At 62.8% G+C, this 57,671-nt stretch carries 55 protein-coding genes and 1 tRNA gene (2 of these 56 cut by a window edge); 7 read left to right on the forward strand and 49 right to left on the reverse strand.

The genetic code is table 11. The features are described 5' to 3' along the window. The 5 genes from HGA39_03750 to HGA39_03770 form a co-directional block, all read right to left on the reverse strand. Positions 1-121 carry the 5' end (the start) of a molybdopterin-dependent oxidoreductase gene (locus HGA39_03750; GenBank protein ID NTW28461.1) on the reverse strand. The gene continues 2,159 nt to the left of window position 1, outside the view, so only the first 121 of its 2,280 coding nucleotides appear in the window; its start codon is at positions 119-121; its stop codon lies off the left edge, out of view. A 1,240-nt stretch (positions 122-1,361) separates the two neighbouring features. Next, positions 1,362-2,147, reverse strand: coding sequence for an MBL fold metallo-hydrolase (locus HGA39_03755; GenBank protein NTW28462.1), 786 nt, complete (start codon positions 2,145-2,147; stop codon positions 1,362-1,364). A gap of 9 nt (positions 2,148-2,156) precedes the next feature. Continuing rightward, on the reverse strand, positions 2,157-3,359 hold the full coding sequence (locus tag HGA39_03760; protein NTW28463.1) for an FprA family A-type flavoprotein: 1,203 nt from the start codon (positions 3,357-3,359) through the stop codon (positions 2,157-2,159). Positions 3,360-3,366: 7 nt separating this feature from the next. Then, positions 3,367-4,374, reverse strand: a complete 1,008-nt coding sequence (locus HGA39_03765) for a polyprenyl synthetase family protein (GenBank protein NTW28464.1) — start codon at positions 4,372-4,374, stop codon at positions 3,367-3,369. A 242-nt stretch (positions 4,375-4,616) separates the two neighbouring features. Next, positions 4,617-5,081 carry a hypothetical protein gene (locus HGA39_03770; GenBank protein NTW28465.1) on the reverse strand — a complete coding sequence of 155 codons (465 nt, stop codon included), beginning with the start codon at positions 5,079-5,081 and terminating at the stop codon, positions 4,617-4,619. A gap of 158 nt (positions 5,082-5,239) precedes the next feature. Here HGA39_03770 and HGA39_03775 point away from each other — a divergent pair, with 158 nt between their 5' ends. Further along, positions 5,240-6,547: a hypothetical protein gene (locus HGA39_03775; protein NTW28466.1), complete on the forward strand. Its 1,308-nt coding sequence runs from the start codon at positions 5,240-5,242 to the stop codon at positions 6,545-6,547. 30 nt (positions 6,548-6,577) lie between these two features. Here HGA39_03775 and HGA39_03780 read toward each other — a convergent pair. From HGA39_03780 to mfd, 9 genes are all read right to left on the reverse strand, one after another. Next, positions 6,578-6,664: transfer RNA gene (locus tag HGA39_03780), tRNA-Leu, on the reverse strand. 55 nt (positions 6,665-6,719) lie between these two features. Further along, positions 6,720-7,694 carry a Ppx/GppA family phosphatase gene (locus tag HGA39_03785; protein NTW28467.1) on the reverse strand — a complete coding sequence of 325 codons (975 nt, stop codon included), beginning with the start codon at positions 7,692-7,694 and terminating at the stop codon, positions 6,720-6,722. After that, entirely contained in the window at positions 7,675-8,187 is a 513-nt protein-coding gene (locus HGA39_03790; protein NTW28468.1) for a DUF501 domain-containing protein, read from the reverse strand. The genes HGA39_03785 and HGA39_03790 overlap by 20 nt, the downstream gene beginning before the upstream one ends. Next, entirely contained in the window at positions 8,184-8,615 is a 432-nt protein-coding gene (locus tag HGA39_03795; GenBank protein ID NTW28469.1) for a septum formation initiator family protein, read from the reverse strand. Before HGA39_03795 ends, HGA39_03790 begins: the two co-directional genes overlap by 4 nt. Positions 8,616-8,884: 269 nt before the next feature. Then, positions 8,885-10,297: a pyruvate kinase gene (pyk, locus tag HGA39_03800; protein NTW28470.1), complete on the reverse strand. Its 1,413-nt coding sequence runs from the start codon at positions 10,295-10,297 to the stop codon at positions 8,885-8,887. Positions 10,298-10,333: 36 nt separating this feature from the next. Next, positions 10,334-11,623: a phosphopyruvate hydratase gene (gene eno, locus HGA39_03805; GenBank protein ID NTW28471.1), complete on the reverse strand. Its 1,290-nt coding sequence runs from the start codon at positions 11,621-11,623 to the stop codon at positions 10,334-10,336. Between the two features lie 7 nt (positions 11,624-11,630). Then, on the reverse strand, positions 11,631-12,440 hold the full coding sequence (gene mazG / locus HGA39_03810; protein ID NTW28472.1) for a nucleoside triphosphate pyrophosphohydrolase: 810 nt from the start codon (positions 12,438-12,440) through the stop codon (positions 11,631-11,633). Beyond that, positions 12,437-13,435, reverse strand: a complete 999-nt coding sequence (locus HGA39_03815) for a hypothetical protein (protein NTW28473.1) — start codon at positions 13,433-13,435, stop codon at positions 12,437-12,439. The genes mazG and HGA39_03815 overlap by 4 nt, the downstream gene beginning before the upstream one ends. Before the next feature lie 31 nt (positions 13,436-13,466). Beyond that, entirely contained in the window at positions 13,467-16,883 is a 3,417-nt protein-coding gene (mfd, locus tag HGA39_03820; protein NTW28474.1) for a transcription-repair coupling factor, read from the reverse strand. 138 nt (positions 16,884-17,021) lie between these two features. On the opposite strand from mfd, the gene HGA39_03825 reads away from it, so the two are divergent. Both HGA39_03825 and nth read left to right on the forward strand, forming a co-directional pair. Beyond that, complete coding sequence (locus HGA39_03825; GenBank protein NTW28475.1) at positions 17,022-18,371, forward strand: MFS transporter; 1,350 nt, start codon at positions 17,022-17,024, stop codon at positions 18,369-18,371. A 27-nt stretch (positions 18,372-18,398) separates the two neighbouring features. Further along, on the forward strand, positions 18,399-19,145 hold the full coding sequence (gene nth, locus HGA39_03830) for an endonuclease III (protein ID NTW28476.1): 747 nt from the start codon (positions 18,399-18,401) through the stop codon (positions 19,143-19,145). Positions 19,146-19,162: 17 nt separating this feature from the next. Here the strand turns inward: nth and HGA39_03835 are convergent, their stop codons facing one another. From HGA39_03835 to HGA39_03865, 7 genes are all read right to left on the reverse strand, one after another. Next, the gene (locus HGA39_03835; GenBank protein NTW28477.1) at positions 19,163-19,903 is read right to left on the reverse strand and encodes a polymer-forming cytoskeletal protein; all 741 of its coding nucleotides are present in this window, start codon (positions 19,901-19,903) and stop codon (positions 19,163-19,165) included. 39 nt (positions 19,904-19,942) lie between these two features. Next, positions 19,943-20,569, reverse strand: coding sequence for a YhbD family protein (locus HGA39_03840; protein NTW28478.1), 627 nt, complete (start codon positions 20,567-20,569; stop codon positions 19,943-19,945). A gap of 43 nt (positions 20,570-20,612) precedes the next feature. Further along, on the reverse strand, positions 20,613-21,029 hold the full coding sequence (locus tag HGA39_03845; protein NTW28479.1) for a PspC domain-containing protein: 417 nt from the start codon (positions 21,027-21,029) through the stop codon (positions 20,613-20,615). A 110-nt stretch (positions 21,030-21,139) separates the two neighbouring features. Next, on the reverse strand, positions 21,140-22,276 hold the full coding sequence (locus HGA39_03850) for a hypothetical protein (protein ID NTW28480.1): 1,137 nt from the start codon (positions 22,274-22,276) through the stop codon (positions 21,140-21,142). 146 nt (positions 22,277-22,422) lie between these two features. Next, on the reverse strand, positions 22,423-23,010 hold the full coding sequence (locus tag HGA39_03855) for a hypothetical protein (GenBank protein NTW28481.1): 588 nt from the start codon (positions 23,008-23,010) through the stop codon (positions 22,423-22,425). Further along, positions 23,003-23,761, reverse strand: a complete 759-nt coding sequence (locus HGA39_03860) for a DUF554 domain-containing protein (GenBank protein ID NTW28482.1) — start codon at positions 23,759-23,761, stop codon at positions 23,003-23,005. The genes HGA39_03855 and HGA39_03860 overlap by 8 nt, the downstream gene beginning before the upstream one ends. Before the next feature lie 16 nt (positions 23,762-23,777). Then, the gene (locus tag HGA39_03865) at positions 23,778-24,272 is read right to left on the reverse strand and encodes an NYN domain-containing protein (GenBank protein NTW28483.1); all 495 of its coding nucleotides are present in this window, start codon (positions 24,270-24,272) and stop codon (positions 23,778-23,780) included. A 141-nt stretch (positions 24,273-24,413) separates the two neighbouring features. Between HGA39_03865 and HGA39_03870 the strand changes: the two genes are divergently transcribed. Beyond that, positions 24,414-25,004 carry a TetR/AcrR family transcriptional regulator gene (locus HGA39_03870; protein NTW28484.1) on the forward strand — a complete coding sequence of 197 codons (591 nt, stop codon included), beginning with the start codon at positions 24,414-24,416 and terminating at the stop codon, positions 25,002-25,004. Here the strand turns inward: HGA39_03870 and HGA39_03875 are convergent. After that, on the reverse strand, positions 24,998-25,207 hold the full coding sequence (locus HGA39_03875) for a hypothetical protein (GenBank protein ID NTW28485.1): 210 nt from the start codon (positions 25,205-25,207) through the stop codon (positions 24,998-25,000). The two genes, HGA39_03870 and HGA39_03875, sit on opposite strands and share 7 nt — an antisense overlap. A gap of 175 nt (positions 25,208-25,382) precedes the next feature. On the opposite strand from HGA39_03875, the gene HGA39_03880 reads away from it, so the two are divergent. Next, the gene (locus HGA39_03880) at positions 25,383-26,729 is read left to right on the forward strand and encodes a PQQ-dependent sugar dehydrogenase (protein ID NTW28486.1); all 1,347 of its coding nucleotides are present in this window, start codon (positions 25,383-25,385) and stop codon (positions 26,727-26,729) included. Here HGA39_03880 and HGA39_03885 read toward each other — a convergent pair. From HGA39_03885 to HGA39_03920, 8 genes are all read right to left on the reverse strand, one after another. Beyond that, on the reverse strand, positions 26,624-27,649 hold the full coding sequence (locus HGA39_03885; protein NTW28487.1) for a low specificity L-threonine aldolase: 1,026 nt from the start codon (positions 27,647-27,649) through the stop codon (positions 26,624-26,626). The genes HGA39_03880 and HGA39_03885 overlap by 106 nt on opposite strands. Then, the gene (locus HGA39_03890) at positions 27,646-28,797 is read right to left on the reverse strand and encodes a pyridoxal-phosphate dependent enzyme (protein ID NTW28488.1); all 1,152 of its coding nucleotides are present in this window, start codon (positions 28,795-28,797) and stop codon (positions 27,646-27,648) included. The genes HGA39_03885 and HGA39_03890 overlap by 4 nt, the downstream gene beginning before the upstream one ends. A 99-nt stretch (positions 28,798-28,896) precedes the next feature. After that, positions 28,897-31,296, reverse strand: coding sequence for an FtsX-like permease family protein (locus tag HGA39_03895; protein NTW28489.1), 2,400 nt, complete (start codon positions 31,294-31,296; stop codon positions 28,897-28,899). A 4-nt stretch (positions 31,297-31,300) separates the two neighbouring features. Continuing rightward, entirely contained in the window at positions 31,301-32,029 is a 729-nt protein-coding gene (locus HGA39_03900; protein ID NTW28490.1) for an ABC transporter ATP-binding protein, read from the reverse strand. An 84-nt stretch (positions 32,030-32,113) separates the two neighbouring features. Beyond that, positions 32,114-33,235, reverse strand: coding sequence for a ribosome small subunit-dependent GTPase A (gene rsgA / locus HGA39_03905; GenBank protein NTW28491.1), 1,122 nt, complete (start codon positions 33,233-33,235; stop codon positions 32,114-32,116). 42 nt (positions 33,236-33,277) lie between these two features. Further along, positions 33,278-33,940 (reverse strand): methionine biosynthesis protein MetW, encoded by a 663-nt coding sequence (metW, locus tag HGA39_03910; protein NTW28492.1) that lies wholly within the window; start codon positions 33,938-33,940, stop codon positions 33,278-33,280. Next, positions 33,895-35,076 (reverse strand): homoserine O-acetyltransferase, encoded by a 1,182-nt coding sequence (locus HGA39_03915; protein NTW28493.1) that lies wholly within the window; start codon positions 35,074-35,076, stop codon positions 33,895-33,897. The genes metW and HGA39_03915 overlap by 46 nt, the downstream gene beginning before the upstream one ends. Further along, the gene (locus HGA39_03920; GenBank protein ID NTW28494.1) at positions 35,073-36,374 is read right to left on the reverse strand and encodes an O-acetylhomoserine aminocarboxypropyltransferase/cysteine synthase; all 1,302 of its coding nucleotides are present in this window, start codon (positions 36,372-36,374) and stop codon (positions 35,073-35,075) included. The genes HGA39_03915 and HGA39_03920 overlap by 4 nt, the downstream gene beginning before the upstream one ends. 394 nt (positions 36,375-36,768) lie before the next feature. Here HGA39_03920 and HGA39_03925 point away from each other — a divergent pair, with 394 nt between their 5' ends. Continuing rightward, complete coding sequence (locus HGA39_03925) at positions 36,769-37,248, forward strand: GNAT family N-acetyltransferase (GenBank protein ID NTW28495.1); 480 nt, start codon at positions 36,769-36,771, stop codon at positions 37,246-37,248. Here the strand turns inward: HGA39_03925 and cydB are convergent. The 11 genes from cydB to dnaK all read right to left on the reverse strand — a co-directional run bounded on the left by cydB (position 37,245) and on the right by dnaK (position 52,087). Beyond that, on the reverse strand, positions 37,245-38,258 hold the full coding sequence (gene cydB, locus HGA39_03930; GenBank protein ID NTW28496.1) for a cytochrome d ubiquinol oxidase subunit II: 1,014 nt from the start codon (positions 38,256-38,258) through the stop codon (positions 37,245-37,247). The genes HGA39_03925 and cydB overlap by 4 nt on opposite strands. A gap of 15 nt (positions 38,259-38,273) precedes the next feature. Beyond that, entirely contained in the window at positions 38,274-39,620 is a 1,347-nt protein-coding gene (locus HGA39_03935) for a cytochrome ubiquinol oxidase subunit I (protein NTW28497.1), read from the reverse strand. Between the two features lie 24 nt (positions 39,621-39,644). After that, the gene (locus HGA39_03940) at positions 39,645-40,040 is read right to left on the reverse strand and encodes an Rrf2 family transcriptional regulator (GenBank protein ID NTW28498.1); all 396 of its coding nucleotides are present in this window, start codon (positions 40,038-40,040) and stop codon (positions 39,645-39,647) included. 156 nt (positions 40,041-40,196) lie between these two features. Next, positions 40,197-40,628 carry an AAA domain-containing protein gene (locus HGA39_03945; protein NTW28499.1) on the reverse strand — a complete coding sequence of 144 codons (432 nt, stop codon included), beginning with the start codon at positions 40,626-40,628 and terminating at the stop codon, positions 40,197-40,199. Between the two features lie 247 nt (positions 40,629-40,875). Then, positions 40,876-42,051: a helix-turn-helix transcriptional regulator gene (locus HGA39_03950; GenBank protein NTW28500.1), complete on the reverse strand. Its 1,176-nt coding sequence runs from the start codon at positions 42,049-42,051 to the stop codon at positions 40,876-40,878. A 563-nt stretch (positions 42,052-42,614) separates the two neighbouring features. Further along, positions 42,615-45,089, reverse strand: a complete 2,475-nt coding sequence (locus tag HGA39_03955; GenBank protein ID NTW28501.1) for an FAD-binding protein — start codon at positions 45,087-45,089, stop codon at positions 42,615-42,617. Positions 45,090-45,436: 347 nt separating this feature from the next. Further along, positions 45,437-48,016, reverse strand: coding sequence for an ATP-dependent chaperone ClpB (clpB, locus tag HGA39_03960; protein ID NTW28502.1), 2,580 nt, complete (start codon positions 48,014-48,016; stop codon positions 45,437-45,439). A 15-nt stretch (positions 48,017-48,031) separates the two neighbouring features. Further along, positions 48,032-48,439 carry a helix-turn-helix transcriptional regulator gene (locus tag HGA39_03965; protein ID NTW28503.1) on the reverse strand — a complete coding sequence of 136 codons (408 nt, stop codon included), beginning with the start codon at positions 48,437-48,439 and terminating at the stop codon, positions 48,032-48,034. 34 nt (positions 48,440-48,473) lie between these two features. After that, positions 48,474-49,595, reverse strand: coding sequence for a molecular chaperone DnaJ (gene dnaJ / locus HGA39_03970; protein ID NTW28504.1), 1,122 nt, complete (start codon positions 49,593-49,595; stop codon positions 48,474-48,476). A 3-nt stretch (positions 49,596-49,598) separates the two neighbouring features. Continuing rightward, the gene (grpE, locus tag HGA39_03975) at positions 49,599-50,180 is read right to left on the reverse strand and encodes a nucleotide exchange factor GrpE (GenBank protein NTW28505.1); all 582 of its coding nucleotides are present in this window, start codon (positions 50,178-50,180) and stop codon (positions 49,599-49,601) included. Between the two features lie 2 nt (positions 50,181-50,182). After that, complete coding sequence (gene dnaK / locus HGA39_03980; GenBank protein ID NTW28506.1) at positions 50,183-52,087, reverse strand: molecular chaperone DnaK; 1,905 nt, start codon at positions 52,085-52,087, stop codon at positions 50,183-50,185. A gap of 348 nt (positions 52,088-52,435) precedes the next feature. Between dnaK and HGA39_03985 the strand changes: the two genes are divergently transcribed. After that, the gene (locus HGA39_03985; GenBank protein NTW28507.1) at positions 52,436-52,624 is read left to right on the forward strand and encodes a 4Fe-4S binding protein; all 189 of its coding nucleotides are present in this window, start codon (positions 52,436-52,438) and stop codon (positions 52,622-52,624) included. A 145-nt stretch (positions 52,625-52,769) separates the two neighbouring features. Here HGA39_03985 and HGA39_03990 read toward each other — a convergent pair whose 3' ends face one another. From HGA39_03990 to HGA39_04025, 8 genes are all read right to left on the reverse strand, one after another. Continuing rightward, positions 52,770-54,131 carry an HD domain-containing protein gene (locus tag HGA39_03990; protein ID NTW28508.1) on the reverse strand — a complete coding sequence of 454 codons (1,362 nt, stop codon included), beginning with the start codon at positions 54,129-54,131 and terminating at the stop codon, positions 52,770-52,772. A gap of 95 nt (positions 54,132-54,226) precedes the next feature. Then, positions 54,227-54,862 (reverse strand): class D sortase, encoded by a 636-nt coding sequence (locus HGA39_03995; GenBank protein ID NTW28509.1) that lies wholly within the window; start codon positions 54,860-54,862, stop codon positions 54,227-54,229. Between the two features lie 25 nt (positions 54,863-54,887). Then, on the reverse strand, positions 54,888-55,760 hold the full coding sequence (locus HGA39_04000) for a DUF3494 domain-containing protein (protein ID NTW28510.1): 873 nt from the start codon (positions 55,758-55,760) through the stop codon (positions 54,888-54,890). 21 nt (positions 55,761-55,781) lie between these two features. After that, the gene (locus tag HGA39_04005; GenBank protein NTW28511.1) at positions 55,782-55,967 is read right to left on the reverse strand and encodes a CsbD family protein; all 186 of its coding nucleotides are present in this window, start codon (positions 55,965-55,967) and stop codon (positions 55,782-55,784) included. 327 nt (positions 55,968-56,294) lie between these two features. Beyond that, positions 56,295-56,501, reverse strand: a complete 207-nt coding sequence (locus HGA39_04010; GenBank protein ID NTW28512.1) for a CsbD family protein — start codon at positions 56,499-56,501, stop codon at positions 56,295-56,297. 110 nt (positions 56,502-56,611) lie between these two features. Beyond that, positions 56,612-56,749: a DUF1266 domain-containing protein gene (locus HGA39_04015; GenBank protein NTW28513.1), complete on the reverse strand. Its 138-nt coding sequence runs from the start codon at positions 56,747-56,749 to the stop codon at positions 56,612-56,614. 94 nt (positions 56,750-56,843) lie between these two features. Then, positions 56,844-57,443, reverse strand: coding sequence for a hypothetical protein (locus HGA39_04020; GenBank protein NTW28514.1), 600 nt, complete (start codon positions 57,441-57,443; stop codon positions 56,844-56,846). Between the two features lie 218 nt (positions 57,444-57,661). Continuing rightward, positions 57,662-57,671 carry the final stretch of an FAD-binding protein gene (locus tag HGA39_04025; protein NTW28515.1) on the reverse strand. Its footprint extends 1,664 nt past the window's final position, so only the last 10 of its 1,674 coding nucleotides appear in the window; its start codon lies beyond the right edge, outside the window; its stop codon occupies positions 57,662-57,664.

Below are 57,671 nucleotides of genomic sequence, written 5' to 3' on the forward strand. Positions count from 1 at the left end.
TCTGGTGACAAAAGTAACAACTCGACTTTTTCACCACGATCCCTGGGTCAGTGAGATCAATGTCTTCCAGCTTCACGTTTCCTCCTGTGTTCTTGCCAACCTGCAAGCTGTTGCACGCCATCGAAACATACCGAAGAATCACCGCCGCGCCATCGCATCGAGATGCTTATCTTGCGGCCCCGGCATCAGCCTCTGGGGCTGATACACGGTTCAGCCTACACATCGCCGAGAGACCCGTGAGGGATCCAAGAGCATCCTGTTCGGCAAGTATAGGGGCTGGTCCAGGGCAGAGAATCACCCTTGAGGGTTAGGGGGGTTATTCTCGGCAACCACGAGAATCGACCCTTCCGCCGGAAACCCTAGCGCCGAGCCGCGGCAAACGAACGACGGGGCTCGGCGCTAGGTCGATCTCAAGCCTGCGGCGGCGCCGGAGGCATCTTCGGGCCAGAGGGCGGTGCCTTTGGCGTGCCTGGGGGAGGAACCGCACCGGGCGCACTCATCCCGGGGGCGCCGGGGGCCTTCACGCCGGGAGGAGCAGCCAGCTTTGGGAGTGCCTCTCCGCAATTCGAGCACGTCTCAACGCCGTCGGGGTTGATGGTCTGACATTTCGTGCATTTGTTCCCTTTCTTAATTGCTGCTGGCCGGAAACACATGCTGCTACTCTCCTTTTTCGGGTAGTGCCGGACCGTACTCTGGACAGAAGCAACACGGAGATCAGCCTTAGAGACTTCCAAGAACCCTTACCAAGGCGAAAATTCTCTCCGTCGCCACTCCGACCCTAGTCCAACGTACAGCAACGCCGCGGTTGCCGAATCATATGAAGACGTCGATTCTTGCCACGAAGCGTGGCGACAGGCTAATCAACTTCGTGCTATCGGCGGCTATATGACCGCATTGACCTATACTGGCGCCATGCTGATGCAAGCCGCGCCATGGCGATCGACGACGTGTCGAGACAACCCGGAGCGATGTCAGGACATTTGAAGGAGGTGCCCTATGTGTTTGGCCTGTAACCCTCTGTGCGGCGGTTGTAAGCCACCCAGAATGACGACGGTCCTCTGCCTGCGGTGCAAAACATATGGCATCTTCGACATCGAGATCTCAGAAAACCCCACCAGAAAGTCCTGCCGGACATGTGGCTTCGATGTGACAGAACTCGCCGTGCCACCAATCGTCCACTGCGAGAGCAGTGGCATGCTGTGCGCCAACCCCTGCGGCTTTCGCTCGAAAGCTCCTGAAGACGGCGTGCCGGTTGAGTGCAAGAACATCACGCACCCGCTCGCGGATCGACCGTCAACTCCGCGTTGAGTCAGAACGCACAAACATCGGCCGGGCACGCCCGATCGGACCCAGATCCCAGCCTAGATGCTGATCCGAAGGCCGTCATGCGCGAGGTGGAGATGGTCTCCGCGGTCCTGCAGGTGGGCTTCCAGCTCTGGGCCGGTCATCGGCGAGTCGTAATGCATCGAGACATGCGTCAGGTACAGTTCCTTCACCCGAAGACCCAACGCAATCTCGATCGCCTCATCCACCGAGAGGTGATCCTCTGGCATCCAATTCTCGCCGAAGAACGTCGCGCCCAGAATCAGTGCGTCGACTCCCGCCACCGCTGCCGCCGTCTCGGCAGGCAAGGGGCCCGTATCGGGAAGATAGGCCGTCCGGCGACCCTCCGGCGTCTCCATCAGGAAGCCGAGTGTGCCTGCCCCATGCGTCACCTCGAGTGCCGTGTAGGTGACCCCGTCCAGTTCGATCGCATCGCCGACATCCAGAAGCCGGACGTCGAGACAATCCTCCATGTAGCCGAGGGCCGAATGGAGCCACTCTGCGCTCTCTCGGGTCATATACGCGGGTATGGTGGCTCTGCGCCGCAGCCGGACGTAGAACTCCAGTTCCGGCAGCCCACCGACGTGGTCGAAATGCGTGTGCGTCAGGATGAGGTTGTCGATGCGGTCGATCCCCTCGCGTAACAGCTGCCCACGCAAGTCAGGTGATGCGTCGACCAGCGTGTTCTGCTCCCCTTGCACCAGAATTCCGCACCGAGTGCGCCGAGAAGCCGGGTTGGTCTCGGCCTCCTTGCAAGCAACGCAGTCGCAGTAGAACGAAGGCACACCGTTAGCCGCACCCGTGCCGAGAAACCCCAGTCGCATGTCTTGTCCCTATCCCTCGCCGCGCGCCTTCGCGAGTTCGCCGAAGCGCTTCCCCCATGCCCTTGCAGACGCTAGGTCTTCCTCTGTCGGCCGGTATCGGCAGGCGAATGCCGCCTCCGGCATCTCAAAGCCGATCGCGGTCAGGCGCTCGGCCATCTGTTTGGTGCCCTCGCCCGACCAGCCGAAGGAGCCGAACACGCCGGCGAGCTTGCCTTGCGGGGCAAGCCCAGCCATGTACTGAAGATAGCCGGCGACACGGAACAGCATCCCGTGGTGCAACGTGGGCGAACCTAGGAGCAGCGCGCGAGAATCAAGCAATTGCCTAGTCACGGTCGATATCGGCGTTACCGCGAGGTCGAAGAGGTGGACGTCGACACCGGCCTCGGTTGCCCCATCGGCGATCTCGTGCGCAAGAACGTCGGTCGAACCCCACATCGTCGAATACGCCACGACCAGCTTGTCGTGGGTCTCGCCCGCTACGAGCCTCGCGTAGACGTCTTCGGCGGCCGCTACGTCGGCACCGCGCCAGATGACTCCGTGCGAAGGCGCGATCGTACCGCACTGCCAGCCCTTCTCCGCGAGCTTCGCGAGGGCCTTGGCAACCGGCTTGTAGACGGGCATCAGGATGTTCGCGTAGTAGATCGTCAGCTCCTCGATCGCCAGATCCAGCCCGACCTCATCGGCGAATCTCTCCGAGGACGCCAAGTGCTGGCCGAAGGCATCGTTGGGCATGAGCACGCACTCTTCGGCACAGTAGGTGAACATGGAGTCGGGCCAGTGGACCATCGGCATGGGGAGAAACTGCAACGTCCTGCCGCCCAGGTCGATCGTGTCGCCTTCGCCCACTGCCGATACCTCGAGGTCCGGCCCGTGGTACGCGGCGATTCCCCGCACTCCGCCGGAACTCGCGACGACCTTTGCCTGCGGCATCACTTCCATGACCGCGCGCAGGCCGCTGTTGTGATCAGGCTCCACATGGTTGACCACGATGTAGTCGATGCGGTCGAGCGGGACAACCTCGGTGATGCGTTCGAGCAGCTCGGGCACGAACGGCAGTTTCACCGTATCGATGAGCGCGATCTTGCCCTCGCCAAGGACAAGATAGGCGTTGTAGGTCGTGCCGCGAGGTGTCTCGAAACCGTGAAAATCACGTAGGTTCCAGTCGATGGCACCAACCCAATGGATGTGCTCGGAAACGGAGATCGCCTGCATGGTTGCCTCAACTCTGTCGGTTGATAAAGAAATCCCCCATTGAGGCCAATAAATCACGCGCTTTGGACTTCGGGAGTTCGCGTTCGAGTTCCACTCTGGCGTTGAGGACCAGATCCTCGGCATATTTGTTTGCGAAATCGATCGATCCACTGCGCTGCATGATGGCGACCGCCTCGGCGAGAACGGCAGTATCAATCTCGCTGGCCGACAGGATCGTCAGCAGCCGTTCGCGCTGTGCCGAGTTCTGGATCGCATGGACAGCGACCAGAGTGCGCTTACCCTCGGTGATGTCGCTGCGGAAGTCCTTCTTGGTGGATTCTTTGGTGCCAACCAGGTTCAGCACGTCATCCTGAATCTGAAACGCAAGTCCGCACGCCATGCCGAAGGCGCGCAGGATCCTAGTCTGCGCCTCGGTGCCACAGCCGATGATCGAACCGATCGCCAGTGGGATCGCGCCCGAGTAGAACGCCGTCTTGTGATTCGCCATCAGTAGATAGTCATCGAGGGTGAGGTCGAATCGGTTGTCGCGTGCCCAGCCAATGTCGAGCGCCTGGCCCTCGATGGTCCGAGTGGTCATATCGATGAGCTCGGAAAGCACCCTGAGTTTGGTGGCGTCGTCGAGACCCTCATCGTGAACGACGCTGCCGGTCACGAGTGCGAGCGCAAGGTCACCCGCATTGATAGCCAGCGCCTCGCCCTCGCGAATATGCAGGCACGGTTCTCCTCGGCGGGTGGCCGAGGAGTCCTCGATGTCGTCGTGAATGAGCGCCGCGGTGTGGAAGTGCTCGATGGCAGCTGCGGCCGCACGCGCCTTGTCCGGATTCCCGCCGACGGCCTCGCAAGCGAGAAGACAGATGAGAGGGCGATGGCGCTTGCCCGCATTGGCGATATAGGCCGACAGCGGGCTATAGAGGTACCGCCCCATGTCGGGATGCGCACCTCCCGAGTAAAACGATGCGAGGTACTCATCGAACTTCTTTGAATTTCGCTTCAGGTAGAGCTCGAACCCGATCATGACCCTCCCAAGCTTGCGACAGATCGGCGGTGCAGGCAGCCGAGCAAACCGGTCGCCAAGGCGTAATCGTATCAGACGCAAGAACCGCCGTTCTCAATTGGAGGAAAATCCCCCCGAGCATCGCGACTTGGCGTTGTTTTCGCTACCGGACAGACGAGTGAACAAGGGGTGCCGGGATCAAGAAAGCCGTCGCAGATTGCGACGGCTTTCTGCGTCTTCTTGATGCGACGAGCGGTCTCAAGCTACGGCGTAATGATGATGTCGATCGTGGTGGTCTTATCGGCGTTCTCGGAGAGCGAACAGATGCCCTGCGAACTGCCCTTTGTGAGGCTCAGCAGATTGGCCGCGGCAGTCGCCGTACCGATGTCCTGGGAATCCACGGTCCAGCCGCTCGCCTTCAATCCGGCACCCATCCCGTTCAGGACGTCTTTGTAGGGGTCGCCGGTGCTGAGCGTGGCATTCCAAGACACCGCACCGGATGCAGTCTTCGTCGTGCCCGACGACAGAACCTTGGCCCCGGGCCATATCGGGACCCCGGAAGGGATGCCGGTCAGAGTGCCAACGACCGGTGCTCCGACCGCTGCCACCGTCGCCTCCTGAGACACGACCTTGGACCCTGGCGTCAACGCCGATTTGATGTTCGAGCAGCCGGCGAGCGGCAAGAGCAACACAGCCACCAAGCCGACAATGACTATCCGAGAACGCATCATCCAATACTCCCCACGACCCTGCAAACTTCCTTGTGGCATTCTGCGTACGCTCGGCAAGAGTGTCAACCAGCGATCCTCCCTCGGCCGTTTGCTGAACCACTTCGGGGGGCATCTTCTGGGCAGTAACTGCCTCCATCCGACGGGAGCCCACATAGATGCGCCCTGCCGATTCCGATGCCTCGACCCGCCCGCAGCGTCGGTCTCGTGCACCGCGTCGCACTTGGGTGCTGCTTGCGATCCTCCTCGCTGGGGTCCTCATAATGGGCGCGGCGTTCGTCGCCGTAGCACGCGCGACAGACGCTCCGTCGTTTTGCGCAACCTGCCATGAAATGAAGCCTTTCGTAGCCGCATGGGAGCACGGCACTCACAGTCAGACCGCCTGCGTCGAGTGCCACGTCGATCCGGGAATCGCGCGGCTCACTCATAAATTCGTGGCACTGGGCGAGGTCATTTCGCACCTGCGAGGCAACTACAGCTTCCCTCTAGCCACTCCGCCCAACGTACCCGACGCACGATGTGCGCGCTGTCACCCGTTGGTGACCGTGAGTATTCCGGGCTTCTCCCACGACGAGCATGAGCAGCGCGGGGCGTGCACGATGTGTCACATGAACGCAGGGCATGCGGTGACTACCGCGGATCTGGTTGCAGCGGGAATCTACAGTGGGCGCTCACTGCCGAGCACGGGTACTGCCGGAGCGACAAGCATTGACGGCGGCATGGCCGATCTGGCGGGACACATCACGGTCGCGTGTTCTCGCTGTCATGTGATGTCGAAGATCCCGTGCTCCTCATGCCATACAGCTTCCGCCGCCCACAAAGGCCGGCCGAAAGACTGCTCCCTTTGCCATGCACCCGGTTCGAAGTTCGTGTTCACCCACCCGGTCAATAGGACCGATTGCGCAACGTGTCACACCGCTCCGGCAAGCCACGTGACCCGGCCAACCAACTGCGCGATCTGCCACCAAGTGGGCGCGGCGTTTGTGTTCACGCACCCCACCGCCAGAACCGATTGCACTGCCTGCCACACGGCTCCCGCGAGCCACGCAGGTCGGTCGACTGACTGCGCGATCTGCCACGCGGTCGGGACGGCATTTGTGTTCATTCACCCGACCGGCAGGACTGATTGCGTCACGTGCCACCCGGCGCGCGCAAGTCACACTGGTCGCTCGACCGACTGTGCGGTCTGCCACAAAGTGGGGCCTGCTTGGGTGTTCACGCACCCATCGCGTGCCGACTGCGCCTCATGCCATGCGGCGCCCGCGAACCACTACGGAACCAGCTGCGTCTCGTGTCACACACCGAGTCGGCCATGGGCCTCCGCGACGTTCACACATGGCGCGATTCCGGGCGGAGAACACACGTACAGGAGTTTCGCGTGCGTGAACTGTCACCCGAACGGCTACTCGACATACACCTGCGCTGCATGTCACGACAGCGCGACCGGACCGAGCGAAGAAGACTAACGATGGCCGGCGCGTGGCTCAACTCACACATGGTAGCGGCGGTGGGATTCGAACCCACATAGGCTTTCGCCTAGAGGTTTTTAAGACCCCCTCCTGTGCCAATTCGGATACGCCGCCATGTGCGATTGCTCAAGCGAGGCCTTTAGTTCGCGGTGCCGCCATCGGCGATCCGCTACAGCCCGCTGTAGGTGTCAAGAAGTATGCCATATAGGATGTCATGCTCGCTCACCAACGTCGCGGCGAGTCCCGCGAGCGCCACCACCGTCTCGAGAATGAGCGCTCCGGCGACAATGACCGGCGCTCGCCCCGGATCCAGACCCACGACTCTGGCTCGCTCGGCAAGCGGCAGAGCTGCAAGCATCTCCAGCAGGTCTGCCAGATCCGACCCGCTTAGCGTCGAGAGGTGCACGCGCGCCGGATCGTAGACCGCGAGCCCCTGATGAATCGCCGAGAGCGTCGTCGCCGTGCCCGCAAGCGCCACCATGAGGCGCGGCCGCTCGCGAAGGGCGTCGAAGTACGGCCGCATCTGTTCCACAATCCAAGCCCGGGCATTCGCGATCTCGGCGGGTGTGGGTGGATCCGAGTGCAAGAACATCTCCGTGATCCGCTTGCTCCCCACATCCACAGATCGGGCGCTCGCAACCTCGGGCTCATTCACGCCATCGTCCGTCTCGCGCACGTGACCAAATACCAGCTCGGTCGACCCACCGCCGAGGTCCACGACCAGCAGGTCGTCCTCGGCGGGAAGCGTGGACGTCGCGCCGATGAACGCAAGACGCGCCTCGCGTTCGCCCGGGATGATCTCGGGAGTGACGCCGTTCTCGGCGAGGAGCGCGAGAAACTCTCCGCCGTTCTCGGCATCGCGGCTTGCGCTGGTCGCAAGCGCTGTCACGTGCTCGACGCCGAGTTCGCGCATGTTCGCCGAGTAGCGCGCGATCACGTCGGCGACGCGGCGCATGGCGGCGTCGGAAAGCCGCCTTGTCGCGGTAAGACCTTCTCCGAGGTGCGTGATGTCGGTGCTGCGCGCGACCTCGGCCACGCCGTCGTCACTCACGTCGGCCACGAGTAGTCGCGTCGTAACGGTTCCTATGTCGATTGCGCCGAGGCGCCGTGTGGTTGCCATCGTTCTACCCTCCCGCGGCCGCATCTGCGGCAAGCTTCCTGCATCGTGCATCCGGGCATACGTCATCTTCCATGGCGCCCAGTTCCGCCGAGCCGACCGGATCATCCACGCCCACCAGCGCAAGCGCCATGTGCGCGTGCAGACACTTCACGCCGAGCGGATCGCGCTGACCTGCAAGCCCGACGCTCTCGCATGCGTCCTCGCCGCCGGACTCCTGGACGCGCAGCGCGCGCACAGCCGCGTCCGCATCGCGCAGCGACTGCGCGAGCACGGGATCGTCAGCTGCGCGCGCCGCCCACTCGGCAGCGGCTCCCGCGGACTCTCGGGCGCTCGCAAACTCGGCAAGACACGGGCACGTCAGCCATGCGTACGTGGGGAACGGAGTGCCGTCGGCCAGACGCGAAGGCGAAACGATCGCGGTCGGGAATCCCCACGTGCAGCGCGCCGCCGTCCGCCATGGCTCGCGCGGCGCCCTGCCGACCTGAGCTGCTACCAGCAGTCGTTCGTCGGCGCTCACTCGACTCCGAACACAAGATCGAGAAACGCCGTCCACGGTCCGATGGGCTGCTCCGAGCCGGGTGCAACATCCGCGTCGGATGACTTTGCCGCCGAGGCGGTTGATGTGCCCGTGCTGCTGTCGACCACGATGACCGCATTCTCCCCCTGCATCACCATGCCCAGCTCTGATCGTGCGTACTCCTCGACCCCTGCGGTGGTCTCAAGGCTCGCGACCTGCGATTTGAGTCTGGCGTTTCGATCCTGCACCGCCTTGAGCTGAGCCTCCAGCTGCGCCTTCTCCCTCAGCTCGTGGTACTGCACTCTGGCCACCGGATAGTAGCTCGCAACGAACACAACCGCAATCAGGAGCGCAACGACCGGAATCGCCCAGCCGAAACGGCTTCCGGTGGACTTGCGGCCAGGCGCCGTCTTGCGCTTCTTGCGCACATCACGCACAGCGGCAGGAACGGGCGCACCACGACGTGCGGAAACGCTTGGGGTTTTTGGGGAGGCCGAAAACGACGCGGCGCGGGTTCCCCTCTTTTCGGGTACCCGACGTGCGTTCGCTGAAGCCCCTTGCTGCGTATTCTTCGGTGTCATACCCTCAGAGTCCAATATGCAGGCCAGCGATTGGGGACGGTCAAATCAACCGTACTTGGGCCAAATAGTAGCACACGCCAAAGGAGTCTGTCCTCATTCGGGGCATCCCCAGAAAGCTAGACTTGGCGTACGAAGATCAAGTCCGTGCTTCCGGATTCGACAGGCCCCCTGCCTGCGGTGATCGCGATCCACGACCCCAGTTCCGCCAGACCAGCCCCTAGCAGCATCTCCGCAGCGCTGTCGAAGAGCGCGTCGGTGTCTTTGGCAAAGGGAACGACCAGCGTGCGCACTCCCCACACGAGGCTGAGCCTGCAGGCGACTTGGGCGGAGGGCGTGACGGCGATGATGGGGGATGCCGGGCGGTGTTGCGAGACCGCAAGCGCCGTGGCACCCGAGCGGGTGACGGTCACGATCGCGGCGAGGCGCAGGTCGGCGGCGAGACTGCAGACCGCCGCGCTGACCGCCTGCTGCACACTCGCGCTGCGCTCGGCGGGACTCTCCTGCGGCGTAACGACGATGTCGGCCTCGGCCGTGGCGGCGATGCGCGCCATCGTCTGAACCGCTTCGGCGGGATAGCGACCGACGGCCGTCTCGGCGGAGAGCATGCACGCGTCGACGCGTTGGAAGATCGCGTTGGCAACGTCGCTGGCCTCCGCGCGCGTGGGGCGCGCAGCTGAGGTCATCGACTCCAGCATCTGAGTGGCGACGATCACCGGCTTGCCTGCTGCCCGGGCTGCGGCGATGATGCGCCGCTGAATGACCGGGACCTCCTCGGGTGAAGTTTCCACGCCGAGGTCACCGCGCGCGACCATGACCGCATCGGCCGCCGAGACGATTCCCGCGATCACCGGAACGGCCTCGTGCTTCTCGATCTTGGCAATGATGGGGATCGCACGACCGGGTGGCATCAGGGCGCGCATCGCGTCAACATCGGCGGCGCAGCGCACGAACGACTGGCCGATGAAGTCGACGCCCACATGCAGCGCCCACTCCAGCACGGCGCGGTCCCGAGGCGTGATAGCTTCCGCGCCGAGGGTGACACCGGGAACGTTGACGCCCTTCCCGCTTGAGATCGGCCCGCCGCTTACCACTCGGGTGATGACGTCGCGGCCCGTGACACCGGTGACGACGAGCTCGATGCGGCCGTCGTCGAACAGCACGCGGTCTCCGACCGTGACGTCCGCAGCCAGTCCCGGGTAGGTGAGGAAAGCGCCGCGCGCGTCGCCGACCGCATCGTCTGGGGGTGCCTCCGCAAGCAGCGTGAACGGCTCCCCCGCCGCAAGCGTGGTGCCCTCGGCGATCGGGCCGAGGCGCAGCTTGGCTCCGGGAAGATCGACCAGCACACCGATCTCGCGGCCGATACGCCGGGCCGTCTCGCGCACCGCCGCATACCGCGCGGCGAGTTCATCGGCAGTGCCATGCGCGGCGTTGAGCCGCACAACGTCGACGCCCGCGGCCAGAACCGCCTCAAGTACTCCGGGCGCATCGGTAGCAGGCCCGACGGTGGCGATGATCTTCGTGCGACGCACACTCGCCTCCCGTCGGACCTGCAGTGAAGTTCGTTTCTACCTCAGGTTGTAGAACGCATTCATACCCAAGTACTCGGAGGAATCGTCGAGCTCCTCCTCGATACGGAGGAGCTGGTTGTACTTCGCAACGCGGTCGCTCCTCGCAGGCGCGCCGGTCTTGATCTGGCCGGCATTCACGGCAACGGCGAGGTCGGCAATGGTGGTGTCCTCGGTCTCGCCCGAGCGGTGCGAGATGACGCACGTGTAGCCGGCCTGCTTGGCCATCTCGATGGTATCGAGCGTCTCGGTGAGCGAGCCGATCTGGTTGAGCTTGACGAGTATCGAGTTGGCCACGCCCAGCGCGATGCCCTTACGCAGGCGCTCGGTGTTGGTCACGAACAGATCGTCGCCCACGAGCTGGATGCGCTTGCCCAAGCGATCGGTGAGCAGCTTCCAGCCGTCCCAATCGTCCTCGGCCATGCCGTCCTCGATCGAGATGATCGGGTAGCGGTCAACAAGGCCTTCCCAGAAGTCGACCATCTCTGCGGACGTGAGCTCGCGGCCTTCGCCTGCAAGCATGTAGACACCGCGCTCGGCGTCGAAGAACTCGGTGGACGCGGGATCGAGCGCGAAGCGGATCTGCTCGCCGGGCGTGTAACCGGCTGCCAGGCACGCCTCGACGATGAGCTGTAGCGCCTCTTCGTTGCTGGCCAGGTCGGGCGCAAAACCGCCCTCGTCACCAACGCCGGTGGCCAGACCGCGCTTCTTCAGTACGCCTTTGAGCGTGTGGTAGATCTCGGCACACCAGCGAAGGCCCTCGGCGAACGTCGAGGCGCCGACCGGCATGATCATGAACTCCTGCAGGTCGACGTTGTTGTCGGCATGCGCGCCGCCGTTGAGAATGTTCATCATCGGCACTGGCAGCACGTGAGCGTTCGCCCCGCCGATGTAGCTGTAGAACGTGAGCTCGGTGGACTCCGCTGCCGCACGTGCCACGGCAAGCGACACGCCGAGGATGGCATTGGCGCCCATGGCACCCTTGTTCGCCGTGCCGTCCATGTCGATCATCGCCGCGTCGATCATGCGCTGGTCCGTGGCGTCCAGACCGAGGATCTCGTCGGCGAGCGGGCCGTTGACGTTGTCAACCGCGGCGCGCACGCCCTTGCCCAGGTAGCGCGCTGACTCGGCGTCGCGAAGCTCGACGGCCTCGAAAGCGCCGGTCGAGGCGCCGGACGGTACCGCAGCGCGGCCGAAGGAGCCGTCGTCGAGGACGACTTCGACCTCAACCGTGGGGTTGCCCCGTGAATCGAGGATCTCGCGAGCGTATACGTCGGTGATGATGCTCATGCTTCTGCTACCCCTTCTCTTCGCGCTTGGCCAGTTGCCACAGCGCTTCCTGTTCTTCAAGCGAGAGCTCGGCGACATCGCGTCCTTGTGCAGCCGCCGCGCTCTCCATCGCCGACCAGCGTGAGCGGAACTTGTCGCACGTCCCCCTCAGCGCCGTTTCGGCGTCGATACCCTGTTTGCGCGCGAGGTTCACGACCGAGAACAACACGTCGCCGATCTCGTCGGCTGCCTCGGGGCTACCCGGCTCGGTCGCCTTGAGTTCGTCGATCTCCTCGTGCACCTTCGCCCACACACCGTCGAGAGTATCCCATTCGAACCCCGCCGAGACAGCCTTGCGCGAAATCGCCTCTGCGAGCATGAGCGCCGGGAGCGCATGCGGGACGGTGTCGAGCAGACCCTGGCGCTTCTCGGCGCGCTCGGCGGACTTGATGCGGTCCCAGTTCGCGAGCACTTCCGAAGGCGTGTCCGCAGCGGCATCGGCAAAAATGTGGGGATGGCGCCGCACGATCTTCTCGGCGATGGAAGCGACGACATCGTCGATGGTGAACTCGCCTGCGTCGGCTGCGATCTGCGCGTGCAGCGCCACCTGGAGCAAGACGTCGCCCAGCTCCTCGCGAAGCTCACGAACGTCGTCGGTCTCGATGGCGTGAACAGCCTCGTAGGCCTCCTCGACCATGTTCTTGGCGATGGAACGGTGGGTCTGCTCGCGGTCCCAGGGACACCCGTCGGGCGCACGCAGCACCGCGATCAGTTTCACAAAATCGTCGAACCCGTGGCTCACGTTCCCCCCAGCCTGTGGTGCCCGGCGCGGCGCTATTGGGCGGTCGCTGTCGTTGATGAGCTGGCCTTCTCGGCCGCCGCTTTGAGCTCGGCGTCGACGATCTCGATCGTGGCCTTCTTGCGCAACCCTGCGAGGAAGTTCTGGTAGGCGTCCGTGCGCCGCTGCGCGAGGATCGTCTGCTCTATCTGGGTGCGAACCGCGGAGAGCGGCTGCTGGCTTGCCTCACGAGTATCGGTCACCAGGATGATGTGCCATCCGTACGGCGATTCGACCAAACCGGACATCTGCCCCTTGCCGAGCTTGTCGAGTCCTGCCTGGAACTCGGTCACGTAGGGCGCCGTGGGCCAGCCAAGATCGCCGCCGTTAACCGCACTCGCAGTGTCTATCGAGTACTGCTTTGCCAGAGCCGCAAAGTCCCCGCCCGCCTTGAGCTGCGCCAAGATCTTCTCGGCAGTGGCTTTGTCTTCCGGCTTGAAGAGGATGTGCGAGGCTCGCTTGGCGGCCTTCTGGTAGTAGTCGGTCTTGTGCTTGTCGTAGTAGTCTTGGACCTCGACGTCGGAAACGTTCGTGCCCGGTGACAGCGAGTCGATGAGCTTCTGCGTGGTCAGCTGGCTTTCGATCTTTGCTTTGAGAGTTGCCAGCGTGAAGCCTGCGCTCTTGAGCGCGGCATCAAACTGCGTCGGATCGGAAAAACCGCTCTTGAGCTGGTCGAGTTGTGCCTGGACCTCGTCGGCTGATACGGTGATCTTGGCGTCCTTCGCAGCCTTCGCAAGCAGGATCTCGTCGATCATGCTGTCCAGAAGCGTCTGCCGGTATTCGAGCGTGACAGTGGCGGAATCGGTGCCGCTGAACATATCCGGATACTGTTTCTTGAGCTGGTCGAGCTGGGTGTTGAGTTCGGTCTCGGTGACGACCTGCCCATCAACCCTAGCGGCGACGTCGGACTCGGCAGACTTGCATCCCGCCAGTCCGAGGGCACCGAGCAGCAGCCCGCAGACAGCCAGCGCACAGACAAAACGGGTGGACTTCACTGTCGGAGTCCTCCTGACATGGTTGATGAGTTCACGAAAGTATAGCATCCAGCATGCCGAGAGCCCCCGCCGTCACAGACTCTCCATAGCCCAGGGGCATCGCAAGTTTGCGCTCCCGCTCGATCCACACGGCTCCGCGTTTGGCGAGTTGGCCGCGCGTCTCGTCGGAAAGCGTCAGCGGAGCGATGGTAAGACGCCGCCGCACGACCGCGATGTTCGTCGCCCCCGCGTCTGCGGCAAGCGCCTTGATGCGCGAGATATCGACGAGGTTCCTGGTCGGTTCCGGCAGCACGCCGTAGCGCTCGGCCAGCTCCGTCGCAACGGCGTCGACCGCCTCGATCGAGGGCGATCCGGCGAGGCGGCGATAGTAGCGCACACGTTCGTCGGCAGCTTCCACGAACGCCTCGGGGATGAATGCAGAAATCGGCAGGTCCACGCGGATGTCAGGATGCGCCGAGACGGGTTCGCCGCGCGCTTCGGAGACCGCGTCGGCGAGCATGGACGCGAACAGGTCGAAGCCGACCGCCGAGAGCTGGCCGGACTGCTCGGCGCCCAGAAGCGAGCCTGCGCCGCGGATCTCGAGGTCGCGCATGGCGATCTTGATGCCGCTGCCAAGCTCGGTGTTCTCGCCGATGGCTGTCAGACGCTCGATCGCAGTCTCGGTAAGCGCTGCCGTGCGGGGGAAGAGGAAGTACGCGTACGCCTTGACATGACTGCGGCCTACGCGGCCCTTGAGCTGGTAGAGCTGCGCCAAGCCGAGGCGCTGGCTGTCCTCGATGATGAGCGTGTTGGTGTGTGGGTTGTCGATGCCCGACTCGATGATGGTCGTCGCGACAAGCACGTCGATCTCGTTGGCGGAAAACGCCTCCATGACGCGCTCGAGCTCGCGCTCCGACATCTGCCCGTGCGCCACGCCGATACGCGCTTCGGGGGCCGCCGTCAGCACGCGCCGCACAGCGTCGTCGATGGTCTTGACGCGGTTCGAGACGTAGTAGACCTGCCCGCCGCGCTCCAATTCGCGCCGCACCGCTCCCGACACGACGTCCTCGTCCCACTCGCCCACATGCACGTTGACCGGAAACCTGTTTGCCGGCGGCGTATCGATGACGCTCATGTCGCGAACGCCCGAGAGCGACATCTGCAGCGTGCGCGGAATGGGCGTTGCCGAGAGCGCCAGCACGTCGATCTGCTCGCGCAGGTTCTTGATGTGCTCCTTGTGTTCGACGCCAAACCGCTGTTCCTCGTCGATGATGACGAGTCCTAGGTCCCGAGGCGCGACGTCGCGGGACAGCAGCCTGTGCGTCCCCACGATCACATCCACCGGGCCCGCAGCAAACCCCTCAAGGGCGACCTGCTGCTGCGCATCACTGCGGAAACGCGAGAGAACCTCGACCCTCACGCCGAACGGCGCGAATCGCTCGGAAAGGTTGGTGAAGTGCTGCTGCGCCAAAATCGTCGTCGGGCACAGAACCATGACTTGCTTGCCGTCCTGCGTGGCCTTGAACGCCGCCCGGATGGCGACCTCGGTCTTGCCGTAGCCCACGTCGCCGCAGATCAAACGGTCCATCGGCTTGTCGGACTCCATGTCGGCTTTCACGTCGGCGATGGCAGCGAGCTGGTCGGGCGTCTCCTCGTACGGGAACGCGGCTTCCATCTCGCACTGCCACGTCGTGTCCGCACTGTAAGCGTAGCCGGTGACGGTGGAGCGGCGTGCGTACAGGTCGACCAGATCGAACGCGAGCTTGCGAGCGGCGACGCGGGCACGGCCGGTCGAACGCGTCCAGTCGGCGGTGTTCAGGCGTGTGACCTTGGGGGCACTACCGTCCGGGCCCACGTACTTGGTGATGCGGTCGATCTGCTCGACCGGCACGTAGAGCTTGTCGCCCTTGGCGTACTCGAGCAGCAGGTAATCGTGCTCCTGGCCGAGAACCTCCTGGCGCACCATCTCGCTGAACAGCGCGATGCCGTGCGTGGCGTGGACGACGTAGTCGCCGGGCGAGAACGAGAACGTGAACTGCGTGGGGTCGATCTGCCTGCGCGCTCGGCGTGTGGCAGACCTCGGGTGGATGTCGTCGACCGAGATCACCGCGACGTGCGCCTCGGCAACGACGTAGCCTGCGGGAACGTCCGCATCGCTCAGGTCGATCCGGGTGCGGGAAAGCGGCTGGGAGTCGTGAGCACCTTCGGCGTCCGCATGCTCCGCATGGTCGCGCTCGACCGACACAGCGAGGCCGGCTTCGACCAGCGTATCGCGCAGACGACCGCGCACCCGGCGGTCGGGAACGGCGATCGCAACCGCGTAGCCGGCCGACAGAAGCGAGCGCACGCCGCCGACGAATCTCTCTTCGCCGCCGGAGACCTCGGGACGCCGTGCCGAGAACTGCGCGTCGACCCCGGCGCCAGCGCGGTGCAGCGAAAGCAGCGTCAGGCGCTGGCGGGCGCCAAAGTCGAGCTGCGCGGGTGGGATATAGAGTCCTGAGAGCGAAACGCCCGCCGCCTTCGCGAGCGGCTCAAGCTCCTCGGTGCGGCGCACGGTGTCGTCGAAGAGCGAACGCGGCTCAGCCACGACGACGAGCGTGTCGGAACCGAGATACTCGGTAGGCATCCCGACCCGCTTGTAGAACAGCGGCAGGTACTTCTCGATGCCGTTGAAGTAGACGCCCTGGCGGATGCGCTCCAGATCGTGCGCCGACTCCGGGTCGCGGCGGGCCTTCTCGGCCAGGGTCTTCTCGGCGAACTCGGCGGCACGGGAGGAAAGCGCCATCTCGCGGCAGGGGTGGATGTGCGCGGGTTCGGCGGTGCCGATGGTCTGGCCGGTTGAAGGCACATAGCGGCGCAGCGTCTCAATCTCGTCGCCAAAGAGCTCGGCGCGCACAGGAGCGCTCTCGTCGGCGCCGAAGACATCCAGCACACCTCCGCGCACCGCAAACTGCCCGGGTTCCTCGGCGGTCTCGACGCGCTCGTAGCCCATGCGGGCAAGCTGCGAGGCAGCCTCCTTGAGGTCAAGCACCGCACCTTGCGCCAGCGCGAGCGGCTCGAAGACGTGGCTTCCTTGCGGCGGCACCGCGCGCAGAAACGCCCGCGCCGAGGCCACCACGATGACGGGCGAGTTCTTGTCGAGCGCGTAGAGCGCACGTGAGCGGGCACCCACCTCGGCGAGGGCGGGAGCATGGTCGCTCCACGGCAGGTCAGTGCGATCGGGGTAGCGCAGCACGCGCTCCTGGCCGAGAAGCGCGGCCGCCTGACGCCAGAACCTCTCGGCGTTCTCTTCGCCCGACATCACGACAAGCACCGGCCGAGGCGCAGCCGAGTAGATCGCCGAGACGAGCGCGGGACGCACGAGACCGGGTGCGGCGAGCGCGGCGTCGGCGCCCTCGCTCAGAAGTCCGGTGACGGTGGCGTAGGGTTTGGCGGTGGCAAACGACGCTGCGAGGCGGTCGATGAGCATGGGGCAATGGCTCCTTTGCGGTGCGAACAGCACGAAAGCCCGCTTCGGCGCATGCCGGGCGGGACACGCAAGCCTAGACCCGCATGCGGGACGTGGTCAAGTGGAACTGTCCCCCATCCACTGCGTTACACTTCTCCAATGACAGATGAACCCCGAAAAGACATCGACATCGACCTCGAAACCTGCGGGGCAGACGCATGCGCCCCAACACCGAACGTGGTCAAGCTCGGTACGTTCGGCTCACTTCGGTACCACGATTTCAGGTTGTTCTTGACAGGTACCCTGCTCAGCAACATCGGTTCGTGGATGCAGAGTTACGCCCTCGGCATCGTGGTGTTCTCTTTTCGCCAATCGGAGTTCGACCTCGGTTTGGTCGGCTTTCTCTCCGGCATCCCGATTCTTCTCCTGTCTTTGCCTGCCGGTGTGCTCGCCGACCGCGTTGACTCACGCCGAATGCTCATCTGGATGCAAGCCGTCCTGCTCGGCCAGGCAGCTACCCTCGGTGTGCTCTACAAGACGGGCGTCGTGAGCTCATCCAATCCGCTGGCCTCGCTTCTATGGGTTGCCTCTCTTGGATTGTTTGGCGGCATCTTTGTTGCATTCCAGGGGCCGGCATTCCAGTCGATGCTGCCGAATCTTATTCCGCGTCGGTTTCTCATGAACGGCATCGCTCTGAACTCGGCACAGCTTCAGAGCTCGCGCCTGTTTGGTCCGCTCATCGCGGCAGGGCTCGTTCTTGCGGGCGCTGGCATGGCAGGGGTCTTCTTCGCCAACGCAGTGAGCTTCCTCTTCGTCATCGCCGCACTCTCCGCTATCCGCCCATGCCTCGAGGCGGAGGCCCGGAGTACTGGACTCAAGCGGACACACGAGCAAGCCTGGCAGGCACTCACGGCGGGCATCCGCTATGCCAAAGCAGACGGTGCGGTCGGAGTACTCCTCATCAGCACCGCACTGGTGACCCTCTGCGGCTTCCCCTACATAACACTCCTGCCGGCGATCGTGAGCGAGACTCTCAATGCTTCGGTCGTCGCCTACCCCCGCTGGACGGCGTTCATCATGGCGGCCAACGGGTTCGGCGCTCTGGTGGGTGCCCTGGTCGTTGCGAGCCTGCCGGCCTCCCTACGCCGCGCGCGTATCATCCCCATCGCGGTACTCTCCTTCGGGGTGGTACTGATCTGCTTCGCTCTTTCCCGGTCGATCTGGCTGTCAATTCCCCTCTCCGCACTTGGAGGAATCGCTCTCATGGCGATCAACTCAATGACGAACACCTCGATTCAGGCGGCGGTGCCCGGCAAGCTCCGTGGGCGCGTTATGGCGTTGTTCGTCATGGCATTCATGGGGATCATGCCGGTCTCCAGCATCGTCTCCGGATCGCTCGGCCAGTTGGCCGGGCCTTCGACAGCGGTTTTGACCGGCGCTTTGCTCCTCCTCCTGTGGGGACTGACTCTGCTGACGCACCCGCAGTGGTTCGTGCATCACGCCGGATAGCCTCCGTTGCCGCGAACGGCTGCATCGATGGGGTATCTTCAGAAGAACGCACCCGCCCGAGAGGACTTGCGAGTGAAGACGACACATCTTGCCGAGCCCGTCCCCAACCTGCCGTCCGCCGAGCGTGAGCGGCTCGCGCCCATCTACGCCGAGCGCCTCGAGGCGGCGTACGGCGACCCCAAGCCGGCGCTGCACTACTCCAGCGCCTACCAGCTGCTGATCGCCGTGATCCTCTCGGCGCAGACCACCGACGACGGCGTGAACAAGGCGACGCCGGCGCTGTTCGCCCGCTACCCCACTCCGGCCGACCTCGCCGCAGCCGACCAGCTCGAGGTCGAGGAGTACGTCCACAGTCTCGGCTTCTACCACCAGAAGGCGAAAAACATCATCGCGACGTGTCGGATAATCGTCGCCGAGTTCGGCGGACAGGTTCCGGATACCATGGGAGCGCTCACGTCGCTGCCGGGCGTGGCGCGTAAGACCGCGAATATTGTGCTGGGCAACGCGTTCGGCAAGGTCGAAGGCATCGCCGTCGACACGCACGTCTTCCGCCTCGCGCACCGCTTTGGACTGACCACCGAGCACGACCAGGACAAGGTCGAACGCGATCTGATGGGCATCTTCCCGCGCGAACACTGGCACCGCGTAAACTACGACCTCATCACGCACGGCCGCGCGATCTGCACGGCAAAGCGCCCGGCATGCGGCGCTTGCTTCTTAAGCGACGTATGTCCGAGCGCTTTTGTGCCCGCGGGTTGGCGCGCGCAGGGCTAGAGTGCGGGAATCCGCTCCTAGCCTTCCGGCGCGATCTGCCGGACCTCCTTGACCTGGGCGTTTGCCAGAGGCGTGTAGGTGCCCGAGTACTCGACCAGATCGATCACGCAGTTCGACCCCACGGTGATGTTCCTTCCGCGCACCGTCTTGGCCGTCGTGATTTCGAGCCAGACGTCATCGCCTTCGATGGTATCGGCAGTCAAGCGCTTCTCGGCCCAGAAGGTGAATATCTGCGTGAAGCTCGAGAATCCGCTGCCGGGCTGGCGCACCACGATCCGCTCGCCACCCATCTCCTTCGCCGAGCAGGGGCCGTAAACCTTCAGGTCGATGACTCCGGCGTTGAGCAGCCCGGTGATCGTGAAGGCGCCTTCACCCGTCACGGACTCAGCCTCGCAGTCTCCGCCTGTCTTCAGGAAGCCCTTGATCTCGATCTGATGCGCAGCGATTCCACCGCCCACTGAGAGGTTGCCTTTGACGACAAGCCGGCCGATGCCAGCGCCGTCGCGCACGCTCGCATCGCCGTTCACGGTCATCTCGCCGGCCTGAACCTCACCGTTAAACGTTCCGCTTCCGTTCACCGTGATCGATTGCGCCACGACGCGTCCCTGGCTCGTCCCGGTCCCGTTGATCTTGAACGTGATGGCGTCGATATCTCCGTTCACCGTGCCGGCGCCGTTGATTGTCACGGCCCCGTACTTGCCGCTGGGTAGGCTGCCGTCGCCGTTGATCTTCATGTCGGCTCTCGCCGGGTCAGTCATTTCGAAAACCTCCTGTGGCCTTATGGTTGTAGGCGCTCATCAACGCGTGCGCGCTCTGAGCTGTTCCGCACACTCGCTCAGGTTCAGCCGCGCGATCACGCGCGCCGCGCGATCGCACCGCACCTCGGCTGAGGCAGAGACCAGCAGCGCCGTGGACAGTCCCATTCTTCTCACGAACAGGAGATCCGCGTCACGTCCCTCGAACTCGGGATAGTTGTCCTCAAGCGCGCCGAGAACGATGTTGCCCTCATCGATGCTCACCTGCCCCGTCCGAAGCAGTGTATCGAGCGCCGACAGCGACACGATCTCCCCAAACGCGAGCGGATGCTCGCCCGGGTGCACCGCCGAGAACAACTCCAGCGCCTCTGCCGAAACGAGTTTGCGCTCCCGTACCTCGGCTTCAGTCAGGCTCACCTCACCGAGGTTGGGGGCAACCGCCTCGGCGATCTCGTCGAGAGAAGCGTCCTCGTCCTTCATGTTCTTGATCTTCTCAATGCGCGCAAGCACTTTGTCCCGGGGGAAGAACGTCTCTTGCCCCGTGAACGTGGACTTGCGAATGAACCAGGCCTCGGGAATCAGGCCCTTGCGCTTCCAGCGGTAGAGTTGGCCGTAGCTGATGCCTGCCAGCTGCAGCAACTCCCGCTTCGAGATCAGCTCGTTGTCCATGCCGTTCACCTCCTAAGTGCGATCGGTGCGACGTGCGCCTCGCCTAGCCGACAGGTGGCGCTGGTGGTGCAGGTGGCGCTGGGGGCGCTGGTGGTGCAGGCGCTGCGCTCGGCGGAACCGGAGTCTGGACACCCTGTGCGAAGGGCTCCTCGGGAACTACTGCCATCGCCACGACGTAGAGGAAGAACCCTGCCCAGAAGCCCGTGAGCAGCGTGAGCGCCGCGTAGACAATGCGCACAAGCGTTGCATCCAGGCCCATGTACGTGCCGACACCTGCCATCACACCTGAGATGAGCCGATTGGTGCGCGAGCGGTACAGGCGCTTGCTGTTCGCTACCGCCGGCTGTGCCTGAGCGTTACGACGCGCGCGCACGATCAACAGCCCCCCGACAGCGATCAGGGCAAGCGGCCAGCCTATCCGGCTCAAGGCGTTGAACAATCCTTGCAGCGGGCCGAGCATCGGCGCCAGCAGAAGCTCAAGGATCAGCCACGCTCCCAGTATCACAAGCCCTACTCCCAGTATCACGGTCCATTCAGACCGGCGGTTCGAATTGCTCACGGTTGCCTCCTCTAGTAGGTTTCCACCGAGATCGAGCCCACGCCCGACTCGGTGTTAATGGTCCAGACCTTGCTCGCCGAGTCGTAGCCCGACGTCTTCCATGTGTTGCCGCTCTTCACGAAAGCGCCGTTGACCGAGGTGCTCGAAAGACCGTTCTGCGCCACGATCTTGGCTTGAACGCCGGCCGGCAACAGAATCTTCACCGAGGAAACGCCCGCTTTCAGGACCAGCGTCGACTCTTTCTGGCCATCCGGCACATCGCCGAGGCGCAGGGTCACACTGCTCACGCCGGTCTTCACAACCAGATTGCGCATTTTGACCTGAGAGAGATCCGCGTCAAGACTCGATGCGCCGGTCTCGAAGGTCGCGTCCCAGAGCACGTCTTGCGAGAGCTTGATGTCGGCCTTCGCGCCGGGCGATCCCGGGACGATAGTGATCGATGATCCCGACTGGCCGATCGCCGCAGCAACGACAGCATTCTCGCCGCTGCGCGTCACGCCGAAAGTCGGCGTCCCAAACGGGGACGTCCCCGTGGCCGAAATCAGACCGCTGCCACCTGTGATGTTGATCTCGCCGAGACCACCCTGCAGGTTCAGCGTCGCCGTCTTCACGCTAGTACCGGTGTCTGAGAACGAGAATGCTTCTCCGCCGCTTCGCACCAACGCGGGCCAGGTGTTGAGCCCACTCGTACCCGCCCATGCGGTTGAGACCGCGTAACCCAGAGCGATCCAGATCACGACGTGCGCGATCACGCGAAGCCATCCCTGATCGAGTCCCTTTGCCAGCAGGCGAATCCCGACCGAGACGATCAGAACCGGCCACAAAAGCAGCAACGTCCACCAGATGCCCCATGAAATGTAGCCGGTCGTATTACCCAGCAGCACCAGGCCAAAGAGCACGGAGCCGATGCCGTCAAAGATCGGTTCGTATCTCCATGTGCCAAAGCGTGCCGGAGAGAAGATCCGAACCAAGCCAATCGCGATGAACACGACGGGCCACAGTGTCCACCATGCAAGTCCCGGCACCAGCTGGCCGACAAGGAACATAACCCCGATCAGGATCAGAATCACGCCCGCCGAGATTCCGTTGCGCTTTGGATTTGACGGCGTCGGCGCCCCCGCGTTGTTGTTCACATACTCCCCGCTCATCTTCTGCCTCCCTCACGTATAAAACGAGTTGCGAGATGGACGATGCTTCGCTCGCTGGCGTCCATTCGTGCCGATACAACGTAACATCACATTGTTACGTTGTCAACGAGAAGACAGAATACGGCCTTTGATGAGCGGCTGTCGCGCTATCGCGTAAGCGTGGGTTCCAGCACGAGATGGAAGTAGAACGCCCAGCCCAGCAGCAGCGCGAATGCGGGGACCGCCACCGCCGCCCAGATACGCTGGCGCTTCACGAAGTCGTCGATGCGCACGCGATCGCACACTCGGCGAAACGCAAGACCGTTCCCTCTGCGGCCAAACCAGAACTGAAACGCGAGCGTGATCAGCACCACGATCGAGGCGGTGATCAGCCGTAGCGGTCCGCCACCTTCAGCACTTGCGATCACGCTGTCCATGAAAAGCCAGATCGGAAGGAAGATGACGCCGGTCCACTCGCCGTGCGCGGGTCCCCAGATCGGCGGGATGAGAAACGCGGCGAGGTTGAAGCGCGGTAACGACGGTACTGGCTCGCCGTCGATCAACACGATGTTCCCGGTGATGGCCTGAGCAGGATGTCCAGAGTCACAGTCTCCGTCTTTCCCTCGAACCACCAGGCGGTCGCAGTAGGCGCAGTAGCCTGCGACACGGACTTCCAGTCGCGCGTCGTCCAAGCCGCCGGATTCCGCCGAATCGTCTCTCTCAGGCAGGTTTTCGAAATCGTCCCGATCAGCCAAGGAAACCTCCAGCGAATGCAGCGATGATGATAGCGGGCAGCATGTTGCCGACCGGCAGCCGTTTGACGCCCAAGAGATCGAGGCCGATGGCAAGGATCAGCGCCCCGCCGACACCGGTGATCGACGATATGACCGCGGTGGTCATGTAGGGCATGAGTGCGTTGGCGGAAAGTGCGATGCCCCCTTGGATCACAAGAATGGGAACCACGGAAAGCGCCACGCCAACACCCAGCGTGGTGGCAAGAAACAGGCTGGCGACGCCATCGAGCAGCGATTTCAGGTAGAGCACCGAATGATCGCCCAGGCCGTCTTTGAGTGAGCCGAGAACGGTCATCGCGCCTACGCAGAAGAGCAGCGATGCGGTCACGAACCCTTCGACGAGCGTATGGCCCTTCTCCCCCGGCTCGTCGGACTGACTTTTGGGAGCCGTCGCCAACCAACTCAGACGGCCCGACAGATCCTGCAGAAACTGGCCGAATCTCCCAAGCCAGTACTCAATGCGCATCAACTCGCCGAGTAGCGAACCGATGACGAGCGAGCCCACGAGGACCAACGCCGCGTATCCGCCCATCTTGGTGTTGCCCATGTCGGTGAGGCCGCCGATGCTCATCGCGGCACCGATCACGGTTGTAGACAGTCCGATGGCCGTGAAAGCGATTGCCCGAAAGCGATCCGGGATGGCACCGCCGAACAACAGACCTACGGCCGTGCCGGCCAGCACGGTGATTACGTTCAGAACAACGCCGCTCACGATTCGACCGATCCTCTCACAGATCCTCTTCCGACAACCACAGTTCTTTCAGCTCGCGCGTGATCGCATGCGCACCTTTCGGATGACCGGCGTCACGCGCTACCGACGCCCGCGAGACCGTCCGCCTCTTGGCTTTCGGCGCGCCTTCGAAACACACGGAGGCGTCGCGAACCTCGATACCGCAACGCGCATGAACCCGCACCCGCTCGGCGAGTTCCCGGTCGTCGGACACAACGACGACCTTCTCGGCAGCCTTGGAGGCGATGCTCACGATCTCGTCATCTGCGGAGCGGTTGCGCGAGAACACGACCTCAACCGGTGCGCCGCCGGCGTTCGAGACGCCCGCTCCGTCTTGCCCGTCGAACACGACCACGATCCTACCGGCGCCGAGAATGTCTCGGCCCCGAGTCCGCAATCGGCTCACCAAAGTGTCCCGCTGGTTCTCAAGCGAGAGCGAACCGGTCGCGCTGTCACGGTACGTGACGTTATAGCCATCCACTAGAAAGAGCATGCGGACATCCTACGCCAGCTCACCGGCGGCGCAAAGAAAAAGCGCGAAGCGCGCTCAGACGGCCGTCTTCGGTAGACGCCTGCACCCGTTTTTGGGTTACAATCCGACCGAACAGTCAACTCTTCACAGAAACCCGAGTCGATGTCGACACGCTCCGAGGCCACAATCAGAAGGCTCTTCGACGCCGCTATGCAGCTGATCGGCGAGCGTGGGTTCACGGACGCCTCGGTCGACGACATCGTCGAGCGCGCCGGCGTCGCGAAAGGCACCGTCTACTATCATTTCGCGGGTAAGGCCGATCTGGTAGAGGCGCTCATAGTAGACCGTCTCCGCCCGCTCATCACGGAGTTCCGCCGTGCGGCCGAGGAGCATGCCGATGACCCCCGCGCCGCCATCGAGGCGATAGTCCGAGCCGAGCTTGAATTTGTGTCGGAGCAGAAGTCGTTCTCCAAACTCCTGCTCACCGAGATGTGGCGCGAGAACCGGGTGTGGCGCGGCACGCTCGTGATGCTGCGCTCTGAGCTCGGTGAGGTCATCCACGACGTGGTGGTCAAGGGAATAGCGAGCGGAGTCTTCCGCAACGACGTGGATCCGTCGTTTGCCGCATCGGCGCTGTTTGGCATGACCGCGACGGTCGCGCTGGACTGGCTCGCCTTCGAACCCGAGAAACCGCTTGAAGACGTACTCGCCCAGATCACGCGAGTCGCGTTCAACGCGATTCGGCCCTACTGATCCTGCCGGGTCAGTCGCTCCTTGACCGACAGCAGCCACGCCGAGACGTCGGTGTCGCCGATCAACTCGTAGTGCTGGATGGCGCAGCCACTTCCGGACTCGTCGTTGACATGCTCAACCACGCGCCAGAAGGCACAGGCTCCCCCATCGCACAGGCGCCCCGGTTCGCCGTTCGCTTCGCGCAGTTTGCAGTTCTCGCTCATTACCGTCTCTCCCTGAAGGGGCTTGCTCCATTATATCCGCCTTCCTCATCGTCGTGCGAAGCTGCACCCTTGATTCGCGGTACATACCTGACATGAACCGCGCATCTCGGAAGAGAGCAGACATAACGTGCCCACACATCACCGGTTTTCCTTACGCGTTCCGACGCTCACATTCATGCTCGTGTTGACGCTCGCAGCGGCAGGGGGCTGCTCCTCCGGCACGCCGGCGACCAAGGTGACGCCGGTGCAGCCGCAAACTTCTACCGTGGCCCCGACGAACCCCGCGCAGCCGGCAGTCGATCTCGATCACCTGTCGTTGACCCTCGAGCCACTCTGGAGGGGACTGGATCAGCCGGTCTACCTGACCAACGCCGGCGACGGTTCCGGAAGGCTGTTTGTCGCCGAGCAGACCGGCGCGATCAAGGAGATCGCGAACGGTACGGTTCAGCTCGCCGCCTATCTCGATCTCAGCGGCTTGGTTTCGACAGGCGGCGAGCGAGGGCTTCTCGGCATGGCGTTCTCGCCGCATTTCGCGACTGACGGGCGTCTCTACGTCAACTACACGGACACGCAAGGCAACACCGTGATCGCACGATATACGGCGGACTCACCCAGCTCGCTTACACCTCGATGGAGCGAACCGCAGGTCATCCTGAAGGTGGTCCAACCCTACGCGAATCACAACGGCGGGTGCCTGCAGTTCGGCCCCGACGGCATGCTCTACATCGGCATGGGCGATGGAGGCAGCGCGGGCGATCCGCAGCGCCGTGCGCAGGACCTCGGCTCGCTGCTGGGCAAGATGCTGCGCATCGACGTGTCGGCGAGTTCGGGCTCGGTGGCGTACTCCCTTCCTGCCGACAACCCCTTCGTCGCAACGAGCGGGGCACGTGGCGAGATCTGGAGTCTGGGGCTGCGCAACCCTTGGCGATTCAGCTTCGACTCAAGCACGGGCGCGCTGTGGATAGGAGACGTGGGCCAAAACGCGTGGGAGGAGATCGACTACGCGCCGAAGGGTGCTAGCGGCCAGAACTGGGGCTGGAACCTGTGGGAAGGCAACCATCCCTACCCTGCGGGAGCCAGCCCTTCGGAGGCTGGCTTCAGCTTCCCCGTGCTCGACTACCCGCACCCGACAGGTGAAAGCGTCATCGGCGGTTACGTCTACCGCGGCGGCGACTATCCCGCGATGGTGGGCACGTACCTCTACGCCGACTACATCAACGGTTGGATCGGCGGCGTGCGACTGACCGCTCCCGACGGCACCGCGCTTGCGACACCAGAGGTGGCAACGCTGTTGCAGACGAGCACGCATCCGGCGAGCTTTGGGGTCGACGAACGCGGCGAACTCTATCTGGTCGACCACGACGGCACGATCTGGGCGGTCAACGGGGCATCGAAGGTGGTAGCCGAGCGCTCCGTCTACAGCGCCGACAGGAGCGCATCGACGTCTTCGGCCGTCGTGTCCCACGAGGTGACCCAGCGCACGAGCGATCTGCTGTGGGCGGCGTCTTCTTCCCACACATAGAAGTGGAAGCGCTCCTGCAGCCCCGGGACCTGCTCGGCAGCCAAGAACGCGAAGACCTCGTTGGCCTGCGCGGGAAAGGCGATTTCGATCCCGCGCGCCGCAGCCCCGCGCGCCAGGCGGTCGGCCATGGCATTGGCATGAGAGGCGCAGCGGCTCCACAGGTCAGTCCCGTACATCGCCGCAAACTGCGCTGTCACGAACCGCATCTTGCTCGCAAGTTGACCGGACTGCTTCCTCACATACGGCAGCACGGAGGTCCGAGCTTCACCGAACAGCACCACGGCCTCCCCTGCCAACATGCCGTTCTTCGTCCCGCCGAATGACAGCAGGTCCACTCCAGCTTCGCCGGTGATTGCCGACAGCGAGCAGCCAAGACTCGCCGCGGCATTGGCCAAGCGCGCACCGTCTACGTGCAGCAGCATCCCGTGGCTGTGGGCGAGATCGGCCAAAACGCGCAGCTCCGCGGGCGAGTAGACAGTCCCGAGCTCCGTGCAGTTTGATGCCGAGATGACGCGCGGCTGTGCGTGGTGCTCGAACCCAAAGCCTGTCAGAACCGGAAGAACCAGCTCGGGGGTCAGCTTGCCATCGGGAGCAGTGACCGTCACCAGCTTGATGTTGGCGATGTGCTCGGGTGCCGCACACTCGTCGGTGTTGATGTGCGCGGTGTCAGCGCACACGACGCTCTCCCATGGACGGCACACCGCCCCAAGTCCGACCACGTTGGCGCCGGTGCCGTTCCACACGAACGCTACTTCGCACTCGCCGAGCAGATCCCGCACGACTGAGATCGCCTTACGGGTCCACTCGTCGTCACCGTAGGCCACAGCGTGACCTACATTCGCCTCGGCGATTGCCGAGAGAATCTCGGGATGAACTCCCGCGTAATTGTCGCTGCCGAACCCGCGCCAGCCCACCATCATGCATGCGTCCCATCTGCAGAGCCGAAGCGCGACCGGCATTCCCAGATGTAGTCCTGGAGTACCTCCGGCAACGCATCCATTGGACCCGGTCCCGGCAGAGGAGCCGAGTTATAGGTGTTGACGAACAAGGCAAGCTCTCCTTCCAGCTGGCCGGCGAACGCGTCACCAAGCATGGCCGCAAGCGCTTTGCCGGTGTATGTGCTCTCGAGGCGGACCCCGTAGGCGGCAGCACTTTCGACCGCCTCAAGCGCTTCAGCAGTCGGCACGGCATAACCGTCACCGTAGGCGCTGTCGATGAACTCAATATTCAGGTCGGTGAACTGCAGCTCAGGAAAGGATGGATCAAAAGAGCGCAAGAGCGCAACCGTCTCATCGGCAAGCTTCTCGGCGACAGCTTGGTTGGCGATCTCGACAGGTGTGACTCTGACCGCGGCGACCCGGTGAGGGAAGCCGGTCGCCGCCAATCCGATAGCAAGACCAACAGCGGTGCCGAGAGTGCCTGCCGGAACATACACCGTACCCACCGATGCGAGACGGTCCACACACTCGCGTTTGGGCAGACCGCCAAGGAGAAGCCTGGTTAGCTCCCTCGCCTGATTGGCCAGCTCAAAAGCGGCATTCACGTAGCCGATAGCGCCAAGAGGCGAGCTTCCTCCAGCGGGAATGACCAGCGGCTCGATACCTTCGCGCTCCGTGAGTTCCTGCCGAAGAATCGCGGCCTGTCGCAGTGCTTCCGACTGGGTATCGGCGACACGGATGACGGTGCCTTGGCCGGCATGCGCTAGCAACATCGCCTCGGCATAGCGGGTCGGCGGTTGTGGTGTGAGTACGACGTGCGGCTTCAGCCCGAGCGCACGAGCGTGAATCGCAGTCGCAAGAGCGTGGTTGGACCCGTAGGCGCCGAATGTGATCACGGCGCGTCGCCTCTCGGCAAGCGCCTGACCGAGAATGAAGTCCAGTTTGCGGACTTTGTTCCCGCCATAAAGCCCACTGGTCTTGTCGTCGGACTTCAGCCCCAGAATGGCGACACTCGGGGTCTCGGGGGTTCGTGGGCGCATTCGCGTGACAGGAGTAGGAAGCGTGGCGATACCGGCACGCGGAATAGCCGACAGCCCGGGATAGACGTCAGCAAGCGGAAAGTCGGACACGCGTGGCTCCTAGGGTTAGGCAGGACTTACACTTGCATAGTACGTCACCCGTGTGACATCACATGCGTAGTTTCCGCAATTTGGATGCCACATCAGACGTTATTCATAAGAAATTGCATCTCGCACGCTTACCCGCGAGGCATTCCACGCCGGAAGCAAGCTCGCTACGACCGCAATCGCAACGACCGACACGAGCCAAAGACCGACCCCGAACCACGAGAACTGGTAGGCAAGGTGCATTCCCATCGCGCCACCGAGTGCGCTGACCAGCCCGATGGAAAGCGGCCACGACAGTATGGCCCCAAGCCCCCAAGACATAATCCCGATCACCACGCCCTCCGTGATGAAGATGCCGAAGATCGAGCCGTGCGCCGCTCCGATCGCGCGCATGACCCCGATCTCACGGGTCGACTCGAGCACATTGATCGTCATCGTGCCGGTCAATCCGATCACTCCCACAATCGCCAGCAGGCTCGCCATGATCACCAGGAACGTTACGAGGATGCCCAGTTGGTTTGCGATGGTGGCGCGCATGGTGCTTTGCGTCTCGCTGCCCGAGGCCGCAAAGCCCGCCTTCTCGAGGCGAGTCTCGAGCGCGACGGCGACCTGCTGTTGGGCCTGCTCGGTATGGAGTTCCGTCTTGACCAGCAGCCGCGTCACTCCCCCGCCGGCTCCAAGTGCGGAGTCGAGCGCTGATCGGCTGAAGAAGATGGTTTCGCCACGCAATTGCCCAGCGGCAATCCCAACGATCTTCCAGTCCGATTTGGCTCCGCGCATCGTAAGTGTGATCGTGTCGCCGACTTTGAGGTTGGGTTGGTCCTTGATCACATCCGCGTTGACGACCACCGCGTGATCGTCGCCGGCTCTGAGCCACCGCCCCGAAAGAAGCGCCGGGTTGACGAACGTGCTGTTCACCGGGATTCCGGCTCCGTAGATGCCTTCGTCTTCGCTGCCGTCCTGGCGCTTGAGCGAGACGCTGGACTCCAACCATGTTTCGACTGCCGTGACACCGCCGATCTTCTTCGCTTCACGCTCCAGAGCACTCCCGGGTTCGGCGCTGGAGAAGACAACCAGCGAGTCATAGCTCCAAAACGATGCCACCTCGTCCACTGTCTTGAGGATCGAGGCGCGCACGGAGAGCACCGACATGACGACCGCCGAGGCGAGCACCAACGTCGTCAGCGTGAGCAGCAGCCTCCCCTTGCGCAGAAACGTATTGCGCAGCGAAAGTGCCACCGGGCGCGGTAGTCCGCGAATGAGCCCGAGCAGGCGGTCGAAGATGCCGTGGCCGAAGTTGGGCGAGATGCCGGTGGCGTTGAGTGCCTTGACCACGCTGGTCCGCGCGCCCGCGCGCACAGGGACGATCGCCGCCACGATCGGGACCAGCAGACCCACCACGATCTCAAGCACCACCACGTACGTGGGAAACGTGAAGTCGGTCACCCGGAAGTTCATGATGTCGGCCGCAAACGCGATGAACCACTTGCCCGAGATAAGCCCGATGGGCACGCCCACCAGCAGCGCAAGCACTCCGTAGGCCGCGACCATGGTCATGTACATCCCGGTGATCTGGCGCGCAGTCCCGCCGACGGCCTTCATGATGCCGACCTGTCGCACCTGCTGCGACATGACGGCCGAGACCGTCGTCACCACCAGAAATCCCGAGAGCGCAAGCGAAAGCACACCGAGAGCGAGCAGCAGCAGCGAAACCGCCTTGAAGATGTCGCCGAGAAAGTGGCTGCCGGGCTTGGGCACGGTGGTGGAAAGCACCTTGACGCCCGCCGGGGCTAGAACGTTGTCGCGGATGTCGACGGCGATCTTGCTTGCGGCGGCCTGCGAGAGCCCAGGCTCGAACGACAGCGCCAGCCGGTTGTACACCTCAGGCTCGCCGAGAAGACGCAGCGACGACATCGACATGTATCCCGTCACGGTGTCGGTGAACTGGGTAGGGACCGCGTTGATATTGTGGACGAACCCAACGACACGCAGCGGCACCCTCGAGCCGTCGCGCGCCTCCACGGTGATGATCTGACCGATGGAGAACTGCTGGACCTGGAGGGCGCTCTTCTCCAGAACAACCTGCCCAACGCCCGGTGGCCACGAACTGGACTGCTCCTCCACGATTTTGTCGATCTTGATGCTGTCGAACGACGACAGCGCATTGAGCGTGATCGAGCTCCATCCAACCGCCGTGGATGCCGGGATCGAATCGGGGCTGAAGCGCAGACCCACCGTGCGGCGCCCTTCGGCAGTGAGTACATCGCTTCTCGCCGCGATCTGGCGCACGATGGAGTTGTCAAAGCCTGTTGTCGAGAACTTCGCCGAGGGAGGGTTCGAAGCAGCGAAGTCGGCGTCGAACTCGCGCAGGAGCACGCCTCTCCCGCCCATAACCACGCCGATAGCGAAGATGCCCACGGCGACCGAGATCACGACGAGAAACGTCCGGAACTTGTGACCCCAGAGGTCCCTCGCGATCTTCTTCCACCGTGGCGATATCACGACGTCAGGCCAGCTCTCGGCTCAACCGGTTCATACGTTCCTCGATGATTTCGCCGTCGGCAACGTGCAGGCTTCGTCGTACCTTCGAGGCGATGTCACTGTCGTGAGTGACCATGATGATCGTCTTGCCCTCATCAACCAGCGCCTCCATCAGGCTGAACACTGACTCGGCGGTCTTGGAGTCGAGGTTGCCGGTGGGTTCGTCGGCCGCGAGGATCGGTGGGTCGTTCGCGAGCGCCCGCGCGATGGCGACTCGTTGCTGTTGGCCGCCCGAGAGCGCCGAGGGCAGCTTGTGCGCCTGATCGGCCATCTCGACTTGCTCAAGGAGGTGCATCGCGCGCTGTGGGCGCTCGGACGGCGAGTACATCGAGCAGAAGTCCATCGGCAGCATGACGTTCTCGGCGACTGTGAGGGTTGGAAGCAACTGGAAGAACTGGAAGACGACTCCGATGGTCCGGCCGCGCCACACGGCGAGCTGATTCTCGTTGAGTTTGTGAACGGGCGTGCCGTTGATGATGACCGTGCCCGACGTGGGCCGGTCGATGCCGGTGATCATGTTGATGAGCGTCGTCTTGCCGCTCCCCGACTTGCCGATCAACCCGACGAACTCGCCGGCGCCCACGTCGAGGTTGATGCCTCGAAGCGCGGTGAAGGGCACCTCACCGCTGTCGTAGACCTTCACGACGTCGGTCAAGCGGATGAGCGGCGATGTGGCCGCCTCGGTATCGCTCACTGTCGATCTCCTTGAGAAGAATCAGAGGCCCCGGCGGAGCCTATAAGGTTTCTACCACCTCCGGGGGATAGCGGGTACCCCTGTCTACCCGCGCCCACGGCTCTTGTGTCCCTCTTCGAAGTACCGTTTGATCGTCTTGCTCAGAATCTTCTTGGAACGCTCGCTCTCCTTGTGCGCCTTGTCGTCGCGGCGGCGCTCGAGATCGGCGAGTTCGCCCGACAGTTGCCGGTAGCTCTCAAGCCGACGCGCCGGGAGAAGCCCTTCCGCGACAGCGCCTGTGACCGCGCAGCCGGGCTCCGTTCCGTGGAGGCAGTCGGCGAACCTGCACTGCTCGGCAAGCGAATCGATGTCGGGAAACGCCGAGGCGATCCCGTCCTCCGCGTCCCACAGCGCGATGCCGCGAATGCCCGGCGTGTCGATGATGACGCCGCCGCCGGGAACCAGCACAATCTCGCGTGCCACAGTCGTGTGCCGCCCTTTGTCGTCAAACGCGCGCACGGCGCCCGTCTCCTGCACATCGGCGCCCACGAGCTTGTTGACGAGCGTCGACTTCCCAACCCCCGACCCGCCGAGAAACACGGCTGTGACTCCGGGACCAATGTGTTTGCGGACGTCTTCGATCCCCACGCCGGTGATGGCGCTCTCCACGATAACGTCGGCTCGCGCCGCGGCTTGCTCGGCGAGGTTGCGCTGGTAATCGGTGTCCTCGGCGATGTCGTCTTTGGTGAGGACGACGACGGGGCGGGCTCCGCTCTCCCACGCCATGACGAGTTCGCGCTCCAGACGGCGCACATTGATACCGCGGCCGGAGAGCGACTGCACGACGAAGACGACGTCAATGTTGGCGATGAGGACCTGCTCCTCGGTCTGCTCGCCGGGACTCTTGCGAACAAACGCCGAGCGGCGCGGAAGGATTGTCTCCATCACCGGCATTTCGTGGCCTTCGGGCCACGCAAGCGCGACCCAGTCGCCCACGACCGCCCTGCTGGTTGCGCTCCCTCGCGTCTTCACGAGGTGCATGGCCGGCTCGGCACGCACAGTACCGGCTGCGGTGCCGGTCGCGACGAGTGGGAGACCGCGGTCGACGCGCGTCACGCGGGCAGGCGTGAACCCGCTCTCGGCGAGGCCCGCGAAGAGCGCTTCTTCGCGACCGGTCCAGCCGAGATCGGCGAGCGATGGTGTGGGTGTGTTGGCAGTTTCAGGCACGGGGATAGCATACACGGGACAGTCAAGGCAGTGCAGAGAAACCTACCCTCTCCCCCGCACCACTGCCACGGCTGTGTCCGCCAGCAGGTTCGGCAGCACGCGCACCTCACGGACCTTCTGGCGCCACTCCCCAGCTGACAGCGGGATCTCGCGCTCGATCTCCCCGCCGTTGGCGGCGACGAAGTCGCGGAAGTCTTTAATGGTGGTGTGGTGGATGTTGGGCGTGTCGTACCACGAGAACGGAATCGACTCAGAGACGGGCATCCGCCCCTTGAGCGCGAGGTACGAGCGAACCTTCCAGTGGCCGAAGTTCGGGAACGTCACGATGCCGCGCTTGCCCACTCGCAGCATCTCGCGCAGCACGAACGCCGGATGGCGCATCATCTGCATGGTCTGCGAGAGTACAACGACGTCGAAGGCGCCGTCGGGATGTCCGGTCAGGCCCTCGTCGAGGTCGGCCTGAACGACCGACAGTCCGCGCCGCAGCGCCGCTGCGATCTCCTCGCCGCTGACCTCGATGCCGCGAACATCGCAGCCGCGCTCGTCGCGCAGATGCGCCATGAGCGAGCCGTCGCCGCAGCCCAGATCGAGTACTCGGCTGCCCTCGGGTATGAGCGAGATCACGAGCTGCAGGTCAGCGCGAAGCAAATCGGCAGCGGTCACAGCGCACCACCCTTCTCGGCGAGAGATTCTTCGTGAGCACACTCGAGGAACGGCTCGATGTAGCGCCTCTGCTCCTCGGGTTCGAGCAGGAAGGCGTCGTGGCCATAGGGACTCTCGATCTCGGCGAAGGAGACCTCGGCGCGAGCCCTGCGTAGCGCGTCAACCAGCAACCGCGTCTGGTATGTGGGGAAGAGCCAGTCGCTTGAGAACGTGAGCAGCAAGAAGCGGGCGGGCGTGCCGTCGAGCGCGTCGGCAAGCGAATCGGCGCCGGCAGCGAGGTCGAAGTAGTCCATCGCCTTGGTCATGTAGAGGTATGTGTTGGCGTCGAAGCGCTCGACGAACTTGCGTCCCTGATGCGCGAGGTAGCTCTCGACCTCGAACTCGGTGACGAAGTCGAACGCGAGGTCCTCGCGCGTCTGCAGCCTGCGGCCAAACTTGTCGCGCATCGATTCGTCCGACAGGTACGTGATGTGCCCCACCATGCGCGCGATCGCGAGCCCGTTCGCGGGCTGCTCGGCGCCGTAGTAGTCGCCGCCGGCGAAGTTGACGTCGCTCAGGATGGCCGTGCGGCCGACCTCGTTGAACGCGATAGCCTGCGCCGCCAAACGCGGTGTACTCGCGACGCCGATGCAGGTGCGGACGCGCTCGGGATAGAGCTTCGCCCACGCCAGCGCTTGCATGCCGCCCATCGAGCCGCCGACCACCGCCAGCAACCGCTTCACGCCGAGCTGATCGAGCAGTCCCGCCTGCGCCGCAACCATGTCCTCGACGGTGACGAGCGGGAAGCGCAGCCCGTAGGGAGTGCCGGTCGCAGGATCCGCCGAGGCCGGCCCGGTCGAGCCGGAGCATCCGCCGATGACGTTGGAGCAGATGACGAAGTACTTGCGGGTGTCGATGCCCATGCCCGGCCCCACCATGACGTCCCACCAGCCGGGCCGCTCGACGCCATCGGCGTCCGAACCAGCGGCAACGTGAGCGTCGCCCGAGAGCGCGTGGCAGATCAGGATCGCGTTGCTGCCTTGCTCATCCAGCTCGCCGAAGGTCTCATACGCGACCTCGACGTGCTCGAGACGCCGGCCCGAGACCAGATCAAGGCCTTGCGGAAGCACACACAGCCGGGGCCCTGAGGCCAGCGGCTGAACGCTGTTCTTCTGTTCGCCTTCAGACACGGATGTCACGCTGTCTCCAAAGCCTGTCCCAAGTCCGCAATGATGTCTTCGATGTTCTCGATACCGATCGACAGACGCACGAAGTCCGGTCCGATCCCCGCCGTCACCAGCTCCTCGTCGCTCAGCTGCGAGTGCGTCGTGCTGGCAGGATGGATGATAAGCGATTTCGCATCGCCGACGTTGGCGAGGTGCGAAAACAGCTCGACCGAGTCGATCAGCCGCTTGCCGGCCTCAAGTCCGCCCTTCACGCCGAACACCACGACGCCGCCATAACCGTTGACCAAGTACTTGTCGGCGTTGGCCTTGGTGGGGTGGCTGTCGAGGCCGGGGTATGCGACCCACGCGACCTTCGGATGGCTCTCCAGGTACTTCGCGACCGCCAGCGCGTTGTCGGCGTGGCGCTGAACGCGAAGCGCAAGCGTCTCGACGCCGAGAAGGATCTGCTGCGCGTTGAACGGCGAGATCGCGGGACCGAAGTCGCGCAGGAGCTGCGTGCGGGTGCGAAATGCGAAGGCGACGTTGCCGAGGCCCGCGAAGTCCTTGAACGCGTCCCAGAACTTCAGGCCATGGTAACTCGGGTCGCCTTCGGTGTACTGCGGGAAGCGCCCGCTGCCCCAGTCGAAGTTGCCGCCGTCGACGACGATGCCGCCAAGCGACGTGCCGTGTCCGCCAATCCACTTCGTGAGCGACTCGATGACGACCGCCGCTCCATGCTCGATCGGGCGCGAGAGGTACGGCGTCGCAAACGTGTTGTCGACGATCAGCGGGATGCCGAGTTCGCGGCCGAGAGCCGCAAGCCCCCCGATGTCGGGAACGTCGAGGCGCGGGTTGCCGATCGTCTCGACGTACCACGCCTTGGTGGTGTCGTCTGATGCCTTAGCGAAGCCCTCGGTATCGGTGGTTTCGACGAAGCGAACCTCGATACCGAGGCGCTTGAACGTGTGCAGGAAGATATTCCAAGTGCCGCCGTAAAGCGACGTCGAGGAGACGATACTGTCGCCCGAACCCGCGAGGTTCAGCAGCGCGAGCACCTCGGCCGCGTGCCCCGAAGCCGTCGCAACCGCCGCGGTACCGCCCTCGAGCTTCGCGATGCGCTGCTCAAGCACATCAGTCGTCGGGTTCATGATGCGCGTGTAGATGTTGCCCAGAGCGCGCAGACCGAAGAGATCAGCGGCGTGGTCCGCGTCATTGAAGTTGTAGGCCACCGTCTGGTAGATCGGCACCGCGCGGGAACCGGTGGTGGGGTCGGCAGTGGCGCCGCCGTGAACGCTAATGGTATCGAAACGGGGTGCGGTCGAGTCGCTCATGATTCTTAGCCTCTTATCTGTGTTCGCGTTGATGGATACGATACCCGACTTTCCGCTCTAGCGGAGGTCGGTTGAGGGCCGCCCAGGTCCGGCGCATACGCCGACAAACCCGGGCTGGGTCATCATCATGTCCATCATCATTGCGAACTCAGACGGGCGAACCATGATCTCTCGATCACACCTCCTTCAGTGAGTGCTCGGGGCCGATGTCCGGCCTGCCAACTGCGCTAACGCGATTGCGAAAGCGGTTCCGCACAGTCTGGGGGGAATTCTCGGCGAGGTCAAGATCGGTTTTCGCAGCGGTCCGGTGCGTGTTACGCGAAAGCCCCTCGACCTCGGCCCGGAAAGCAGCGGTATGATTGGCAGAGCCAGCAACCTCCCGAGAGGACCCGCGATGCAAGCCGATCGCCCCGACATCCAGATCCGCCCCGCTCGCCGAGAAGAAGCCACCGCGATCGCCGAGGTGGTTCGCGCGGCGTTCCTCACGGAGGCCGAGCGCTACGGCACCGACATCCCGCCTCTGCGCGAAAACGCCGCCGATGTGGCCGCCACCTTCGATGCCGGCGATGCCGCGCTGGTCGCCGAGGCTGAAGGAGCGCTGGTGGGCACGATCCGCGGCGAGACGGAGCCGGACGGCGCGGTGGTCGTGCGCCGACTCGCGGTCCTGCCGGAGTGGCGGCGCTGCGGCATCGCCCGCGCCCTGCTCGTCGCGCTCGAGGCCGCGTACCCGGATGCGACTCACTTCCGGCTCTTCACCGGAAGCGAGTCTCACGGCCCGCTCGCGCTCTACCGATCCCTGGGCTACGAGCTCACGCGCTCGGAGCCCGTAGCGCCAGGGATGGAGATCGTCTTCCTCGACAAGTATGTCAGCTAGTATCCGTCGCCCTCGGCACTGATCTTGCCCCAGAACGCGCGATAGACCAGGAACACGTAATAGAGAACCAGCGGCACGCCGATGATCGCGATGATTAGCATTGCCGTGAGCGCAAGCTGCGAAGACATCGAGTTCTCGATCGTGAGCGACAGCGCGTCGTTGCCAAGCGCAGGAACAAGCCGCGGGAAGATCGCGGAGGCCCACAGGCCGACCATGGCCACCATGGAAAGCGATGCCGCTAGCCACGCCGGCAGATCCTGGCCTCGACGGATCGACAGCTGTCCCCACACGATCGATCCCAGCAGCAGCACACCAAAGAGCCAGCCGACCGGTGAGCCAAGGAGCCTCGAGAACGCTTCCGGCACCAAGGTCCACGTACCGACGAAGGTGATCGCCGCCAGACCGATGTAGACCCAGCTGTACGTGGAGCGAACGCCCACCGCGCGATCGTGAAGGTCGCCGCTCGACTTCACTGCCAGCCATGAGGCGCCCTGCACTATGAACGCCGTCAGACCAAACACTCCGCAGATGAGCGCATACGGGTTGAGCAGCGTGAAGAAGTTGCCCGCGAACTCACCGTTGGCTGCCAACGGCACGCCACGAAGGATATTGCCTGCAGCTACACCAAACAGCAGCGCCGGAAGCGCGCTTCCCAAGAAGAAGGCTCCGTCCCACAGCTTCGCCCAGCCCTCATCGTGCGCCCGAAACTCCACCGACACAGCCCGGAAGATGAGCGCGAACAGGACGAGCATGAGTGCGAGATAGAACCCGGAGAACACCGTCGCATACACCGCCGGAAACGCCGCGAACATCGCACCGCCGGCCGTGAGCAACCACACCTCGTTGCCGTCCCACACGGGTCCGATCGCCCTGCGCATCACGCGCTTGTCGGCATCGCTCTTGCCGAGGAAGGGATACAGCGCCCCGATGCCGAGGTCGAACCCATCGAGCACCGCGTATCCAGCGAAGAGCACCCCGAGCAACACGAACCAGATCACACCTAGCGTCATCGCTCTCCACCTCCCCTATGCCTTCACGGCGGCCGGTTCGGACTCGGCGGTAAGAGCCGGGCCCTTCTTGATCATGCCGAGGACAACCCGCGCCCAGCCCACGTAGAGGATCGTGTAGATCACCACGAACATGCCGAGCGTGAACGCCACCTGACCCGCCGGCACCGTCGCCGAGATGGCGTCTGTCGTGCGCAGCAGTCTGTAGACGATCCAAGGCTGCCGCCCGATTTCGGCTGCGGCCCACCCAAACTGGATTCCCAGCTCAGGAAGTATCCAGAGCCACATGAGCACGCCCAACAGCCAGCGCTTCTTCTCAAGGGTGCCTCGGCGATTCATCCACCACAGTCCGAGCGCGATGATGACTAAGGCTCCAAACACGAGCAGCATCGCGTGATAGGTCTGGTACGTCGCCTGCAGTGGAGGCAGATCGGATGCGGCGAAATCGTTCAGGCCCGGATAGGACTTCGAGAAATCCAGCGACGCGAGGAAGCTCACGGCACCCGGGATTTCCAGAGCCGTCGTGGTCTTGTCGGCGGGGTTCAGCCAGCCGACGATTCCCAGCGGAATCGGCCCCGCGTTCCAGTGGCCCTCCATTGCCGCGATCTTCTCCGGCTGCTGATTGACGACCTCGACCGCCTGCCAGTGTCCCGTCGGAAGAATGAGGACCGAGAAGATCGCTGCGATGGCGAGCCCGGTCGAGATTGCGGCGCGGCCAAACTGCCGATACACGCCTTTCCGCAGGTAGTACGCGCCGACGCCGGCTGCGAGGAACCCGCCGGTGATCAGAATGGCGTCGATGGTGTGGAAGTAGCGCGGCAACGTGGAGGGGTTGAAGGCGGCTGCGAAGAAGTCGGTGAGTACGGCCTTGGACCCTGATGCGGTCTCAACCACCTTGTAGCCGGCCGGAGTCTGCATCCACGAATTCGCGATGATGATCCACAACGCTGAAAGCATGGAACCGCCCCAGACCAACCACGCCGAGACATGGTAGAACTTCTTCGAGACACGACTGCGCCCAAAGACCAGGACACCGAGGAACATCGACTCGAGGAAGAATGCGAACAGGCCCTCGGCGGCAAGCGGCGCGCCAAAGATGTCGCCGACGAACCGGGAGTACGTCGCCCAGTTCGTGCCGAACGCGAACTCCATCGTCACGCCCGTGGCCACCCCGACCACAAACGTAGCGGCGAAAATCCGGATCCACAGGTCCGATGCCGCCCTGTCTTCCGGCTTGCCGCTCTTGTAGTACCTGCGCTCGAACAGGGCAACGACCAGGCCCAGTCCAATCGAGACCGGCACGAACAGGAAGTGGTACGCGACCGTGACTGCGAACTGAATACGCGACAACAGGACTACATCCATCTCCCCACCTCGCCTCTCCTTCTGCTATCCGAGTAATGAAGCCAACGACTTCCCTCCCAGGTACTCCGAAGTCAGACGATCCACCTCCTGCCACACCCGATGGACCGAACAGCCCCCCATCCGATCGCACCATGCCGGATCGCTCACGCACACTGCGCACGACACACGACCCTGAATGGCCTCGACCACGTCGAGCAGCGTGATTGCGTCCGCCGGGCGCGCCAACAGGATCCCTCCCTGTGCCCCTCGCCGAGAAACCACCAACCCAGCCGAGACAAGATCCCGCTGAATGCTCCGGGCGAACGCGTAGGGCACCCCTTGCCGCTCCGCAAGATCGCGAACCGAAAGCGGGCCCGCCCCGGCGCGCGCGAGCGCAAGCATGATGCGGATCGCGTAGTCAGTGCGGCGAGTGACGTCCATGGGTCCCCTCTGTTGCCCGGTGTTATATGATACCTATACGATATCATATACCCCATCGGACGATGCGCTGTCAATTGCCAGAGGGGCTCAAGTCAAGAAGAAACGGCGGACCCGAAGGCCCGCCGCACTACTTGTTGCGATGAAAGGCGTGCTTCCCTACCGCGCCACCAGTTCCCCATCCGCATCCACATCGAACTCGACCGTCGACCCCTCGTGCACGCGGCCCTCGATCACGGCCTTCGCCACACGGTCCACAACCTCGCGCTGTATGAGCCGCTTGAGCGGGCGCGCGCCAAACACCGGGTCGAAGCCGTCGAGCGACAGCCTCTCGACTGCGGCCGGAGAGAGCGTCAGCGTGATCTTGCGATCCGCAAGGCGCTTGCGCACCTCCTCGAGCTGCAGTTCCACGATCGTCGCGATCTGGTCGAGCGACAACGCATGGAAGACCACCACGTCGTCGACGCGGTTCAGGAACTCCGGCCTAAAGGTCGCGCGCAGGGCCTCTTGGAGCATCTGCTCCATCGACTTCTCGTCGGCGCCGCCCTCGGCGAATGCCTGGATGAACTGCGAGCCCACGTTGCTCGTCATGATCACGATGGCGTTCTTGAAACTCACCACGCGACCCTGGCCATCCGCTCAGCCCGGGAGACGACGCCGACGCGTCGAATGTAGCGAGCAAGCTAGCGCCCAGGTAACCATGCGGGGCAATTGTGGTGGGATTCGCTTCCCTGCAACACAGCCAGCCGGCGCAGGTGTTGCCCTCGGGGTTGTGCGGATGACTGAAGAAGTAGAGTGCACCAGTCAATCCCGTTGGCCGGCACGGCGGCACAGTGAATCACCCTTTGGCGATCTCGTGCTGCACGAGATCTCTCACCTCTTCGCGATTGTGGACGCCCAACTTGCCATAGATCCTCTTCAGGTGCGTCCTCACAGTATTGTCGGAGATGTAAAGTGCATCGGCTATGCTCGAGGAGCCTCTCCCCGCCAGGAGCAGGAGAAGAACGTCGATCTCCCGCGTTGTCAGGCCGTAGGTCTTCTTCAGTGCGTCGTTTCCTCTTATGTCGGATTCTGAGATGTCCAGGAGCACGCCCGCGATGCCGGTCGAAGCGCTCGCGCTCACTCCGCCGCGCTTCGAGACGAGCGGCACAATCACGAGTATGACCAGATACACCGTGATGAGAGCTAGAACAAGAGGACCCGTAGAATCTCCTCCAATTGAGACCCGGAGTGCGCGGTTGGCGAGAAAACCCAAGGCCACGAACAGGAAGACCACACCTTTGAGGAATGCAATCGTCGCGACTGGCGACAGCGAGCCAACCTTCGAGGTTGAGACAGCGGTGACATTCATATAGATCGACAGACACATATAGAGAACATCAATCACTCCCAACAGCAGTATCCAGTACCGGTCTGCAGTGAATGGAAGCGAAAGAAAGATGGTCGCCGCACAGAGAAGCATTGCGATTCGCGCGGGCATTGAATTGAATCCACCGTCAACGTAGCGTGACACGAGATAGTAGATGGAAGTGCCTATCAGAATCGAAAGCGCAATGGACGCATTGAACTCCAGCGCACGCTCAGGCACCGATATCGCTCGCATCGCGCCGCTCGCGAAGCCGAATACCGCGATGAACAGAGCGGCCTTCCAAGTCCTAGTGACGACGCCTCCGAATGCGATCGAGAATCTCGTCAGTCCGTAGGCTGCCGGTTCTTTCGTTCCAGCTCTCGTTGTGGTCATCATCAGGAACACAGAGAGCGCAAACAGCAAGACAAGCACGTATACGCGTACACTCGAAGAGCCAAGCAATCGAGTGAAGAAGCCGAGGACAGCCGAGATACAGGGAGCGGCTATGAGGATCCGAATTGCGTCCTCAGCCTGCTCCTCGACGAGCGTCGCAATCCAATACGCTGACCCGAAGCTGACTCCAAAGCCGATAGAGAGTGCAACTAGCACTATCAGCCAGGAAAGCGAGGTTGTGCCCGCGATGAACGCCGATGCTCCCCAAATCAACAACCCTGCTCCCGTGAAGATGGCGTATAGCCAAGGGAGAAACGATGCGAATCGAGGTAGTCGGAGGACAACGACTGCCATCAGAAGCAAACAAGCTGTGCTCGACAACATTGACACAATTGAGAAAGGCAAGGCGTCGACGCTGCTGACGGGGCCGATGGGGCCCGTGAAGAACGTACTCTGAACATTATTGGATATGATGCTAACCGTGGCCAAGCCGATTGCCCTTGCAACTCTGTCCGTTCGCTTCGTCACATGAACCCTCCACGGCCAGACTGCGGCCGTATTGTAGCATGCGTGCTCGGATCACTGCGGGTCACATGTGGACGCCAGCTGGGAGAATAGCGGGGTTTGAGATGGTCTTCTTCAAGTCCAGCCAAATCGCTTGACCACCGCTAGCCCGCCGGTCCCCTCGCGCACTCTCGCCTCATCTCAACTCGTGGAGCTTCTGGCCCGTGGATCAATTCGACAGCTCGGCGTCTCCCGTCATTTCGCCGGTTTGGCCCGAAAGCTGAAGAAGCACCGGGAAGGCCCGGTGCTTCTTCAGCGAGCCGCTTCTTCGGCTACTTGGGCTTGGAATAGGCCATGGCAACCGAAGACACGGACAGCCCGAGCTTGTCACGCACGTACGTGACGGCCGCCGCACCGGCAATGTAGCCACCCGTCCTCGACCACGATTGGGCAGATCCCATGAAGCCGCTGTATCCGACTTCATTGTTGATGATGACACCGAGCGAGTCGACGCCGATGGCGTAGAGGCCCTCTATCGGGGTCACGTGATCGGCCTTCAGAACGCGCATCTGCGCGTCGACGTCGAGGCCGCCGCAGGTTGCGAACGCCCTATTCGACAACTTGACCGCATAATAGGGGCCACTATCGCCAAGGTCGACGAGGCAGTTCTTCGGCTTTCCGAATTGTGGATCCACCCCTGTTTTGCAGTACCCATTGTATGTCTCGAGTGTCTTCTTCAGGACAGCTGGATCGATGCCGATCTGCTTCGCAAGCGCCTCGATGGTGTCCCCTTTGTACATGTAGTTCTTTACGGAGAGCGCCGCGTCAACGACTTCGTAGATCTCAGGAACAGGCGTCTTGGCCGGGAACTCTCCGTAGCGGTTTCCCCAGTTCTTCCACTTTGTATAGAGGAAGCCTTTATCCCTGAATGAATCAAGCTGCTTGTTCGATAGGATCGTGTAGAAGTAGTTTCCGGTAACCGTCGTCTGAGGCCTGAACGTATTCAATGCTCCAGTGGCCGTGTTGTAGACCGTGCTCCAGAAGAGCTTGCCGTCCTTGTCAACGTTCATACAAGTTGCATCGCACCCGATCCCATAGGGTATATCGTTCAATGACCACGCCTTTGGCCGGCCCGAAATTCGGTACAACTCCGGATTCTCAGCACTATCAACGATTGCCGGGTACTTGTGCAGCATGGTGTAGGTCGAAACGGTCTCACCTGTCATCGGCGGCGAGTCTATGTTCCAAGTCCCCGCGCCGGCGGCGACTGCTGCTTTGATCATCTTGCCGTCGTCTGTTCCCAGATCGAAGAAGACTCTCGGCCCAGCCTGCTTGGGCTGCAGCCACTTATCGATCAGTTCTTGGCTGTCGCCGAATCCACCAGTCGCTTGTATAACCGCCTTCGCGAGGATGGTGTATTGCTTCCCTGTGACAAGGTCGCGCGCCTTGACACCCGCAACTCTCCCTCCCTCAGTAATGTATTCATATGCCTCGGTCTCGAGCAGGCATCTTCCCCCTTGGGCGACGACGCTGGCGAGAATCCCCCGAGCATAGCCGTCGTATAGAAGGCGACGGTCCTCGAAGGTGCCGGGATCGCTCGGCGCTGGCGCGATGTCCCAGATGTTGATACCGTCAATGAACGCACCCTTCTCTAGGGTGCCAAAACGAAAGCCGTTGTCATACATGAAGTCGATAGCGGGACCAGTAGCGTCGATCCAAGCCTTTACGACTTCCGGCTTGCCGGCCATGCTGCCGTCGCTTCGAGTGAGGTACTGCAGGTACTTTGACTCGAAGTCATTGCGATTGGTGTAGTCACGACCTTGATTGAACTTCGCCTTGTATTTCGGAGGGTTGATCGCCAGTCCGGCATGAGCATGCGCGGTCTTGCCGCCGACCTTCCCTGCCTTGTCGATGCCGATGATGCTCACTCGGCCATCACTCAAAGGCTTGGTCGAAAGGCGATTGATCTGGTCCAAAGCGCTCTTCATTGCGAGAATGCCGCCGCCGCCGAGACCGACGACAAGCACGTCGCACTCAAGCCGCTCTGTCGTCTCCCCTTCGCTCTTCTTTGGCGCAGCCATGAACTTCTGTATGGCGGCTTCTTGTGACCCGCCCGCCTTCAGCGCTGCTAGCAGCGCCATTCGAACTCCGCTCTTGATCGAGCTGCTCGTAACCGTCGCACCCGTGACCGCGTCGACCGCTATCGACTGATTCTGGATAATGCGGGGAACAAGCCTCTCAATGCACGCTTTGAGCATCACTGATGTCTCGCCATGCCTGAATCGATCCTCAGGCTTTGGGAGCTCAATGCTGAGTATGGAGTCACGGTCGACGGTAACCTTGACGGGAGTGGTGTAGCCGAGCCAGTAGCTGTCGCTGTGCCCATCGTACGTTCCTGGCGCCATAATCGCTTGGATCGAAGAAGAACCCATCGCTTCGGTGTACGCGGTCGTCGCGGCGGATATGATCGCCATGGAGGACATCGTCGCACCCGCTATGCCGTCAACACTGAGGTTCCCCGCGCTGACAATCTTGGCGGGCATCTCTTCGACAGCGCGTCCGCCGACGCCGGGCGTCTCGTCGTCACCAACGATGTCGCAAGATACGATCTTGCCAGTGCCGTCATTGACTCCCAATGTGACTGTGATCGGCCCTCCATGCCCTTGTGCCGTGGCGCTGGCAGTTACAACCTTGCCCTTCTTGACGCATCCTTCCCCTGTAAGCGCCAGACCCCCTAACCCTACAATGACGCCGCTCGCGGCGACACCTTTCAGAAACTCTCGCCTTCCAATCGCTCTTCCTGCCATGGCTTCTCCGTCCTCTCTGTTTTGTCTCGCAACAGTCCCAGAACACTGTGGAGAAACGGGGGCCATCGCGAGTCACATCAGACGGAGGATAGGTGTCACACCAGATGAGTGAATTTGGGACGGCCTCGCCAGTGGAACGCGAAAGGAACACGTAGACACATGAACATCCCGGGTTCAAGCTGCATCTCGTGGCCGAGCGCGGTTGCCAACGCAGCGATCCAAATGGGACCGCCTGAACCATGGAGAGAGCCGACTCGTCGGCCAATACGAAGACGGCGGGCCGCTTGGGCTCGCCGCTACGTTGGCTGTTCTTGTCGACCTTCTCGGCCGGTCGTTTGGCTTATGAGCTACCGCGCCACCAGCTCACCCTCGTCGTCGACATCGAACTCCACCGTCGACCCCTCGTGCACGCGACCCTCGATCACGGCTTTCGCCACGCGATCGACGACCTCGCGCTGGATGAGCCGCTTGAGCGGACGCGCACCGAACACCGGGTCGAAGCCGTCGAGCGACAGCCTCTCGACTGCGGCCGGAGAGAGCGTCAGCGTGATCTTGCGATCCGCAAGGCGCTTGCGCACCTCCTCGAGCTGCAGTTCCACGATCGTCGCGATCTGATCGAGCGACAGCGCATGGAAGACCACCACGTCGTCGACACGGTTCAGGAACTCCGGCCTGAATGTCGCGCGCAGCGCCTCCTGGAGCATCTGCTCCATCGACTTCTCGTCGGCGCCACCCTCGGCGAACGCCTGGATGAACTGCGAGCCCACGTTGCTGGTCATGACGATGATGGCGTTCTTGAAGCTCACCACCCGGCCCTGGCCGTCAGTGAGGCGCCCGTCGTCGAGCACCTGCAGCAACACGTTGAAGACGTCCGGATGCGCCTTCTCGATCTCGTCGAGCAGCACGACCGAGTACGGCCTGCGCCGCACGGCCTCGGTAAGCTGGCCGCCCTCTTCGTAGCCAACGTATCCCGGAGGCGCTCCGATGAGCCGCTGGACGCTGAACTTCTCCATGTACTCCGACATGTCGATGCGCACCATCGACTTCTCGTCATCGAAGAGGAACGCCGCCAGCGTGCGCGCCAGCTCCGTCTTACCCACGCCCGTCGGGCCCAAGAACAGGAAGCTGCCGATGGGTCGGTTGGGGTCCGAGAGCCCCGCGCGCGAGCGCCTGATCGCGCCCGCGACAGCGTTGACAGCCTCGTCCTGACCGACGACCCGGCGGTGCAGCACGTCCTCGAGCGTCGCCAGCTTCGCCATCTCGCCCTGCATGAGCCTGCTCACCGGCACGCCCGTCCATGCCGAGACCACCTCGGCGACTTCCTCCTCGGTGACCTCCTCTTTCAGGATGGCGCCGGACTCCTGCAGGCTGCGCAGCTTCTCGTCGGCTGTGACGAGGTCGCGCTCGAGCTGCGGGATGCGGCCGTAGCGGATCTCGGCTGCGCGGTTGAGGTCGCCGTCGCGCGTAACGCGCTCTTCATCACCGCGCGCCTCATCAAGATCGGCCTTGAGCTTCTGGACGGTGAGGATGACGTCCTTCTCGTTCTGCCAGGCAGCCTTCATTCCTGCCAGCTGCTCGTTGACCTGCGCCATCTCGGCGCGAAGCGTGTCGAGACGCTCGGCGCTCGCCTTGTCGGTCTCCTTCATCAGCGCCTGCTCCTCGATCTGGAGTTGCGTGAGATGACGGACGACGGTGTCGATCTCGGCGGGCATCGAATCGATCTCGATGCGCAGGCGGCTGGCGGCCTCGTCCACGAGGTCGATCGCCTTGTCCGGTAGGAAGCGGTCGGAGATGTAGCGGTTCGAAAGCTCGGCGGCGGCCACGATCGCACCGTCGGTGATGCGCACGCCGTGGTGAACCTCGTACTTCTCCTTGAGGCCGCGCAGGATCGAGATCGTGTCTTCCACGCTCGGCTCGCCCACGAACACCGGCTGGAACCGGCGCTCGAGGGCGGCGTCCTTCTCGATGTGCTTGCGGTACTCGTCAAGCGTCGTCGCGCCGATGGCGTGTAGCTCGCCGCGCGCAAGCGCCGGCTTGAGCATGTTGCCCGCGTCCATCGCGCCTTCGGCAGCACCGGCGCCCACGATCGTGTGCAGCTCGTCGATGAAGAGGATGATGCGGCCCTCGGCGTCAGTCACCTCGCGCAGCACGGCCTTCAGCCGGTCCTCGAACTCGCCGCGGTACTTCGCGCCCGCAACCATCGAGGCTAGGTCGAGCGAGACGATGTCCTTGTCGCGCAGGCTCGAGGGCACGTCGCCGGCCACGATCCGCTGGGCGAGCCCCTCGACGATCGCGGTCTTCCCCGTACCCGGCTCGCCGATCAGCACCGGATTGTTCTTCGTGCGGCGCGAAAGCACCTGCACCGCTCGGCGAATCTCGTCGACGCGGCCGATGACGGGATCGAGCTTGCCATCGCGCGCCGCCTGTGTGAGGTTGCGCCCGTAGCGCTCGAGCGCCTGAAACTGCGCTTCGGGGTTCTGGTCGGTCACCTTCGAGCCGCGCCGCAACTCCTGGACCGCAGTGGAAAGCCGCGCGCTCGTCGCACCGGCGCCCTCGAGAACCTTACCCGCGGCGCCGCGGTCGGACGCAAGCGCCAGGAGCAGGTGCTCGCTGGAGACGTAGGCGTCCTTCATCTTCTCGGCGATCTTGAAAGACTCGGAGAGCACGGTGTTGAGCCGGGGCCCGACGGTCATCGTCGCACCGGTCACCTTTGGCGCGCCGCCGATGACTTCCTGCACCGCCGCATCGAGCATCGCCGGATCGGCGCCGACCTTCGAGAGAATCGGCCGCACGATGCCTTCGGCCTGGTCCAGCAGCGCCTTAAGCAGGTGCTCCGGTTCGACCGCGCCCGCCTTCGCGTCGTCAGCGATGCCTTGGGCAGCTTCGAGCGCTTCTTGCGCCTTGATGGTGAGTCTGTCGAGTCTCATGATCGTCTGGTCCTTTCAGCCTTCGCGCCGCATGACGGCGCCGCGGTCCACTCGCACCAGCGCCGTGTGCACCTCGTACCTGCGCACGTTCTCCCGCGCGATGTGCGCGGCCTTGTCGGCGCGCCTGAGCATGTCGCGCGCCGCCCGCAGTTCCGCGTCGAGCCGCTCGACTTCGCGCTGCAACTCGATGATGCGTGTCACGCCGGCGAGGTTGACACCCTCCTCCTGCGTGAGTTGCTGGATGAAGCGCAGCCGGTCGACATCGGCCGATGAGTACAACCTCGTATTGCCGAGGGAGCGCTTGGGAAAGACGAGTCGTTTGCGCTCGTAGATGCGCAAGGTCTGCGGGTGCACGCCTGCGAGATCGGCGGCTACGCTGATCATGTACAGCGGCCGCTCGCGATCGCTGTGTTCGTTAGCCATTTCGCGTCAACCTTCCAGTATCGCCTTCGCGTCACTAACTGAGGTGGGCCCGCACGTCGTGAGTCTGCTCGGCGGCGAACCGCTCCAGCGCCTCGCGCTGAGCGGCAGTGAGCTTCTCGGGCGTCACGACGCGCGCCTTGATCCGCAAGTCTCCGTTACCGGAGCCTTTCAGCTTGGGTGCACCCTTGCCCTTGAGCCGGAACACCTTGCCGCTCTGCGTGCCTGCCGGAATCTTGATCTTGGGCCGCGACCCGTCGGGCGCAGGCACTTCAACCGCGGTTCCCAACGCTGCCTCGGTGATCGAGATCGGCAGGTCGAGCACCACATCGGCACCTTCGCGCGTGTAGTACGGATGCGGCTTGATGTGCGTGACCACGTACAGGTCGCCTGCCGGCCCGCCGTTGACGCCGGTCTCGCCCTTGCCCTTGAAACGCAGACGGCCGCCGTCGGTGGCACCCGCCGGCACGTTGACCGTGACCGGTTGACGCTTCATCACGCGGCCCGCCCCTCGGCATGCCGAGCACGGCTGCTCGATCACTCGGCCGGAGCCGGAACACCGCGAACAGGCGCGGGAGAACGCGAACATCCCCTGCCCGTCGGCCGTAGTGCCTGTGCCGCCGCACGATGGGCACGTCGTCGCCGAGGTGCCTGGCTTCGCGCCGGACCCCGAGCATGTCGCGCACGGGACTTCGCGGTCCACTTCAATCTGCGTCGCCATACCGGTGAATGCCTGCTCGAACGTCAGGTCGAGCTTCATCTCGAGATCCTGACCCCTGCGTGCCTGCGTACGTCCACCGCCGCGCGACCCGCCAAAAACCCCCCCGAACAGGTCGCCGAGATCTCCTAGGTCGCCAAAGTTCACCGACGTGTATCCGCCGGCCCCGCCCGGGAATCCGCCCGAGCCGCCGGGATAGCCGCCGCCTGCGCCCGGCGGGACGTTTCCGCCGAAATACTGCCCGTACTGATCGTACTGCGCGCGCTTCTCGGCGTCCGAGAGCACCTCGTACGCCTCGTTTATCTCCTTGAACTTCTCTTCATCGCCGCCGGCGTCGGGATGGTGCTTGCGGGCAAGACGGCGAAACGCCTTCTTGACCTCGTCAGCGGTCGCATCCTTCTTGATGCCGAGCAGGTCATAGTAGTTCTGGGTCGGCGCCATGTCCTACTCCTTGCGCGGAGGTCCTCCGGCCGACACGACAACCATCGCAGGGCGAATAACGATCCCGCCCATCGAGTAGCCCTTCTGGAAGACCTCGACCACGGTTCCTTCCGGAACCTCCAGATCTTCGTGCTGGCTGATCGCCTGATGTTTCATCGGATCGAACGGTTGGGCGAACGGGTCGATGACCTCCACGCCCTCCTTGGAGAGAATACTGAGGATCTGCGAGTGCACCGACTCCACACCCTTGAGCAGATGCTTGAGATCTCCACCAACGGTTGTGTGCTCGATCGCGCGCTCAAGGTTATCGATAGCCGGAAATAGCTCGCTGATCACTCGCTGCGCTGCACGCTTGCGCTCTTCTTCACGCTCGCGGGCGGTGCGCTTCCGGAAGTTCTCGAACTCCGCCTGACTGCGCAGAACGCGATCGCGAAGCTCTTCCGCTTCGGCGCGCGCCGCGTCAAGCTCGGCCTGAACGACGTCGCCCCTGAACTCGAACTCCGAGCCCAGGTCGTCAGCCAGTTCCGGGTCAGTTGAGGGGACGGGGCCTGTTGGGGCCCCGTCCTTCTTCTGGTGCGGACTCATAACTACTTGCCCTCTTTTTCGTCGTCCACGACTTCGTACTCGGCGTCGACGACCTCGTCATCGGCACCCGGCTTCGCGCCCTCTTCGGCGCCCGCCTTCTCGGCCTCTGCCTGCTGGTAGACGACCTCGGCAAGCTTGAACGACGCCTCTTGCAGCTTCTCGGTCGCGGACTTGATCGCGTCGATATCGCTGCCCTCGAGGGCCTTCTTGGTGGCCGCAATGGCTTCTTCGTTCTGGGTCTTCGAGTCGGCCGGAACCTTGTCGCCAAGGTCCTTCAGGGTCTTCTCGGTCGCATAGACGAGCGAGTCGGCCGTGTTGCGGATCTCGACCTCTTCCTTGCGCTTCTTGTCTTCCTCGGCATGAACATCGGCGTCCTTCACCATGCGGTCGACTTCATCGTCGGACAGCGCTGTGGAGCCCGAGATCGTGATCTTCTGCTCCTGGCCGGTGCCGCGATCCTTCGCCGAGACGTTCACGATGCCGTTGGCGTCGATGTCGAAGGTGACCTCGATCTGCGGGATACCGCGCGGCGCCGACGGAATGTTGGTCAGGTGGAACTTGCCGAGCGTCTTGTTCGCCGCGGCCATTTCGCGCTCGCCCTGCAGAACGTGGATCTCGACGCTCGTCTGACCGTCGGCTGCGGTGGTGTAGGTCTCGGTCTTGCGGGTCGGGATGGTGGTGTTGCGCTCGATCATCTTGTTCATGACGCCGCCGAGGGTCTCAACGCCCAGCGAAAGCGGGGTCACGTCGAGCAGCAGGATGTCCTTTACGTCGCCCGAGAGCACACCGGCCTGGATGGCCGCGCCGACCGCGACAACCTCGTCCGGGTTGACACCCATGTGCGGGTCCTTGCCGGTCATCTTCTTGACGAGCTCCTGCACGGCGGGCATGCGGGTCGATCCGCCGACGAGGATGACTTCGTCGATCTGGCTCTTGGACACGCCGGCGTCCTTGATGGCCGCCTCGACAGGCTTGCGGGTACGCTCGAGCAGATCGTTGGTGATGCGCTCGAACTCGGCACGGGTCAGGGTGTAGTCGAGGTGCTTGGGGCCTGAAGCGTCCGCCGTGATGAACGGCAGGTTGATCTGGGTCTGCTGCGTGGTGGACAGCTCCATCTTCGCGCGCTCGGCTGCTTCTTTGAGGCGCTGCAGGGCCATCTTGTCCTTGAGCAGGTCGATGCCGCTGTCGTTCTTGAACTTCTCGGCAAGCCAGTTCATGACCGTCTGGTCCCAGTCGTCGCCACCGAGGTGGTTGTCACCGTTGGTAGACTTGACCTCGAACACGCCTTCGCCAAGCTCCAAGATCGAGACGTCGAACGTACCGCCGCCCAAGTCGAACACGAGAACCGTCTCGCTCTTGTCGCCCTTGTCGAGGCCGTAAGCCAGCGCAGCTGCGGTCGGCTCGTTGATGATACGGAGCACCTCGAGGCCGGCGATGCGGCCGGCGTCCTTGGTGGCCTGGCGCTGCATGTCGTTGAAGTAAGCCGGAACCGTGATGACGGCCTGCGTAATCGTCTCGCCGAGGTACTTCTCGGCATCGCTCTTGAGCTTCTGGAGGATCATCGCCGAGATCTCCTCGGGCGTGTAACCCTTACCCTCAACGTCGACCTCGACGCGGCCGTCCTTGCCCTTGACCGCCGTGTAGGCGACGGTCTTGCGCTCCGACTCGGTCTCCTCAAACTTGCGGCCGATAAAACGCTTTATCGACTTGACGGTGTTCTCGGGGTTGGTGACGGCCTGGTTCTTCGCGGCCTTGCCGACGACACGCTCCCCGTCCTTCCGAAACGCCACGACGGACGGCGTGGTGCGATCGCCCTCCGCGTTGATGATGATGGTCGGCTCTCCGCCTTCGAGGACGGCCATTGCCGAGTTGGTGGTACCGAGGTCGATACCGAGGATCTTGCCCATGTCTGATTCCCCTTTCCTACGCTGGCGCGATACGTCGAAAGCGCCTCAACTACTACTTGTTGAACGACACTCGCAAAACACTACACCTACTCCAGATTTCGTGCTCGAACGAACTCTAAAATCTAAGTGTGCCATTGTCAAGTTTCTTGCCAACGACGCGTTGTGTTCGTACCCGCATTCGGCGCTATCGAACCCAGCACGCGCGAACAATCCGGGTGTCTCACTCAATAAACCGAAAAGAAAGCACAAAACACTCTTTACACGGCTCTGGCAGCTCTGTATGGTACGCACGAACTCGAGGTCGCAAGACCGAGGGCAAGGGAATCCGATATACATAAGGAGTTTTCGATGCCTCGACCAATCATCAACGAAGACGACTGCTCGGCCTGCGGCATTTGCGTTGACGCTTGCCCCAACGGCGTCCTTGAGATCATCGGCGAGGCCGCCGAACCGGTCAACGAGGATGACTGCGACGGCTGCGCCACATGCATGGAGGAATGTCCGATGGGCGCGATCGTGGAGATCGAAGAGGACTAGATCTAGAACCTGCAACACGCCACAAGACAAGGGTCCCTTTGCTGTCGGTTGTCGGTCTCTGACCGCACCACGAGGAGAGGGATCCTCGTTTTGCGTCTGGGGAGACTCGGCCGCATGGGCTGCGTTGCCGTCAGACCCGAGTGGCTCAGTCGTTCACTGCCTGACCGGCCGGCGCATCCCAGAAAGAGAATCCCGGAGCCCGGACGACCCGCACACACGACTCAACGACACGAGAGTCGTAGAGCGTTCCCGCACCTGCTTCGATCTCGGCGATCGCCGCGTCGATCCCGAGCTTTGGTCGGTACGGCCGGTGCGACGCCATTGCTTCGACGACGTCTGCAACCATGAGGATCTTGCTCGCGTCGAGCAGGTCTTCGCCCATCAACCCACGCGGATACCCCGAACCGTCGTTGCGCTCATGATGCTGATGCACAATCTCCGGGATAGGCTCAGGTACGTGAGCAGACGTGAGGATGCTGAATCCCGATTCAGAATGCTCATGGATGAGCATGAATTCCAGAGGGGAAAGAGCGCCCGGCTTCGTCAGTATCTCGGTGGGAACTGACATCTTTCCAATGTCATGCAGGAGTGCTGCGATTCGCAGGTCTGAGATGTCCTTGTCCTCCATCCCCAGATCGCGCGCGATCGCGACGGAGAGTTCCGCGACTCTCCGCTGATGTCCGGCTGTGTACGGGTCTCTCATCTCAGACACGGCGCCGATAACGTCGGTCACTGACGCGAGCGCGTCTACCAGCGTTTGTTCCATGCGCCTGCGATCCGTTATGTCTCGGAAGTACCAGACGCGACCGTAGTGCTCCCCATTGGAACCGAGCATCGGCGATGAGTATCGATCAAAGACTCGGCCGTCTGCCAAGAGCAGTTCATCTCGGCTGCTCTCCACAGAACTTTCGTACAGATTGCGAACATGCTCGATGAACGACTCGGGGTCACGTAGCTGACTCGCGTTGAATGCCAGAAGGGGTCCGTCATCTCCGGAAGTCATCAACTCTTCAGGAACGTTCCACATCTCGACGAAACGGCGATTATGCGAAAGGATACACCCACTCTTATCCACCACAAGGATTCCGTCGAGCGAGGATTCCTGCACCGTAGACAGAATCGTGTTTCTGAACCGGACTTCATCGTCGGCCTGTTTGCGCAGAGTGATGTCGTGTACGAGTTCGAGCGTCGCCGATTCACCCTCGACTGTGACCGGGGCACGCCATACGACGACGGGGAACACGGTACCATCAGCACAGATGTTGTCCGTTTCGAACATGACGCCGGTAACATCAGCGCCTCCGGTTTGCTCGAAGCAGTGAATCTCGTAGTTTGGTCCGCGCACGTCGCGGATGTTCATCGTGAGCATCTGAGTGTGCGAGTAGCCGTAGCGCGACAAGGCCGCGTCATTGGCGTCAAGAATCGAACCGTCGGCTGCCACCAACAACAGAATGTCCACCAAACACTCGACCATGTCTTTCGACATGACGAACTGGTCGATTCTCATGGGTCTCCTCAGCAGGTCACGAGCTGGTCTCCCCGCTCCGGTCACAAAGCGTATATACCCTGCTTGCTCTGCAAACCTCGGAGCGCAACACGGGATTACTGGCTGGACGTCAAGTCCGCGCTGAGGATATAGCGGTCCGGCGCACTGCCGATAAAGTCGAATGGATAGCAGGTGGTCACGGTCAGAACGGCGTGATCCGCAGGCACAATGACGGTCGTGTCATCTTGGTGGACGATCCAGATGCGCTTGATCTCGTAGGTGAACGTGCCTGCCGATGTCTTCACAATGAACTGATCGCCTATCTGCAGCGAGCCCAGCCCTACGAAGACCGTATCGCGATGACCGGAGAGAACACAGTTGTCTTCCTCCCCAGGCAGCGCGGTTTGTGCGAAGTGCCCTACACCTCGCTTCAAGTCGTCCGCATCGGTGCCCTCGATGATGGGCAGAATACGATTCATGGCAGGTATCGAGAGACTGCCTATGATTTCACCCGCAGACGGATACTCCGAGTAGAGGACGGCCTTGGGGCTAGCGGTTGCGGCGACGGACGCAACGTCCGATGCCGCAGAAGCCACGCCGTAGCCCGGCGACCATTGGTCCACAGAGTCAATGCTTGCGCGAGTGAAGAAACTGGCCGAGACGTCAGACGATGACACGGATTGCTCATAGATATTCGCCCCTGCCCAGCAGGCACCGGCGACCCCTAAGACCAACAATCCCTTGAACAGCATCGCCATCGAGCGTGAAGAACCCACCCTATTCAGCGGGCCTTCGCGAGGTTCTCCACCAGCCAAGAGCACCAAAGAGCGCCAAGACGCTCGCTGCGAAGAGCATGCTATACCAAGGTGTGGAAGTGATCGGAAGCACCCCACCTGTAACGGTCGTTCCAGCCGTGCCATCCGGAGTCGTTCCACCCGTGACGGCCTCACAGAAACCATTCGTGATGGTATTGGTGTCCAGCGTGACCGAGCCATTCCGCGCCAGCAACTGTCCTTGCACCGTTGCGCCGGTCTGGGCCGCGATGGATGTCAATGCGAAGATGTGCCCAACGAAGTGGGAGTTCGTTCCCAAGGTCGCCGAGCTTCCGACCTTCCAGAATACCCGGCAGTACCGGGCGCCATTAATGATGCTTACACTGCTGCCCGATGCTGTGATGAGTGTGGAGGCTGTCTTGAATATGAAGACGCCATCGGGATCTCCTTGGGCGTCCAGTGTGAGAGTGCCCGTTATCTGGAACGTCCCGCTCTCGGAATCGTAGACCCCGGGAGTCAAGGTAGTCCCACCGAGCTCAGTGGGGATGCGAGTGACCGGCGTTCTACCGGCAGCGTCGTCGTAAGCGGTCACCAAATCGTCCTTGGCCTTGCTTGCGACTGCATCAGTCAAGTGCACAGCCCCACTCAGCGTCACGCCCGCCTGTCCGGGAAACGCAGTGCCCGGGAAGAGCCCTACATCTCCGCCGGCACTTCCACTGATCGTGGTCGATCCCGTATTCGTGATAGTCTCGCCGGCCAATATCGCAAAGGATGAAGTCGTTCCGAGGTTCACTGTCGGCTGAGCGGCTAAGCCCACTGTAGGCACCGCCATCATGGACACCAGCGCAACTACCAACAATAGCCCTCCGCGCTGCATCTTCTTGAGCAGCTTCATTATTCATCCCCTTTGTCCTGCTGTCTGACTGCGCGTCCAGCAGCTACCGAACGCATCAAGTCGACAGCTGTTGTGCCGCAAGCGACCCTCGGCTTCCAATTGCTCATTGCCGGTGATCTTGCCGACAGTCTCCTTGACCTTACCGCTCGCTTGATCGGCCTTGTTCTTCATCTTGTCGTCGACTACTATCAAGGGTCATCATTTCGGCGTTCACTTATCGTGCTTACCCTGGATGCGGGTGGCCCAAACAGCGGCACCTTGCGGGAACTCACACAGAGCGGCCTCCCACTGCACGGCCGCATATGGGCCATCGTCAACAGCGTATAGTTGGTTCTGCCATGCCCGGGCCCTTAGACAGCAGGAAACGCCCCAATAGGAGGCGCTTCCAGGGAAGTCGATGGCGGACCGTCGTGAACGACAATTTCGCCCTAGCACCGCAAGGCAAGCAGTCTCATTACTGCGTCCGAGTGATCTCCTCAGCTCAGCCTCCGGCACCAACCGCGGTAGATCGACCCGCTACCGCTTGGAGGCATCCTTTACGTTGTCGACGGCGTCTTTGACCGTCTTCTTGAGGTCGTCAACCTTCTCTGCTACTTTTGCTTTGCCACTCTGTAGGCGACCCTCGACCTCCAACTGCCTGTTGTCGGTGACCTCGCCGACGGTCTCCTTGACCTTGCCGATCGCTTGGTTGACTTTGTTCTTCGCTTTGTCGCTGATGGCCATTGCGGCTCCTCTTGTAGGTGTGCGTTGAGAGTACGTACCCCAAAACGCTAATGGGTGCTCGGCGCTCTGGAACTGCGGTTGGTTACTCGGGCACTGTCCCTACTTGATCATCATCGTTCTCTCTCCGCTTGGCGCATGGCGTTGTTGCCCGCCTCATCCATCGTCCAGAAACTGCGGCCAATGATGTAGTTGTCCCCGAGGTCTTTCCACGAAGAGAAGGTAGACTGCATGAGCCGCGCTGCCGGCATGATCCTCTGCCACGCCTCGCCCTCCAAAGAACCGGTGAGGGCGCGGTAAGCGCGGCCCGACTCCTGCCTACTCTGCTTTCACCTCATCGGATGGCTACGAGTGACAGATGTGGCACTGGAAGACATTCTCATGGTGGCAGCTCCCACACACGGCCATGGCTTTGGTGGCAAGGTTTGCATTCGATACATGCATCTGATGGCAGTTAGTACATTCGATAGCGACATGTTCAGTCTTTGCGGGAAGGGCATGCGGATTGACCACCGTGCCGTTAGCGTCAGTGAGTACTTTGCTGTTTACTGTGTTCGCGGCGAGATCAGCCTGCTTGTGGCAATCCAAGCACACACTGGAGCCCACCGATGTATTTGTCAGCCGGGTAGGCATTGTCGAGCTGGCGGTCGCACCACTATGGGCGGTTGTGAGCGTAGTCACGTCGCTGTGGCAGATGGTACAGGTGGCACCTGTGTGCTTGGACACGAGACAGCTTAAGTCTGTAGTCGACGAACCCTCCGTCTTATGACAGGTGGCGCAGTTCGACTTCATGGACCAAGGCACGACTACGGTGGTGGTGCTTTCGGAGGAGCTGGTGTCAGACGGATTTCCGGTAGTCCCACCACAGCCTGTAAGCACGGACAGCATGACAGCGAGACACACAGCACCCACTAAGGCAACGACGCAAGCTCGCTGGTTTGTCATCATTGATGTGCCTTCCCTAGCTTGTCGATTTCAGCTCATGCCCCGACGACCGTGCAGGCCTAGGAGTCCCCTAGCAGGATGATTGACTGCGCGCAAACAGGGGTTGATGTGCAGCCCTCGGTCCGTAGAACTGCCCCCAAGGGAGATCTGGCTCCGTCTTTCAGAACCAGCTCTCCTTGGGGGCCCGTAACGCTTGGTGCTCGTGCGCTCGAAGGAGCCTAGAGGGCC

The sequence above is a fragment of the Coriobacteriia bacterium genome, assembly GCA_013336165.1.
In the GTDB taxonomy this organism is placed as follows: Bacteria; Actinomycetota; Coriobacteriia; order Anaerosomatales; family JAAXUF01; genus JAAXUF01.

What these genes read in the sequence shown, in the direction of transcription:
- HGA39_03755 (NTW28462.1), bottom strand. Translation starts at nt 2,147, where the DNA reads ATGCGACTGGGGTTTCTCGGCACGGGTGCGGCTAACGGTGTGCCTTCG.
- HGA39_03760 (NTW28463.1), bottom strand. Translation starts at nt 3,359, where the DNA reads ATGCAGGCGATCTCCGTTTCCGAGCACATCCATTGGGTTGGTGCCATC.
- HGA39_03765 (NTW28464.1), bottom strand. Translation starts at nt 4,374, where the DNA reads ATGATCGGGTTCGAGCTCTACCTGAAGCGAAATTCAAAGAAGTTCGAT.
- HGA39_03770 (NTW28465.1), bottom strand. Translation starts at nt 5,081, where the DNA reads ATGCGTTCTCGGATAGTCATTGTCGGCTTGGTGGCTGTGTTGCTCTTG.
- HGA39_03775 (NTW28466.1), top strand. Translation starts at nt 5,240, where the DNA reads ATGCGCCCTGCCGATTCCGATGCCTCGACCCGCCCGCAGCGTCGGTCT.
- HGA39_03785 (NTW28467.1), bottom strand. Translation starts at nt 7,694, where the DNA reads ATGCGGCCGCGGGAGGGTAGAACGATGGCAACCACACGGCGCCTCGGC.
- eno (NTW28471.1), bottom strand. Translation starts at nt 11,623, where the DNA reads ATGAGCATCATCACCGACGTATACGCTCGCGAGATCCTCGATTCACGG.
- mfd (NTW28474.1), bottom strand. Translation starts at nt 16,883, where the DNA reads ATGCTCATCGACCGCCTCGCAGCGTCGTTTGCCACCGCCAAACCCTAC.
- HGA39_03825 (NTW28475.1), top strand. Translation starts at nt 17,022, where the DNA reads ATGACAGATGAACCCCGAAAAGACATCGACATCGACCTCGAAACCTGC.
- nth (NTW28476.1), top strand. Translation starts at nt 18,399, where the DNA reads ATGGGGTATCTTCAGAAGAACGCACCCGCCCGAGAGGACTTGCGAGTG.
- HGA39_03835 (NTW28477.1), bottom strand. Translation starts at nt 19,903, where the DNA reads ATGACTGACCCGGCGAGAGCCGACATGAAGATCAACGGCGACGGCAGC.
- HGA39_03840 (NTW28478.1), bottom strand. Translation starts at nt 20,569, where the DNA reads ATGGACAACGAGCTGATCTCGAAGCGGGAGTTGCTGCAGCTGGCAGGC.
- HGA39_03845 (NTW28479.1), bottom strand. Translation starts at nt 21,029, where the DNA reads ATGCTCGGCCCGCTGCAAGGATTGTTCAACGCCTTGAGCCGGATAGGC.
- HGA39_03850 (NTW28480.1), bottom strand. Translation starts at nt 22,276, where the DNA reads ATGAGCGGGGAGTATGTGAACAACAACGCGGGGGCGCCGACGCCGTCA.
- HGA39_03865 (NTW28483.1), bottom strand. Translation starts at nt 24,272, where the DNA reads ATGCTCTTTCTAGTGGATGGCTATAACGTCACGTACCGTGACAGCGCG.
- HGA39_03870 (NTW28484.1), top strand. Translation starts at nt 24,414, where the DNA reads ATGTCGACACGCTCCGAGGCCACAATCAGAAGGCTCTTCGACGCCGCT.
- HGA39_03875 (NTW28485.1), bottom strand. Translation starts at nt 25,207, where the DNA reads ATGAGCGAGAACTGCAAACTGCGCGAAGCGAACGGCGAACCGGGGCGC.
- HGA39_03880 (NTW28486.1), top strand. Translation starts at nt 25,383, where the DNA reads ATGCTCGTGTTGACGCTCGCAGCGGCAGGGGGCTGCTCCTCCGGCACG.
- HGA39_03885 (NTW28487.1), bottom strand. Translation starts at nt 27,649, where the DNA reads ATGATGGTGGGCTGGCGCGGGTTCGGCAGCGACAATTACGCGGGAGTT.
- HGA39_03920 (NTW28494.1), bottom strand. Translation starts at nt 36,374, where the DNA reads ATGAGCGACTCGACCGCACCCCGTTTCGATACCATTAGCGTTCACGGC.
- HGA39_03925 (NTW28495.1), top strand. Translation starts at nt 36,769, where the DNA reads ATGCAAGCCGATCGCCCCGACATCCAGATCCGCCCCGCTCGCCGAGAA.
- cydB (NTW28496.1), bottom strand. Translation starts at nt 38,258, where the DNA reads ATGACGCTAGGTGTGATCTGGTTCGTGTTGCTCGGGGTGCTCTTCGCT.
- HGA39_03935 (NTW28497.1), bottom strand. Translation starts at nt 39,620, where the DNA reads ATGGATGTAGTCCTGTTGTCGCGTATTCAGTTCGCAGTCACGGTCGCG.
- HGA39_03940 (NTW28498.1), bottom strand. Translation starts at nt 40,040, where the DNA reads ATGGACGTCACTCGCCGCACTGACTACGCGATCCGCATCATGCTTGCG.
- HGA39_03945 (NTW28499.1), bottom strand. Translation starts at nt 40,628, where the DNA reads ATGACGAGCAACGTGGGCTCGCAGTTCATCCAGGCATTCGCCGAGGGC.
- HGA39_03955 (NTW28501.1), bottom strand. Translation starts at nt 45,089, where the DNA reads ATGGCAGGAAGAGCGATTGGAAGGCGAGAGTTTCTGAAAGGTGTCGCC.
- clpB (NTW28502.1), bottom strand. Translation starts at nt 48,016, where the DNA reads ATGAGACTCGACAGACTCACCATCAAGGCGCAAGAAGCGCTCGAAGCT.
- HGA39_03965 (NTW28503.1), bottom strand. Translation starts at nt 48,439, where the DNA reads ATGGCTAACGAACACAGCGATCGCGAGCGGCCGCTGTACATGATCAGC.
- dnaJ (NTW28504.1), bottom strand. Translation starts at nt 49,595, where the DNA reads ATGGCGCCGACCCAGAACTACTATGACCTGCTCGGCATCAAGAAGGAT.
- grpE (NTW28505.1), bottom strand. Translation starts at nt 50,180, where the DNA reads ATGAGTCCGCACCAGAAGAAGGACGGGGCCCCAACAGGCCCCGTCCCC.
- dnaK (NTW28506.1), bottom strand. Translation starts at nt 52,087, where the DNA reads ATGGGCAAGATCCTCGGTATCGACCTCGGTACCACCAACTCGGCAATG.
- HGA39_03985 (NTW28507.1), top strand. Translation starts at nt 52,436, where the DNA reads ATGCCTCGACCAATCATCAACGAAGACGACTGCTCGGCCTGCGGCATT.
- HGA39_03990 (NTW28508.1), bottom strand. Translation starts at nt 54,131, where the DNA reads ATGAGAATCGACCAGTTCGTCATGTCGAAAGACATGGTCGAGTGTTTG.
- HGA39_03995 (NTW28509.1), bottom strand. Translation starts at nt 54,862, where the DNA reads ATGCTGTTCAAGGGATTGTTGGTCTTAGGGGTCGCCGGTGCCTGCTGG.
- HGA39_04000 (NTW28510.1), bottom strand. Translation starts at nt 55,760, where the DNA reads ATGCAGCGCGGAGGGCTATTGTTGGTAGTTGCGCTGGTGTCCATGATG.
- HGA39_04010 (NTW28512.1), bottom strand. Translation starts at nt 56,501, where the DNA reads ATGGCCATCAGCGACAAAGCGAAGAACAAAGTCAACCAAGCGATCGGC.
- HGA39_04015 (NTW28513.1), bottom strand. Translation starts at nt 56,749, where the DNA reads ATGCCGGCAGCGCGGCTCATGCAGTCTACCTTCTCTTCGTGGAAAGAC.
- HGA39_04020 (NTW28514.1), bottom strand. Translation starts at nt 57,443, where the DNA reads ATGACAAACCAGCGAGCTTGCGTCGTTGCCTTAGTGGGTGCTGTGTGT.